Genomic DNA, 55,957 nt, shown 5'->3' with positions numbered 1-55,957 from the left:
GCCGCGCAGGCACAGATAGATGCCGGCCGCCGTGAGGATGCCGATGGCGCTGGCGACGAGCATTTCCATGCTGATCATGCCTTCGCCTCCCGGTTGCGCGCGGGGTCGACATCCATGGGCGCGTCGTCGCTATGATCTTCCTTGTCGGCGCGCTGGGCGATGTGACTGAGTTCGGCCAGCGCGAGCATGACGGCGCCGATCACGGTCATCGCCACGCCGATGTCGAACAGCATGGCCGTCGCCAGCTCGAACGTGCCGATGACGGGCAGGGTGACATAGCCAAAGGCACTGGTGAACAATGGCGCGCCGAAGACGAGCGAGCCCATGCCCGTGAGCGCGGCGACGATCACGCCAAGGCCGATCATCAGATGCTCGTCAAACTTCCGGCGCTGTTCGGCCCATTCGAAGCCCGACGCCATATATTGCATCAGCACGGCAATGGAGATGATGAGCCCGGCGATGAAGCCGCCCCCCGGCAGATTATGCCCGCGCAAGAAGATGTAGATGCCGACCATCATCGCAAGCGGCAGCAGCAGGCGCGTGGCGACGACGAACATCATCGGGTGCCGTTCGGGTGAGCGGATGAGGTCGGGGAGCCAGGCCCGCAACCGCGCGCCGGCCGCGCCGCGCGTCGCCGGCTGCAGCAGGGCGAAGATGGTCAGCGCGGCAATGCCCAGCACGATGATCTCGCCGAAGGTATCGAAAGCGCGGAAATCCACCAGCGTCACGTTCACGACATTGGTACCGCCCCCGCCCGAATAGCTGTTCTCCCAGTGGAAGGTCGAGATGGGCTGATTGGGCTCGCGGGTGAGCACGGCCCACGCCCCGAGCCCGGCCACGGTGCCGCCCACCAGGCCGAGCAAGCCGTCCCGCAGCCGCAGTCGATTGCTGGAGAGGCGGGCAGGCTTCTTAGGCAGCAGGTTGAGCGCGAGCAGCAGCAGCAGGATTGTGACCGTCTCGACCGAAATCTGCGTCAGGGCGAGATCGGGCGCGGAGAGATAGACAAAGCCCAGCGAGACGATGAGGCCGATGACGCTGATAAAGACAAGCGTGAGGTAACGCTCGCGCTGGGAGATGACGACCGCCACCGTCGCGCCGACCAGCAGCAGCCAGCCGATGATAGCGAGCGGCGAGGCCGGCAGCGTTGCGCGCGGACCGGTGCCGCTGCCGCCGCCGACCAGCACCCCCTCAATCGCCAGCGCAATGGCAAGCACGAAGATCAGCGCAAGCTGCCGCTGCAGCGAACCGTTGTGCACGGCATGGATGAAGCCGCGGGCGGCGTCCACCAGCGTCGCAATCCCGCTGTCGAACAGGCGCTTGGCTTCCGGCAGCGGGAGCGCTTGCCAGATGCGCTCGGCGAGGCCGAACCGCCAGAGCATCAGCGCGCCGACCGCCACGGCGAACAGGCTCATCAGCAGAGCAGCATTCACGCCATGCCAGAGGGCGGGCGCGAATGTCCCGGCGCTGCCTGCGGTGACGGTATCGGCCACCGGTTGCACGAGCCATGTCGTCAGCGTCGCGGGGAAAAGGCCGACAAGGATGACCAGAAGAACGAGCAGCCCAGAGGGCGCCCAAAGGCCGAACGGGGGATCATGCGGTGCGTGGGGGTAATCATCGCGCTGGCGGCCCAGATAGACATGGAAAGCGTAGCGGAGCGCGTAAGCGACAGAGAGCGTCGCGGCGACCACCGCGATGGCTGGCACCAGCCAGCCCATCCCCAGCCAGGCGGTATGCGCCGCCTCGTCGAGCATCATTTCCTTGGATAGGAAGCCGTTGAAGGGAGGCAGGCCGGCCATCGATCCCGCCGCGATCATGCCCAGCGTCGCGGTGATCGGCATCAGCGTGGCGAGGCCGCCCAGCCGCCGAATATCCCGCGTGCCGGCCTCATGGTCGACAATGCCGGCATTCATGAACAGCGCCGCCTTGAAGATCGCGTGGTTCAGGATGTGGAAGACGCCGACCATCGCCGCCGTGCCGGTGCCAAAGCCGAAGAGCATGGTAAGCAATCCGAGATGGCTGACGGTCGAATAAGCGAGGATGGCCTTGAGGTCGGTCTTGAACAGCGCGATGGCGGCGCCGATCAGCATGGTAACAAGGCCGGTCGTCGCGACGAGATAGAACCACAGATCCGTACCCGCCAGCGCCGGCCACAGGCGCGCGATCAGGAAGATGCCGGCCTTCACCATCGTCGCGGAATGGAGATAGGCGCTGACCGGTGTCGGTGCCGCCATGGCGTGCGGCAGCCAGAAGTGGAAAGGGAATTGCGCCGACTTGGTGAAGCAACCGAGCAGGATGAGCACCAGCGCGACCGGATAGAGCGGCGAGGCCTGAATCAGGTCACTGCTGGCCAGTATGGTGCGGATATCGGTGGAGCCGGCAATGCTGCCCAGCAGCAATAGCCCGGCGATGAGCGCGAGCCCGCCGCCGCCCGTCACCACCAGCGCCATGCGGGCGCCCTGCCGGGCCTCGGCTCTATCGCGCCAGAAGCCGATCAGCAGGAAGGAGGAAAGGCTGGTCATCTCCCAAAAGACGAGCAGTAGCAGCACATTGTCCGAGAGCGCGATCCCCAGCATGGCGCCCTGAAACAGCAGCAGAAAGGCCAGAAAGCGCCCCATGGGATCTTCCGCTGCCAGATAGAAACGGGCGTAGACGATGACGAGCAGGCCGATGCCCAGGATCAGCCCCGCGAACATCGCGCCCAACGGATCGAGGAAGAACCCCAAGGACAGGCCGAGGGCCGGCACCCAGTCGATCTGCATCGTCGGCGTCTGCCCGGCGAGAGCGGCCGGCATGAGCGCGATGAGGATCGCGAGCGCCGCGCCGGTCGTGCCGGCGGCGATCCAGGCCTGAAGGTTTCGGCTAGTGCCGCTGAGTATCGCCAACAGCAACGCGCCAACAAATGGCAGCAAGGCGAGTATCAGCAACAAAAATCCGCGGCTCCCGTGATGCGTCGGCAGGTGATTGACGATCCGATGGCGATCAGGATCTGGCGATCCTCAAAAGGTCTGCCCACCTTATCCAGACAATGCGGCATGAGGACAACCCGAAAGCGCCGAATTTTCGGCCTTCGCTGACGATTTATAGCTGTCGGGGCGCGGCGCTGACCGTCGGTTGGAGCATCTTCAGTCAGGCGCCGTGGCCATTAAAAAGGCGCCAGCCCGTGCGAGAGCTGGCGCCTGTAATGAGGATATGTATGGCTTAGCGTTCGACGCACATGGCGATGCCCATGCCGCCACCGATGCAGAGCGTTGCGAGCCCCTTCTTGCCGTCGCGGCGGGCGAGTTCGTAGAGCAGCGTGGTGAGCACGCGCGCGCCCGAGGCGCCGATGGGGTGACCAAGCGCGATCGCGCCGCCGTTCACGTTCACGATGTCCGGGTTCCAGCCCAGTTCCTTGCCGACCGAGAGCGCCTGCGCCGCGAAGGCCTCGTTCGCCTCGATCAGGTCGAGGTCGGCGAGCGACCAGCCGGCCTTGTCCAGTGCGATGCGGCTGGCCGGGGCCGGGCCGATCCCCATGATCGAGGGGTCGACCCCGCAGGTCGCCCAGCTGGCGATGCGCGCCAGCACCGGCGCGCCGCGACGGGCGGCCTCTTCGGCGGTCATCAGCACCAGCGCCGCGGCGCCATCGTTCACGCCGCTGGCATTGCCGGCGGTGACTGTGCCGTCCTTCTTGAACGCAGCGCGCAGTCCCGCCATCGCCTCAACGGTGGCGCCGGCGCGGATATACTCGTCGGCATTGACGATGGTGTCGCCCTTGCGGCCCTTGACCGTGACAGGCGCGATCTCGTCGGCAAAGCGACCCGCGGCGCGGGCGGCTTCCGCCTTGTTCTGGCTGGCCGCTGCGAACGCGTCCTGCTCTTCGCGGGTGATGCCGTACTTTTCGGCAAGATTCTCCGCCGTGATGCCCATGTGGTAGCCATTGAAGGCATCGGTCAGGCCGTCATTCACCATGGTGTCGATCAGCGTAATCGGTCCCATCTTGGTGCCCGCGCGCATCATCTGGGCGTGGGGCGAGAGGGACATATTCTCCTGACCGCCGGCCACCATGATGCTGGCATCGCCGCAGCGGATCGCCTGCGCGGCGAGCGCGACGGCGCGCAGGCCCGAGCCGCAGACCTGATTGATGGTGATCGCCGTGCGGTCGATCGGGATGCCGGCGTTCACGGCCGCCTGCCGCGCCGGGTTCTGGCCCTGGGCGGTGGTGAGCACCTGGCCGAAGATCAGCTCGTTCACCTCATCGGGCGAGACGCCGGCCTGCTCTAGTGCTGCGACGATGGCGACGCGACCGAGTTCATGCGCGGGGGTGTTGGCGAAGCTGCCCAGAAAGCTGCCGACCGGCGTGCGCTTGGCGGCGGTGATGACGATATCGGTCATGGATTGGCAAGTCCCTCGATTGCGGCGCCAGGGGCGCAGGTTGCTCTCTCGTGCCGGGCCTCTAGCATCAGCCGCCACAGCGCGAAAGCCAGTCGCTCAATCCTCTCCACAGTTGCGCTTCCGCACGGCTGCCGATCATCATGCCGACGTGGCCGAGCGCAAGGTCGATCCGTTCCGCCGCAGGTGGCACGGCGGCGGCGGGCACGATCCGGTCCGTGGTCGAGGCGATGGCGAGCGTCGGGCAATCCAGCGCTTGCGGGTCCGCGACGGTGCCGTGGATGGACCATTGGCCGCTCGCTGTCATATTGGCGCCATAGCACCGCTCGGCAAGGTCTCGTCCGCTCGCCAGTGTCAGCGGCGCGCCTTCATTGGCCCAGTCCTCAAGCGCGATGAAGGCCTCAAAGGCCGGACTGTCAGCCTCCATCTCGGCGAAGGCGGCATATTTGCGAATGGTACGATCGGGATCGAGCGACCAGAAGCCGGTCTGGAACACTTCCATCGGAACAAGGCCCAGCGCCTCGCAGCCGGGCCTGGCCTTGGCCCAGATTTCGGCAAGCTGGGACTGAAAGGGGGCTTCATAGGCGGAAAAGTCCCACGGCGCCGCGATGGTCGCGACGCCGGCGATCGGCTTGCCCAGCGCCTGCAGCCGCGAAGCCGCGCCGATGGCAAGCGTCCCGCCCAGGCAATAGCCGACGAGCAGGGGCGGGCGATCCAGTTGCTGCAACAGGGGCAGCAGCAGGCGCTCGACATGATCGGCCAGATCGACGTCGCGCTCGCCTTCATCCGGCGTTCCCCAGTCCAGCAGCAGGGCATCATGGCCCTGCTGTCCAAGATAGCGCAGCAACGAGCGCTGTTCGGAGAGGTCGAGGATATGGGGCGGGTTGATCAGCGACGGGATGAGGATGACCGGCGCCCGGTCTCCGCCGGCGCCCCTCATGCTGCGTTGTGCATTGCCGTTTCGCGTGAGCAAAGCCGCGCGGCCATTTTGCGCAGCAATTTCCGGAAGGTCACCCGGCGCAGGTCGCGACGCTGTCTGAAAACGGCGCAATCCTGCCAATGCCTTGCGCCGTAATTGGGCATCCTGTGCCGTCACCTGCCACAATATGGAAAGAAACAGCGGCAGCGGACGCGGCCCATGTTGCGGTGCAGAAAGAAACGATGCTATGTTGCGCCCAACGGAGGGTGGAGCATCATCTATGGCACGATCGAAATCAGGTGGCGAATCAGGGACCATTGTCATCAAGAAGTACGCCAATCGGCGTCTCTATGACACGGAAACCTCCAGCTATATCACACTTGAATTGCTCTCGCAGATGACGCGCGAGGGGCGCGATTTCGTGGTGGTCGATGCCAAGTCCGGCGAGGACATCACGCACAATGTCCTCACCCAGATCATCATGGAAGAAGAGCAGCGCGGCGAGAACATGCTGCCGGTCAGCTTCCTGCGCCAGCTCATTTCGCTCTACGGCGACTCGATGCAGTCCATGGTGCCGCAATATCTCGAGGCGAGCATGGAAGCGTTCCGCAAGAATCAGCAGCAATTCCAGGAAGCCATGCAGGGCGCATTCGCCGGCGGACCCTTTGCCGAGATCGCCAAGCGCAACATGGAAATGCTCAACGCCGCAGCGAACGCCTTCAAGCCCGCTGCACCTGCCGCACCCGCGAAGGCTGGCGACTCTGCCGATGAAGTGTCCGAGCTCAAGGCACAACTCGCCGCGCTCAACGCCAAGATTGACAAGCTGGGCGGCTGACCAATCTGGCGCGGTCGGGATGGCTGCGCCTTAACGGCCCACGGTCCGAGCGATCAGCGCCGCGCAATTGGCATCCGGTGCGGTTTCCGCGCGACCACCGATCGCTCGACCGACTGCCTTCAGGATATTGCCGACCGAGCGCGTGTTTTCCGGCACGACCAGATCGGGATTGCGCAATGTGCCCCGCAGATGGGCATTGCCGGGAAGCTGCAGCGCATGTTCGTTCTTGGCGAGGCCCTTGAGGGTCAGCTCGAGACGTTCGGTGGGGAAGCTGACTGTGCCGGTGCCACGTGACTGGCTGACCGGCGTGTCGACGACCAAGGTGCGCACCACGCCGCGTCCGCCCCGCATATCGAGCAGGACCACACCGCAGCGCAGCGCTTCCCGCCCGTCCTCGTCCGCAAACAGGCCCTTGCCTATGTCGAAGCCGAGCAGGCCGGCCAACCGCGCCGGCATCGATCCGCCGCGGGTGACCGCGCCTACGGTTCCGTTCGATTGCCCGACAGCCTCGCGGATCGTGTCGCCCACGCCGGTCAGGCGCGCGCGGGCATCCACGCGGCCCTGCACGTCGCCCTCGCTGTTGCCGTCCCCGCCCGCCAGCGCCGCGATGCTGCTGTTGCGCATGTCGAGCGCCAGCGTGACCGTCGGCTTGGGCTGGCCATCCCGCTGATTGACCACGGCCCGCCCGGTCATCACGCCCTGCGTCAAGCCGATGCGCAGCGGATCGACGGTGAGGATGCGGTTGTCGAGATTCAGCACCGCGCTGGCATTGGTGAGGGAGGAGGGGCGCCGCCCGCCCAAAATCCGGTCGACGCGCACCGATATGCGCCCGTCCGTCTTGTCGATCTTGCGGATGTTGATCCGCGTGTTGGGCACCAGCCGCTGGCCCTGCGCTCGCTCCAGCGCGACTGCCTGCGCATTGCCCTTGTCGTCGGCCAGATCTTCGAAATCGAGCTGGCCGAAGCGCGCCTCGCCATCCAGCTTGGTGCGGCCATCCACCTTGCGAACCGTGAGCGCGCCCGTGAACCGGCTACGGCCGACGGTGCCGCCCAGATCGGCCACGCTCCACACGCCATCGCGCCGCTGGACATTGGCGGCGATATCGACCGGCTGCGTGCCGAACAGTCCCGCCTCGATGATGCGGTCCACCAGTTTGAGCGTGCTGGCGCGGGCGGAGACCTTGAACGTCATATCGTCCGTGCGCATCGGGCCGGCCATCGTGCCGCGCGCGTGCAGGGTGAGGGCGTCACCCATGATGCGCGCATCGAAGGGCCAGCTCTGGCCGGCGCGCATCGGCGCGGCGGTGAGGCGCAGCGTGACCGGTTCCCCTTCGACGGTGCCGGTCCCGGTGCCGCGCAAGCCCTGCTGCGGATCGACCGACAGCTTGACCTTGAACTGACGCTTCTGGAAGGCATCGCGATAATCGATCACAGCGTCATCGACACGGACCAAAGGCGTTTCCGAGCTGCCCTGGTCGTCCTTATTCGATTTACTGCCGAGCGCGTCCCAGCTCTTGCGGCGATTCTCGTCGCGAACCAGCGTCAGCCGCACGCCCCGGGCGGAGAGCAACTGCGGCCCGCCGCGCCCGAGCAGCAGTCCGATGACGGGGAGACGCAGCCGCAACGCCTCTATCCGCGCCAAATCGCCTTCGCCGGCCCAGGCAGGCTGGGGCACACGGATATCCCGCACCTGAATCACGGGGCTGAACGAGAAGGCGCTTTCCCGCGTCATCGACCCGATGGTGGCTTTCGTGCCGATCTGGTCGGACAGGCGCCGCTCGGCGGCCTCCTTGAACCAGAAAGCGGGGAAGGTGGCAGCCAGAACCAGCAGGGCCAGCAGCAGAACCAGCAGCGCGGCCGCGATCATCGCGATGATCCGAGTGCGGCGGGGCGTAGTGCGAATCATCGACGAGAAGTGGGTCATTGGAGACGGGACGAGTGAGGTCAGGGAAAGTTCCCGTTCGTCTCCCAGCGTCAGCGCGCGAACGTCTTGGTATTTTTCCGCGCGGCCACTAAAGACCGCTGCAATCCCCAATCCAGATCCCGGAAGCCAGACATTGTCCAACATCAAGCACGCGTTGCCCGTCACCCGAGCCAAGGATTTCGCTGCCTGGTATCAGGCCGTGATCAGCGAGGCCGATCTGGCCGAAGAAAGCGGCGTGCGTGGCTGCATGGTCATCCGTCCGTGGGGCTATGGCATCTGGGAGCGCATCCAGAAGCTGATGGATGCGCGCATCAAGGCAGCTGGGGTGGAGAACTGCTATTTCCCGCTGTTCATCCCGCTCTCCTTCTTCGCCGAGGAAGCGGACCATGTCGAAGGCTTCGCCAAGGAAATGGCGGTGGTCACCCATCATCGCCTCAAGAATATCGACGGGAAGCTGCAGACCGATCCGGATAGCAAGCTGGAGGAGCCCCTGGTTGTGCGCCCCACGTCCGAGACGGTGATCGGCAAGGCGATGGCGCGTTGGGTGCAGAGCTGGCGCGATCTGCCGCTGCTCACCAATCAGTGGGCCAATGTCGTGCGCTGGGAGATGCGCACCCGCATGTTCCTGCGCACCAGCGAGTTCCTCTGGCAGGAAGGGCATACCGCCCATGCCGACGAAGCCGACGCGCGGACCGAGACGATGCGCGCGCTCGAAATGTACCGTGATTTTGCGGAAACCGAGCTGGCCATGCCGGTGGTCGCGGGGGAAAAGCCGGAGAATGAGCGTTTCCCCGGCGCGGTCGCCACCTATTCCATCGAGGCGATGATGCAGGATGGCAAGGCGCTACAGGCCGGCACCTCGCATTATCTGGGCACGGGCTTCGCCAAGGCGGCGGGCATCCAGTACCAGAATCAGGATGGCCAGCAGGCCCTGTGCCACACCACGAGTTGGGGCGTTTCGACCCGCATGATCGGCGGCGTCATCATGGTCCATGGCGATGACGACGGGCTGCGTTGCCCGCCGATGATCGCCCCGCATCAGGTGGTGATCGTGCCGATGCTGCGCGATACGGACGAGGATGCGGCGGTCATCGAATATTGCGACGCGCTCGCCAAGGATCTGGGCGCGGTCGACGTGTTCCGCGAGCCGCTGCGGGTGCTGTTCGACAAGAAGCCGATCAAGGCCGCCCCCAAGCGCTGGGGCTGGGTGAAGAAGGGCGCGCCGATCATCGTCGAGGTCGGCGGGCGCGATGTGGCGGGCGGCAATGTTTCGGTCGTGCGGCGGGACCGGCTCTATAATGAGGCGGGCAAGCTGGCGAGCGAGGTCATGGCGCGGGATGCTTTCGTGGCGGCGGTCGCGGATATGCTGCGCGGGGTTCAGGACACGCTGCACAGTGAGGCGCGCGCGCGTCTGGATGCGAACATCCGCCGCGACGTGAGCGAACTGACGGCGCTGGCGGGTGCATTCGGCGGTGACAAGCCCGGCTGGGTCGAAGTCGAATGGAGCAAGCCCACGGGACCCGCGCTGGACAAGGTGGTCGCTTGGCTGAAGGGCGAGAAGCTGACGCTGCGCAACGTGCCGATGGATGCGACGCCGGCGAGCGGGACGTGCATCTTTACCGGCGAGAAGGCTGTAGAGCGAGTTTTGGTTGGCCGCGCTTATTGAGATTTTAGGAGGTTTAGGGGCACCTCCCATCTCCCGTTCGTGTCGAGCGAAGTCGAGACACATGAGCGCCGTGCTAGGCGTGTCTCGACTTCGCTCGACACGAACGGTTCTGTGGATTTCCTGAGCCTACTTCTCCAGTAACCTAGGCATCAATTCCACGAAGTTGCACGGCCGAAAGCGGCTGTCGAGCTGGTGGACCAAAATCTGGTCCCACCCGTCCTTCACCGCGCCGGTCGAGCCGGGCAGGGCGAAGATATAGGTTCCGCGCGCCACGCAGGCACAGGCGCGGGATTGGACGGTCGAGGTGCCGATCGACTGGAAGCTGAGCCAGCGGAATAGCTCGCCAAATCCCGGAATGGCCTTGTCCTGCACTTTTTCCAGCGCTTCGGGGGTGACGTCACGCCCGGTCACGCCGGTGCCGCCGGTGGTGAGGATGACATCGATCTGCGGGTCGTCGATCCACCGGTGCAGATGGCCAAGGATCGTCTCGACCGAATCCTTGCTGATCTCGCGGGCCTTCAGCACATGGCCGGCAGCGGTAACGCGCTCGGCGAGCGTATCGCCGGATCGGTCGTCTGCCAGCGTCCGCGTGTCGGAGATGGTGAGCAGGGCGATCTGAACCGGGATGAAGACGCGGCTCTCGTCAATAGGCACCGGCGGCAGTCCCGTGCGGGGTGACGCGGACGGCGACGTCCTTGCTGCCATCCGGGAAGCGGACCCACAGGCCCTGCGCCATGGCCGAGAGTGCCGGGGAGCGGCCGCCTTGCTCGTCCATCTGGTAGATCCAGTAATTGCGCAGCACCGCGTTCAGATAGGCGCGGGTCTCGTAGTAAGGCACGGATTCGATGAAGAGCAGCGGATCGCCCTCATCGCGGATCTGCACGTTCCAGCGCTCGATCGGAGTGGGGCCGGCATTATAGGCGGCAACGACCTTGGGTAGCAGTCCGCCCGTGGCCGGCATCTGGCTGAGCTTGCGCAGATAGGCCTGGCCGAGCGCGAGGCTGACGGCCGGATCGTAAAGCTGATCGGGCGTCACTGCCATGCCGCTGGAGCGGGCAAGCTGCGCACCGGTGCCCGGGAGCACCTGCATCAGGCCGCGTGCATCGGCCGGGCTGCGTGCATCGGTCTGGAAGCGGGATTCCTGCAGGGCGTGGGCGAAGACTAGCGCGCGCTCGACCTGCCAGCCATTGCTTGGTGACCATTCCGGGCGGGGATAGCGCGCATAAGCGGCTGACTTGCGACCGCTCGGCGAGCGCTGCGCCAGCCAGAGCTGGGTGGTCGGCAGCGAGAGGTCGCTGGCGAGATGTACCAGCGCGCTATAGCGCGTGTCGTCGCTCAGCGCGGCTTCGTGGCGCAGCACGGCATCGGCCTGCGCGCTCCGGCCCAGCGTGGCGAGGATCACGGCGTTGCGGACATTGCCGCTGCCCGCGAGCAGCGACCAATCCTGTGACGACACATTCTCCCGCTTGAGCGCGGTGCTGAAGCCGAGGCCGAGCGTTTCGCGGGCCAGCAGGCCGTAGAAGCTCTCTTCATCGCGCGCCGCGCTGCGCAGTAGGGCATTGACCCGCTCGGGCTTGCGATCAGCCATCATGGCGCGCGCGGCCCAGAAATAGCTGCGGCTGCGCAGGTCGGCATCGGACGTGCTCATCGCGGCATGATAGAAAGAGTCAGCGGCGGCAGCCCATTGCTTCTCGCGCCAGGCGGCGAGGCCCATCACCCAGTAAGAGGGCGCCACGAACTCGCCGGTGCCGCCATTGACGGCCAGCGCGCCCATGCGGCGGGCATTGGCGGTATCGCCGCAGATGAAATAGGACCAGGCGAGGCGCTGGCGAAGTTCGGTGCGCCCATCCATGCCGAGCCCGGCCTCGGCGGAGGCGAGCAGCGCCTCGCCCTGATTGGGCTGATCGTCCTTGATATACTGGAGCAGCGTGCCGCGCAGTTGATCGGCCGCGGCATCGCCCTTCACGGAGCGGAGCATCTGCCGCTGGGGAGACGTGCCGGTCCACATGAGCTGGCGCGTAGCCGGCCGGTCCGGCAGCGTCTGCGCTCCCCGCTTGCGGGCCAGCGAGGCGATGCGCTCATTCTGCGGAAGGTTGGGCGTCTTGTGCAGCAGGTCGAGCAGGTCGAACAGTTCGACGCGGGGGCTGTCCTTGGCCAGATAAAGCTCGGCAAGCAGATGCGGGCGCATACTGTCCGCCTCGGAGAGGCCGAGAATGGCACTGCGCGCCTCGTCCCAGCGCTTGCCCTCCAGCATGGCGAGAATGGCGCCATATCGGCCTTGCTCATCCTGGCTCGGCGCCGGGATGGCGGAGGCTGCCGCCGCCGGCTGGGCCACTGCCAGCGGGCCAGCGAGCGAGCACAGCGACAAGGCAATGAGCAACGACCGGCGCACACGGGATCGGGAAGGGGACCTGTTCATTGCGTCAACAATCCATGGAGCATACGCACGCTTTGCCAGCTTCTGGCCTTGGCAAGCGGCCGGTTCATCAGCAGATCAGGCCCCGCGAGGGCGACCGTATCCACGCTGCCATGCGGCAGGTCAACCTTTTCAAGCCCCACCAGGCCGGGTCGCCAGCGCTCGCCGAGCATGGCGCGGCCGATCCGGTCACCAAGCAGGATGATCGCGCCCGGCTGGACCAGATCGAGATAGCAGCTCATCCGCGCGGCAAGCTGGGGGAGCAAGGCGGCATCGAGATGACCGCCCGGTGGACGGCGCAGAGCCAGCGGCAGACAGGGCGCCTGTGCGGGCTCAAGGCCGAGCGTGCCGAGCATCGCGGCGATGAACCGCTGCTGTTGCGGCTCGAGAAGCTGGGCCAGATCGGTTGCACCGGCGGCCGGCATCTCGACGAGGAGAACGAGGCGCGGCGCGTGCAGGGCGGGGAGCGCGATCCGCTCGCCATGCCAGTCGGCTTCCGGCTGGCCGGCATCCTGCGCAATCCACTCGAGGAAGCCCGGTAAATCTCCCGGCATCCTCTTGGGCGCCTGATCCGGCGTGCGGGCCTGTACGGGGGCGGGCTGCGGCGCCGCCCCGGGGGCTTCAGCAGGCGCATCAATGGCCGGCCGCGCGGCAACGTCTGCTGCGCCACTGGCTGTGTTGGAAGAGCGTCGCCAGAATGGAACGGGTTCGCCATCCCGCCAGCGCCGGGGCGCCTCGTCGGTGGCGCAATCCAGCCCCGCTTCCCGCCACCAATGCGCATAGGCATAGGCCGCCTGCTCCGGCGTCATCATGTCCTGCTCACCCATGGGTTTACAGAGACAGAGGTTGACGGCGCGGTCAACTCTGCCGCATCGCTGGCGACTGTAAAGCGTGAAAATATTGCGGCGACCGGACGGAACTCCAGAGCGTCCGCCGCATAGGGAGGTAGACATGTCCGAACGGGAATCCATGCCCTATGACGTGGTGATCGTAGGCGGAGGCCCTGCAGGCTTGAGCGCGGCGATCCGCCTCAAGCAGCGCGCCCAGGCGGCGGGCAGCGAGATCAGCGTCTGCGTGCTGGAAAAAGGCTCGGAGATCGGCGCGCATATTCTCTCGGGCGCAGTGATCGATCCCCGGGCGCTCGATGAGCTGCTGCCGGAGTGGCGGACCAGCGACTGCCCGCTGGCGCAGGTGCCGGTCACCGAGAACCATCACTGGATGCTGAGCCGCTCGGGCAAATTCGCAGTGCCGCATCTGCTGACGCCGGGGTTCATGCACAATAAGGGCACATATACCGGCTCCCTGGGCTCGCTGTGCCGGTGGCTCGCCGAACAGGCGGAGGGGCTGGGCGTGGAAATCTTCCCCGGCTTCCCCGCCGCCGAGATCCTGTACGATGAGAATGGCGCCGTGAAAGGCGTCGCGACCGGCGACATGGGCGTGGCCCGCGATGGCAGTCGCAAGCCGGATTATCAGCCCGGGCTGGAGCTTCATGCCCGCTACACGCTGTTCGCGGAAGGGGCGCGCGGCCACCTCACCAAGCAGCTCAAGGCCCGCTTCGATCTGGAGGCGGATAGCGATCCGCAGACCTATGGCCTTGGCTGCAAGGAACTGTGGGATATCGATCCGGCCAAGCATGTGCCCGGCCGGGTGATCCACACGCAGGGCTGGCCACTGACGGATGCTTATGGCGGCGGCTTCCTGTATCATCAGGCGAACGGTCAGGTGGCGCTCGGCTTCGTGGTCGGGCTGGGCTACAAGAACCCGTATCTGAGCCCGTTCGAGGAATTCCAGCGCTGGAAGCAGCATCCGGACATCCGCGCGGTGCTGGAAGGCGGCAAGCGCGTCTCCTATGGCGCCCGGGTTATCAATGAGGGCGGCTGGCAATCCATCCCAAAGCTGGTGATGCCTGGTGCGGCGCTGATCGGCTGCTCGGCCGGCTTTGTGAATGTGCCGCGCATCAAGGGCACGCATACAGCGATGAAATCCGCGATGCTGGCGGCCGACGCCGTGGCGGATGCGGTCGCCGCGGATCGTTCCGGCGATGTACTGGATGCCTACCCAGCCGCGCTGGACGAAAGCTGGATCGTCAAGGAGCTGAAGCTGGTGCGCAATGCCGGCCCGGCGCTTGCCAAGTTCGGCAATGTCGTGGGGACGCTGTTTGCCGGCATCGATATGTGGATGCGCACGCTCGGCATCGGGCTGCCGTTTACGCTGCGCAACAAGGCCGACCATACCAAGCTCTGGCGCAAGGATGCCGTCCACAAGATCGATTATCCCAAGCCGGACGGGGTATTCAGTTTCGATCGGCTCTCGTCGGTCTTCCTCTCGGGCACCAATCATGAGGAGGACCAGCCGGTCCATCTGCAGCTCAAGGACCCGGACGTGCCGATCCGCTACAATCTGCCGCTCTATGACGAGCCGGCCCGGCTCTACTGCCCTGCGGGCGTCTATGAGGTGGTGGAGGATGGCGCCGGAAATCCGCGCTTCCAGATCAACGCGCAGAACTGCGTCCACTGCAAGACTTGCGACATCAAGGACCCGACCCAGAATATCAACTGGGTGGCGCCGGAGGGCGGCGGCGGGCCGACCTACCCGAACATGTAGCTGCGCCGACACACTCGCGAGCGCAAAGAAAAACGGGGCCGATCAAGGCCCCGTTTGTTCATCGATCAGCTGGCGCGATCAGAGAGATCGGCGACCGGTGATGAGCTGGAATACGAACACCACGCCCGCGATCAGCAGGAGAATGTGGATCAAGCCGCCGCCGACATGCAGGACGAACCCAAGCAGCCACAGAACGATCAGAATACCGATGATGGTCCAGAGCATGGAGGTCCCTTTCAACACAATGTTTTGACGATAGGGAGACGGTTTTCGGACGGAATGGTTCCCGTCGCCCTCGGAGCGCGCGGCGTGCCCTTATCACGCAGCCAGCATATGCAGGCGAGACAGCGGCGTTCAGAGCAGCTAAGAGCGCGGCCGTGCTCAGAGAAACCGCCCACGCCAAGCTCAACCTCGCTCTTCATGTCCGCGCGCGCCGCGCCGATGGCTATCATGAGCTGGAAAGCCTGTTCGCCTTTTGCGCGGATGGTGACGGGCTGAGCGGCACGCTCCGCGAGGACGGCGAGATCGCGCTACGCATCGAGGGGCCGTTCGCTGATGGCTTGCCGACCGATGAGCGCAATTTGGTGATGCGCGCGGCGCACGCCCTGCAAGCCGCGACTGGCGGCCATCTGGGCGCCGATCTGCTGCTCGAGAAGCACCTGCCGGTTGCTTCCGGCATCGGAGGCGGCTCGGCCGATGCCGCCGCTGCGCTTCGGCTGCTGGTGCGGCTATGGGACGTGCGGCCGATGGAGATGGATTTCCCGGCCATCGCCTCGGCGCTGGGCGCCGATGTGCCCGCCTGCCTTGGCTCGGCCACCGTATTCGGGTCGGGCGTGGGCGACCGGCTGGAAGCCATCGATCTCGATCTGGCCGAGACGCCCGTGTTGTTGGTCAATCCGCTGATCGCCTGCCCCACCGGACCTGTGTTCGGCGGATGGGACGGCATCGACTGGGGCGCGCTGGACCCGCTGGCATGGGCGCGGGGCCGCAACGATCTGGCGGCGAGCGCTATGGCTCTGGTGCCGGAAATCGAGGAGGTGCTGGCGGTGCTGCGCGCGCAGCTTCCCCAAGTTGCCCGCATGTCCGGCTCCGGTGCGACCTGCTTTGCCGTTTTCGCGAGCGAGGCCGAGCGGGATGCAGCCGCCGACCGCATCATCGCCGACCATCCCGACTGGTGGGTGATGACCAGCCTGCTGCGCTGAACACGTGGTCTTTTGGCTGGGCCCAAACTGCGCTAGGCCTTGGGCATGACTGCTGCGTTTCAAATCCTGGGCGATCCGTCCGCACCGATTCTGATCATCGCCGATCATGCCTCCAATCATGTGCCGGAGGATATCGATCTCGGTCTACCCGCTGCCGTGCTGGAGGAGCATGTCGCGGTCGACATCGGCGTCGCGCAGGTCGCGCGGCTGCTGGTGGATCAAGGCGGGTGCTGCGCCATCCTGGGCGGTGTCTCGCGCCTCGTCATCGATTATAATCGCGAGGCGGATTCGGCCGGGCTGGTGCCGGTGCATAGTGATGGCCACCATATCGAGGGCAACAGCGCCGCCGAGGTGGCCGACCGTCTCGCGCGCTTTTACGATCCCTATCATGCCGAGGTCGCCGCGCTGGCCGGGCAGGGGCATAGGCCGTTCCTGCTCTCGTTGCACAGTTTTACGCCGCAATTGCGCAGCCGGCCCGAGGAGGCGCGCCCATGGGACATCGGCGTGCTCTACAATCAGGACGATCGCGGCGCGCGGATCGCCATCCCACTGCTGGCCGCCGCCGGGCTGGTGGTCGGCGATCAGGAGCCCTATTCAGGCAAGCTGCTCAATGCGACGATGAACCGCCATGCCGAGGCCCATGGGCGGCCCTATCTTGGCATCGAGATGCGGCAGGATCTGGTGAGCAACGGCGCCGGTCAGGCGCGGCTGGCGGGCATCATCGGCCCGGTGCTGCGCGCCTGCCGTGCGGCCTTTTCCTGAGAGCGGCTCGCAACAGGCGTGTTTTGCGCCCTCCATGCTTGCAAGCCGCCCCGCAACGGGCCTAGAGCGCTGCCCGCAGGAAGGTGAATGAAATGACCCACAGCTTCGACAAATCCAAACTCCCCAGCCGCTACGTCTCCGTTGGCGTCGAGAGCGCCCCCCACCGCAGCTATTATTACGCGATGGGCTGGAAAGAAGAGGATATTGCCAAGCCGTTCGTAGGTCTCGCCTCCGCCGGCAATGACAGCGCGCCGTGCAACACTACGCTCGATACGCAGGCCAATTGGGCGCGCGAGGGCGTGATGGCGGCAGGCGGCACGCCGTTCCGGTTCAACACCATCACGGTGACCGACGGCATCGCCATGGGTCATCAGGGCATGAAGAGCAGCCTCGTCAGCCGCGAGGTCATCGCGGACTCGGTCGAGCTCTCGGTGCGCGGCCACTGCTATGACGCGCTAGTCACCTTCGCCGGCTGCGACAAGTCGCTCCCCGGCATGATGATGGCGATGCTGCGGCTCAACGTGCCCAGCATCTTCGTCTATGGCGGCTCCATCCTCCCCGGCCAGTATAAGGATCGCGAGGACCTGACCGTCATCGACGTGTTCGAGGCTGTCGGGCGGTTCGCTGCCGGCAATTGCCCGCTCTCGGAAGTCACCGCCATCGAGAAGGCGGCCTGTCCGGGCCATGGCGCATGCGGCGGCCAGTATACCGCCAACACCATGGCCTGCGTCGGCGAAGCCATCGGCCTGTCGCTGCCGAACAGCAACATGGTGCCGGCGCCCTACAAGAGCCGTCAGGAAATCGCCGTCGCGGCGGGCAAGCAGATCATGGAGCTGCTTAAGATCAACTTGCGACCGCGCGACATCTGCACGCGCGAAGCCTTTGAGAATGCAGCCCGCATCGTCGCGGCGACCGGCGGTTCCACCAATGGCGCGCTGCACCTGCCGGCCATGGCGAACGAATGCGGCATCGACTTCTCGCTGTTCGACGTGGCCGAGATCTTCAAGACGACGCCGTACATGGCGGACCTCAAGCCGGGCGGCAAATATGTCGCCAAGGACATGCATGCCGCCGGCGGCATCTACATGCTCATGAAGAGCCTTGCCCAGACCGGCCTGCTGCACCTCGATTGCATGACGGTGACCGGCAAGACGCTGGGCGAGAATATCGACGAAGTGACGTGGAACCCCGACCAGAAGGTCATCTACGACGCCAAGACGCCGATCACGCCGACCGGCGGTGTCGTCGGCCTCAAGGGCAGCCTTGCGCCGGATGGGGCGATCGTGAAGGTCGCGGGCATGAAGCGCCTGCAGTTCACCGGCATCGCCAAGGTGTTCGAGCGCGAGGAAGAGGCCTTCGCCGCCGTCGAGGCGCAGCAGATCGTGGACGGCGATGTCGTCGTGATCCGCTATGAAGGCCCCAAAGGCGGCCCCGGCATGCGCGAGATGCTCTCGACCACCGCTGCGCTTTATGGGCAGGGTCTGGGCGAGAAGGTCGCGCTCATCACGGACGGGCGCTTCTCGGGCGGCACGCGCGGCTTCTGCATCGGCCATGTCGGCCCGGAAGCAGCGGACGGGGGCCCCATCGCGCTGGTCGAAAATGGCGATACGATCAGCATCGATGCCGAGGCGGGCACGATCGACCTGCTGGTCGACGAAGCCGTGCTCGCCGAGCGCCGGGCGAAGTGGCAACCGCGCCAGAATGACTATCAGGCGGGTGCCCTGTGGCGCTATGCGCAGAATGTCGGCCCGGCCTGGCAGGGCGCGGTGACGCATCCCGGCGCCAAAGCGGAGAAGCATGTCTTCGCTGATATCTGATCCCATGGCCCTTCTCCTCGGGAGAGGGGCCTGGGCTGATGCATCCCCGCGTCAGTTGCGGCGCCACCGAGGCTTATTTGCTCAACGCCGTGCTCCTGCGAAGGCAGGAGCCCAGGGCGTATGCGACGGTCCTGACCGCCCTAGGCTCCTGCCTTCGCAGGAGCACAGTGGTGGATCAGGAAACCTACGCTCTTCGCGATGCAGTCGCCAATGACCGCCGCACCCATCCTTACCGTCGCCCAGATGCGCGCCGCCGAACAGGCGCTGTTCGACGCCGGGACGGACTCCTATGCTCTGATGCGCCGGGCCGGCGAGGGCGCTGCGGAGGTGATCTTCCGCGCTGGCGCGATGCGCGATGTGCTGGTGCTCTGCGGCCCCGGCAACAATGGCGGGGACGGCTTCGTCATCGCCCGCGCCCTGCGCGATTTGGGCGTGCCGGTGCGGGTGGCGGCGTTCGGCGAGAGCGGAACGGACAGCAGCCGCAAGGCGCGTGCCGATTGGGGCGGTCCGGTCGAGGATATCCTGCTTGCCGAACCAGCGACGCAGTTGGTGGATGCGCTGTTTGGCATCGGCCTCACGCGCGGCCTGTCGCCGGAGCTGGCGGCGCGGCTCGGCGCCTTGGTGGAGGCCGGGCAACTGAGCTACGCCATCGATGTGCCAAGCGGCGTGGAAAGCGACGCCGCGCTCGCGCTCTCCCCAGTGCCGGTCTTCACCCATTGCCTCTCGCTGGGCGCCTGGAAGCCCGCGCATGTGTTGATGCCCGCGCTCGACTTCGCGCAGCAGCACTGGCTGGTCGATATCGGCATCGAGGCGCCGGCGGACGCCGCGCGGGTTCTTCAAACGCCATCGATCCGGCCTCCGGCCCGCGATTCTCACAAATATCTGCGCGGTCTGGTCTGCGTCGTGGCCGGCGCGATGCCGGGCGCGGCCGCGCTTGCGGCGGAGGCGGCGGCGCACAGCGGGGCCGGCTATGTGCGGCTGATCGGGCAGACTGCGCCGGCCAGTCCCCAAAGCCACGCCATTGTGTGCAGCGAGCATTTCGAGGTGGATCGGGCCAAGGCGCTGCTCGTCGGCCCCGGCCTCGGGCGCGATGATGCGGCATGGCGCACGCTCCTCACGGCCTTGAGGGCAGGGGTGCCGACCGTCGCCGATGCAGATGCCTTATGGCTGATGGGCACGCACGGTCCGGCGGAAGCGCCGCCCCCTGCCATCGTCACCCCGCATGAGGGCGAGTTCCGCCAGCTTTTCGGCGCACGACCGGGCAACAAGATCGATCGCACCCGCGCGGCGGCGGCCGATATCGGTGCCGTCGTGGTCCATAAAGGGGCTGACAGCGTGATCGCCGCGCCCGATGGCCGCTGCGTCGTCGCCCCGCCGGCTTCGTCATGGCTCTCCACCGCTGGCACGGGCGATGTGCTGGCCGGCTTGTGCGCGGGCCGTCTGGCGGTTACGGGCAATGCCTTCACCGCTGCCTGTGAGGCCGTCTGGCTGCATGGCGAGGCTGGCCGCCGTGCCGGCGCGGCCTTCATTGCCGACGATCTTGTCGGTTGCCTTCCTGCTGCCCTTGCGAGTGCCTCATGACCAGCCCCGATCCCGATCTTATCGTCCGCATTGCCGCGCGAGGCGATGGGGTGACGGCGGATGGCCGCCATGTGGCGCTGAGCGCGCCGGGCGACCGTCTGCGCACCGATGGCAGCATCGAGGCCGGGCCGCATCACGTCACGCCGCCATGCCGGCACTTCCCGCAATGCGGGGGCTGCCAGCTTCAGCACCTTTCGGATGAGGCCTTCACTGACTATGTGCGCGATCGCGTGGCCGGGGCGCTGGCCGGGCAGGGACTGAGCGCGCAGGAGGTCGCGGCGCCGCACGTCTCGCCGCCACATAGCCGTCGTCGGGCCAGCCTGCGCGCGCTGCGGCTCGGCAAGCGCATCCAGTTCGGCTTCTCGGAGCAGGGCAGTCATAAGCTTATCGATCTGCGCGAATGCCCGGTGTTGGACCCGCGCCTTTTCGCGCTGGTCGCCCCGCTGCGTGCGCTCTTTGCGACGATGCTGCCGGATCGCCAACCCGGCGAGGCGGATCTGACGCTCGTGGATCAGGGCGTGGATGTCGTCCTTTCAGGCCTGCGGGTCGACGGCCTTGCCCAAACCGAGGCGCTGCTCGACTTTGCCCGTGAGAACCAGCTCGCCCGGCTCATTCTCATCGATGATGATGCCCCGATGACCATCTGGGAGCCGGAGCCGGTGACGGTGCGCTTCGGCGATGTCCTCACTGGCTACCCGCCACGCGCCTTCCTGCAGGCGACGCAGGACGGGGAGGCGGCTTTGGTCGCCGAGGTGCGTCAGGCATTGGGCGGCGCAGCCATGGTGGCCGATCTGTTCGCGGGCCTCGGCACCTTCGCCCTGTCCGTCGCCAATGATGTGCCGGGGCGCAAGGTCTATGCTGCGGAGGCCGCCCGCGATCTGGTGATGGCCCTGCGCGGCGGCGGCAATCGCCTGCCCGGCCGCATCTTCCCGGAGCATCGCGACCTGTTCCGCCGTCCGCTCACCCCGGCGGAACTCAACCGCTTCGATGCCGTCGTGCTCGATCCGCCCCGCGCCGGCGCGCGCGAGCAGGTGGCGCAGATCGCGGCCTCACAGGTGCCGCTGATCGTCTATGTCTCCTGCAATCCGGCCAGCTTCGCGCGGGATGCGGTGATGTTGGCCGAGGCAGGCTACCGCATCGAGCGGTTGAAGCCCGTCGGCCAGTTCCGCTGGTCGACCCATGTCGAGCTGGTCGCGACCTTCAGGCGCTGAGCCGTAGCGCGGCGAGCAGGCCGTTGACGGCCAGCACCGCCAGCAGGATCGACGAGAGGAAGAACAGGCTGGCGCGCACCGGAATAGTGTTCACCTTCGCTTGCCACACGCTGTGGACGATGCGGATGCCCACATAGGCCCAGGCGAGGGCGATGTTGGCCGTCGTGCCCTGGCCGAGCAGCGCCAGGCCGATCGCCGTCGCGTAGAAGATCGTCGGCTGTTCCATCAGATGCGCGTAATTGTGCGCGGGCCAGTTGATCTCGCGCGGGAGCATCCGGTCGAGATCCTGCCCGCGTCCGCCGCGTGCCTGCTCGGGCGAGATTTTGAGCTTGCTCAGCGCCGGGAGCCGCAGCGCGACCATCCAGATGAGCATCACGATAGACCAGAGCACCAGCGCAAACACCGGCACCAGCAGATTGACCGACATGAAAAAGCCTCCCCGAAACTTGTCCGGGGAGGCTGTCTCATTCTTTTATGCTTGGCAATCCGCTTTAGCGGCGCAGTTGCACCACGTTGGACTGTTGCGGGACGGGCTCTTCCTCACGGTAGAGGCTCGCCATCGGCTCGTCGGCGACCTGTGCGACGCTCTCCGCGCCAAAACCGTTGAAGTCGGTGCGCATGGCATTGCCATAGGCGCCGAGCATCCCGATCTCGATATAGTCGCCTGCGCGCACGTCCGCAGGGAGCATGAACGGGCCGGCCATATGGTCCATGTCGTCGCAGGTCGGGCCGTAGAAGCTGAAGGCTTCCTGATCCGCCTCATTGGCTTCCGCGCGCAGCAACTGCACGGGGAAGCGCCAGCCGAGATGTGCTGCATCGAACAGCGCGCCATAGGCGCCGTCGTTGATAAACAGCTCGTTGCCGCGGCGCTTTTCCACCCGCACCAGCAGCGAGCTATATTCCGCGCACAATGCCCGGCCGGGCTCGCACCACAGCTCGGCCGAATAGGAAATCGGCAGGCTCTCGAAGGCGCGGTGAATGGCCGAGAAATAATGGCCGAGCGGCGGCGGCTCCATGCCGGGATAGGTGGAGGGGAAACCGCCACCCACATCCACAATGTCCACCGTCACCGATGCATCGACAATCGCGGCGCGCACGCGCTCGATCGCCTGCACATAGGCGTGGGGCGACATCGCCTGGCTGCCGACGTGGAAGCAGATGCCGAGCGCATCCGCAGCCTGACGGGTGGCCTGCAGCAGCTCGCGCGCATCGGCGAGATCGCAACCGAACTTGGAAGCAAGGCTCAGCTTGCTGTGCTCGGAGGATACGCGCAGGCGCACGCACAGCTCAAGGTCCGGCGCGCCACGGGTGGCCCGCACGATCTTCTCCAGCTCCTCGAGCGAATCCAGCGAGAAGGTCCGCACGCCATGCTTGAAATAGGCCTCGCGAATGGCTTCCTCGGCTTTCACCGGATGCATGAAGCAGAGTTTGGCCTGCGGCAGCGTCCGCGCGACTAGCCGAACCTCGGCAATGGACGCGACATCGAAGTGCGTGATTCCAGCTGCCCACAGCGTTTCCAGCAACGCGGGCGAGGGATTGGCCTTGACGGCATACAGCGAGCGCCCCGGGAACTTCGTCGAGAAGTATCGAGCGGCGCGGGCAGCTGCCTGCGGGCGAATAAGCGTTACCGGTGCTGCCGGTTTGAGGGAGAGAGCTACCCCCAGCGCGCTATGATGCTTGTACAACTCAAGGGACCTCCAGTGGATTGCAGTCGAAAAGAGCTGCCTTGCGGTGGAAGTCCCATGGGGCAGCAGGGGTGCGCATATATGACCTGCGGACCCCCCTGTAAAGATCGGGGGTCAAAATTGAGTCGCGCGCTGCGTCGCTGGAAAGTGCCGGAAAGTCTGGCTTTTTCGTAATGGCGCCGCTGCGATGGCGCAATTTCGGTGCAGGATCGGACGTGTCGCAAACCCGCCGGATCGGGTGGCGCGGTTGCGGCGAGTCGAATCTTCTCCCGAATGCGCTTCAATCAGCGGCGCCGTCGCGCATCGCGATGTCGCTCAGGAACCGCTCTACCCGCCGCGAGAGGCTGCTCGATGCGTCGCTCAGATCATGAGCCGTCCGTGCCAGATCCTGCGCGCCTTCGGCGGCGGATCGCGCATTGCCGGAGATGCGCACGATATGCGCCTCGATCTCCTTGCTGGCCGAGGCCGCCTGTTCGGTGCCGGCGGCGAGATGGAGGGAGAGCGCGCGCTGCGCGCTGACCGTCGAGGTGACGCCATCGGCGATCTGCTTGACGCTGGCGATCACGCGCTCAAGACCCGCCTGTGCCCCTGTCACCGCCGTGACCGTGCCGCGAACCGTCAGCGCATGGGTGCGAATATCCTGCGCAGCGGCGCCGGTCTTCTGGGCAAGGCCGCGCACTTCATTGGCGACGACGGCAAAGCCGCGTCCGGCTTCTCCAGCCCGCGCCGCTTCGATCGAGGCGTTGAGCGAGAGGAGCTTGACCGACCGTGCCAGCGTTTCGATCGTTACGGTGATCGCTTCGATGGATTGCGTGGCCTGATCGAGCGCCTGCGCTTGCGCCGCGCTGGCATCGACGCGGGAAACAGCTTCGGCGGCGACAGCACGCGCCTGCGCCGTTTCCTGGTCGAGCCGCCCGAGCGATTGCACCAATGCGGCGCTGGATCTCGCCACCTCATCCATCATCGCGCCGGTCTGGCCGGCGGCGGTGAGCACGTGCAAGGCGTGGTCGGTATTGTCCTGGCTGCGGGTGGCGGTGCCGGTGGCCGTGCCCTGAAGCAGCGACGCCATATCGCCAAGCGCCGTAGAGAGGCTCTGAATGTCCTGCTCGAAGCCGGCACTCACCGCCCGCAGTCGCGCCAGTTCGGCATCCCGCGCGCGAAGCTGGCGCATCTCCTGCGCGTTCATCGCTGCGAGAATGGCGGCATTGGGGACGAAACCGGCATAGCGGCCCCCGCGCGTCACGATGATCGCTTCCTTGCCGCCATCGCGGGCGTGGACAGCAAGCAGGCCGGCGAGGCCTCGATCCATCTCGATCACCGGGCAGCGCTGCATCCGCTCGCCAAAGGCGATGGTCACGCCGGCGTTGCTCAGCAAGGCATAGCCATAGGGGTTGAAGAGGATATTGCGGACATCCTCCTCATAGATGGCGCCAATGGGGCGATCTGCCTCATCGACCAGCGGGAGAAGCCGCAAGCCCATGTGCTGGCGAAACAGCGCGACAATCTCCATGGACGAGGCGCCCTGCCGCGCCTTGATCTGCTCGCTGCCCGGCATCCGCAGCCGGGCGACAGCGTCCTCGTCATCCTGTCCGTCGATCTGGAAAGAGGCCGCATGCATCATGCCACGCCTCTAGAAGCCGGACGGTAAAGTTTTGGTTATCCAGCTCAGACGAGGCGAGGAAATTCAAGGGCTTATTGTGACAGTTTTGTGTCATTTCCATGTCAGCTCAGCCGGTCTTTGAAGTCCTCATAGCCGAACTGGCGGATTTCCTGCAGTTCGTCCGTCTCGCTGTCCCACAGCCAGATGGAGGGCAGCGGCACGCCGTTGAAGGTGTTGGTCTTCACCATCGAATAATGCGCCTGATCGAGGAAGGCGATGCGACGGCCCGGCTCGGCGGGGACGGGCAGGCCATAGTCGCCGATGATGTCCCCTGCGAGGCAGGAGGGGCCACCCAGCCGCACGAGATCGCCGCTGGTGTTTTCGCCGAGCATCGCCGGGCGATAGGGCGCCTCGATCACATCGGGCATATGGCAGGTCGCGGAAATATCCACGATCGCCACAGGCATGCCATTGTCGATCACATCGAGAATTTCGCCCACGAGGATGCCCGCATCCAGCGCCACGGCCTCGCCCGGCTCCAGATACACGTCGAGCCCGGTCTCACGGCGGACCTGCTGGAGGAAGGCGACCAGCTCATCGCGCTGATAGTCGGCGCGGGTGATATGATGGCCGCCGCCGAAGTTCAGCCATTTGAGCTGAGGAAAGAAGCGCTTGAGGCTCGGCTCGACCGAGGCCCATGTCCGGCCCAACGGCACGAAATCCTGCTCGCACAGCGTGTGGAAATGAATGCCGTCCACGCCCTCGATATGCTCGGGGAGTAGCTGGTCGATGGGGAAGCCCAGCCGGCTGTTGGGCTGACAGGGATCATATTTCGCCACCTCGCCCTCGGCATGGAGCGGATTGATCCGCAAGCCCACATCGAAGCTCATCCCCTGCGCGCGCTGCGCATCGAGAAGGGGCCGGAAGCGCGCATGCTGGCCGGGTGAGTTGAAGATGATATGGTCGGAAAGCACGCAGATTTCCGGCAGGTCTGCCGCCTTGTAGCCGGCGCAATAGGTCGCGACCTCGCCCTTCTCATCCAGCCCGGTATATTCTTCGCGGCCCAGTCGGGCCTCGTAGAGGCCGGAGGCGCAGACGCCGTCGAGATAGGCCGAGACGGTTGGCCCGAGCGACCACATCGAAAAGGCCTTGAGCGCCGCCAGCATCTTGATGCCGCCCCGGTCCCTTACGTCCTTGAGGATCGTCAGGTTGCGTCGGATGGCGGCGGCATCGACCACGAAAGCGGGCGAGGGCACGCGATTGAGGTCGAAGCGCGCAAAGGCGCCGGGGTCGCCGGCTCGGGTTTCCATGGGGTCTGCTCCGCTCAAATCATGTCACGGCGCGGCTGCGAGCGCCGCGCCTTCAGCGATGCACCGATCAGTCGATGCACATAGACCGAACGACCTTGCCGCCGTCGAGTTCGGCAAAGCATCCGAATAATTTGTTGTCGGCCTGGCAGCGCCCGGGCGCCTTCTGCTCGTCGAGCGGCAGCGCGCCGTTCTTGCCGGGCTGGGCAAGGCAGCGGCCCTGACAGTCCTTCTTCGAGGCGCAGCTCTTGCCCGCATCCGCATAGGGCACCACGCACATGACTGTCTGCGCGCGCCCCCGTGCCTGCAGCGAGCCGCCCTGGCGCGCGCAACTGTTCAGCTCGGAAGACGGCACGCCATCGACCAAGCCGATCTGCGGCGCGCAGCCTCCCAGAGCGAGCGCCAGGGCGGCGCTCGCCAGCCCGGTGCGGTTGCGCAGCGCGCCCATCAGAAGGGCAGCGGTCCGTCGAGTTCCTTCACCTGCCACGGCAGGCCATGCTTGTTCAGCATGGCCATGAACGGGTCGGGATCGAGCTGCTCGATGTTGAACACACCCGCGCCGGACCACAGGCCCTGCAGCATCAGCGCCGCGCCGATCATCGCCGGCACGCCCGTGGTGTAGCTCACCGCCTGGTTGCCGGTCTCGGCATAGGCATCCTCATGGTCGCAGATATTGTAGACGTAGAGGGTCTTGTCCTTGCCATCTTTGCCCAGGCCGGTGGCAATATCGCCGATGTTGGTCTTGCCCTTGGTCGTGGGGCCAAGGCTGGCCGGCTCGGGCAGCACGGCCTTGAGGAACTGCAGCGGGATGATCTCAACGCCATTGTAGATCACCGGGTCGATCCGCGTCATGCCGACATTCTGCAGCACTTCGAGATGTTTGAGATAGGCATCGCCAAAGGTCATCCAGAAGCGGATGCGCTTGATCTCGGGCAGGTGCTTGGCGAGGCTCTCCAGCTCCTCATGATACATGAGGTACATGTTCTTGGGCCCGACCTGCTCGAAGTCGAAGCTCTGCTTGTAGGAGAGGGCGGGGGTCGTGACCCACGCACCATTCTCCCAGTGTCGCGCCGGCGCAGTCACTTCGCGGATGTTGATCTCCGGATTGAAGTTGGTGGCGAAGTGCTGGCCATGGTCGCCGCCATTGCAGTCCAGAATGTCGAGCGTGTCGATCCGTTCGAAATGATGCTTCTTGAGCCAGCTCGCGAACACGCTGGTGACGCCCGGGTCGAAGCCGGAGCCGAGCAGCGCCATGAGGCCGGCATCCTTGAACCGGTCCTGATAGGCCCACTGCCAGCTATATTCGAAATGCGCCTCATCGCGCGGCTCGTAGTTCGCCGTGTCCATATAACTGACGCCCGCAGCAAGGCAGGCATCCATGATCGCGAGGTCCTGATAGGGCAGGGCCAGGTTTACGACCAGTTTGGGGCCGATTTGCTTGATCAGCGCCGTCGTCGCTGCCACGTCGTCGGCGTCCAGCGCATAGGTGCTGATGGTGACGCCGGTGCGCTCTTTCACGGAGGCGGCAATGGCATCGCATTTGGAGACCGTGCGGCTCGCGAGGTGAATGTCGCTGAAGATGTCCACATTCATCGCCATCTTGTGGACCGCGACCGATCCGACGCCACCTGCGCCGATGACCAGCACCTTGCTCATCTGTTAGTCTCCATGAAGTCGAATCGACAAGCGCCTGCATATAGGGGGGCTCTGTGACAGAACAAGAATTGCTCGATCCGCTTCGTGCGCCGAGCCGCGAAGGCGTGTTGCGCGCGGCGGACAAGATCGCGGCGCTGCTGCCGCCAACGCCGCTTTTGCCTCTCGAGGTCCAGGCGCGGACGATCTGGTGCAAGGCGGACATGCTCCAGCCCATCGGCGCCTTCAAGATCCGGGGCGCATGGCATCGGCTGAGCGATCTGACGGCGCAGCAGCGTGCGCGCGGGGTGGTCGGCGTTTCCAGCGGCAATCACGCGCAGGGCGTGGCTTGGGCCGCCCGGCGGCTCGGCATCGCCGCGACCATCGTGATGCCGAGCAATGCGCCCCGCGCCAAGCTGGCGGCGACCCGGGCGCTGGGCGCCAAGGTCCATCTCTATGATCGCGCGAGCGAGGATCGCGACAGCATCGCTGCCGATCTGGTCGCGAAGAGCGGCGCGACCCTCGTTCATGCCTATGGCGATCCGTGGATCATCGAGGGGCAGGGCACGCTCGGGATTGAGGGGGCAGCGCAAATGCAGGCCCAACTCGGGCGCGGACCCGACCGCATCGTTGTCTGTTGCGGGGGCGGGGGTCTCTCTGCCGGTCTCGCGCTGGCCTGTCCGGATGCGGAGCTCTATCTGGCCGAGCCGGAGGGCTATGACGATCTGCTTCGCTCGCTGGCGGCCGGCAGCATCCAGTCGGTGGACGACCTGGCCTTCCCCACCGATTGCGACGCGCTCCAGACGCCGCGCACCTTCCCGATTAATTTCGCGGTATTGCAGGGCCGGGCCAGCGGTGGCGCCGCCGTGACGCCGATGGAGGTCGCGCAGGCCATGCGGCTGGTTTTCGAGAAGCTCCATCTGGTCGTCGAGCCCGGCGGCGCTGCGGCGCTGGCTGCCGTGCTCGCGGGCAAGGTGCCGGTGACCGATGCGACGCTCGTTACCCTCTCGGGCGGCAATGTCGACCGGGAGACGTTCACCCGCCTGCTGGAGCTCGCCGGCCGGGCGGGCTGAGGCTCACAGCAGCGAATCCACCAGCCGGGCGATGTTCTCGGCGAGCCGCCGGGTGCGCGAGCGGGCGCGCCATGCTGTCGGGGTCAGCGTGGTGGAGGCCGCCAGATAGCCTTCATGAATTGTCAGCACATGCGCAATCGAGGCGGCGTCGTAGATCAGCAGGCTGGCCTCCTGATTGAGCTGGAACGAGCGCAGGTCGACATTGCTCGATCCCACCACGGCCAGCCGGTCATCGATGCTGAGCGTCTTGGCGTGGAGCAGTTCGTTGGGGAACAGGTGGATCGAGACGCCGGCGTCCAGCAGCTCCTGATAGAAGGAGCTTTGCGAGAGGCGAACGAGCGGCTGATCCGCCACGCGCGAGAGAATGAGGTCGACCTTGACCCCGCGCGCCACCGCTGCGCCCATGGCGCCGAGCACGTCCTCGCCCGGCACGAAATAAGGGCTGACCATGACGACGTGCTGGCGCGCCTGATGCAATTGCCAGACCAGCAGCGTCTCGAACCCGGCCAGCGGATAGTCCGCGCCGCTCGGCAGCAATTGCAGGCATGCGGTCCCGGCGGTGTCCGTCGGGGCAGGGGAGGCGCCGGGCGGATCGCCAGACTCCAGCGACCAGTCGGCACGCACCAGCGCCGCCATGCTGGCGACCACCGGCCCCGTCACCCGCGCGACCAGTTCGCGATTGACCACGCCGGGTCGGAAATCGCGCGCGACGATGTTCTGGGAGCCGGCATAGCCGATCCTGTCGTCGATCACGAAGAGCTTGCGATGATTGCGCATATCGCGCCGGGTTCGGGCCCGGATCAAGCGCAACGGCAGCGTTTCGCACACCCGCACCCCCTTGGCGCGCAAAAGCGCCTGCGTCCCGCGCCGCCATGGGCGCGAGCCGACCGGATCGAACAGCACCCGCACGTCCAGACCGCGCTGGACGGCCCGGCCGAGCGCGGCGGCCACGCGCTGGCCCACGGCATCGTCGGCGAAGATGTAGACGAGCAGGTGGACGGACTGTTCGGCGGCATCGATATCCGCGACGAGCCGGTCCACCACCGCATCATAAGCGTCGATCAGCGTGATGGCATTGCCGTCGGTGGCGGGCATATGCCCCAAAGTGCGTGCGAGCGCCGCGATGGGCTCCGCATCGCCAAGCGCGGGCTGATGCCGCTGCTGCGCTTGCGCGGTCGCGGCGAAGAAGGGCTGCAAGGCGCCGAACCGCTCGCGCCGCCACGCCGGGAAGCGCGGACTGCCGATGGCGAGAAACAAGAGCAGGCCGGGCACCGGCAGGAAGAAGATCAGCAGCAGCCACGCCCGCGCCGCCGCAGGTGTCCGCCGCAGGGGCACGACCGCGAGCGCGCCGATGCGGATGATCCATTCCAGCGCGTACCAGATCTGATCGAGATGGGGCGATGACCCTGCCATGCCCGATCCTAGCCTGCGTGCTCCGCCAGAGCCAAGACCATTGCACGCAGCCTCGTCACCAATCTGCCATCGTGCGGTCACGGGCCTGACATGCACGCCGCCTAGCGGGGCGTCAGTGGACCATCAGGGAGCCGTTCATGCCGCATGTCATCGATCGCGCCGTCATCCACCATGAGGCGACCACGCGCGAGGGCCTTCTCGAACGCGCCTTCGCCTTCGCGTTTCGGGGCCTGGTCTATGCGCAGATCTGGGAAGACCCAGTGGTGGACATGGAGGCGCTGGCGATCACGCCGGAGAGCCATGTCGTGACCATCGCCAGCGGCGGCTGCAATGTGCTCTCCTACCTGACCGCCGATCCGGCCCGCATCACGGCGGTCGATCTCAACACGGCGCATATAGCGCTCAATCGGCTGAAGCAGGTCGCGGCGCAGCAATTGCCCGATTATGCGAGCTTTCGCCGCTTCTTTGCCGAGGCCGACAGCGCGGAGAATCTTCGGGCCTATAAGGCCTATATCCGCCCGCATCTGGACGAGACGGCGCGCCGCTATTGGGAAGGGCGCGATCTGGTCGGGCGGCGCCGCATCGGCATGTTCCGCTCCGGTGCTTACAAGCGCGGGCTGCTCGGCGGCTTCATCGGCGCGGCGCATCTGGTGGCGCGGCTGTACCGCATTGATCCGCGCGAACTGCTGGCCGCCCGGGACATGGATGAGCAGCGCCGCATCTTCGAGGCGCGACTGGCGCCGATCTTCGAGCGCAAATTCATCCGCTGGCTGACCGATCAGCCCGCCTCGCTCTTCGGCCTCGGCATCCCGCCCGCGCAATATGATGCGCTTGCCGGCGATGAGAAAATGGCGGCGGTGCTGCGCAAGCGCCTCGAACGCCTCGCCTGCGATTATGATCTCAAGGCCAATTATTTCGCCTGGCAGGCCTTCGGGCGCGGCTATGGCCGCCATGCGGATGCGCCGCTGCCGCCCTATCTCCAGCAGGATCATTATGCGGCGGTGACGGCGCGCGCCGACCGGGTCGATATCCGTCACGCCAGTATGACTGACTGGCTCGCCCAGCAGCCGGATGCCAGCGTGGATCGTTATGTGCTGCTGGATGCGCAGGACTGGATGAACGACGCGCAGTTGATTGCGCTCTGGTACGAGATCACCCGCACAGCCCGCCCCGGCGCTCGCGTGCTCTTCCGCACGGCGGCCGAGCCAAGCCTGCTGCCGGGGCGCGTGCCCGATCCGCTTCTGGAGCGCTGGCATTATCATGGCGAGGACTCGCTGCGCTTCACCCGCGCCGACCGCTCGTCCATTTATGGCGGCGTGCATCTCTACAGTTTGAAGGGCTAGGCGGTGTCGCACATGGACCGCATCGGCGCGGCGAGCGACCGCCATGCCGGCGCGATGGATGCGCAATATGCGCTGCAGCGGCATGTCTACGACATCACCCGCAAATATTATCTGCTGGGGCGGGATCGGCTCATCCGCGATCTGGCCGTGCCCGCTGGCGGATCGGTGCTGGAGATCGGGGTCGGTACCGGGCGCAATCTCGCGCTGGTCGCCCGGCATTATCCGCAGGCGCGGCTCTTCGGGCTCGATATTTCTGCGGAGATGCTCAAATCGGCGCAGCGCAATATCGCCCGTGCAGGCGCGCACTCGCGCACCCTGCTTGAGCGCGCCGATGCCGTCCGGTTCGATCCGCAGGCTTTGTTCGGCGAGCCGGGCTTTGACCGGGTCTATATCAGCTACAGCCTCTCGATGATCCCGCAATGGGAGGCCGCGCTGGCGCAGGCGCTCTCGGTCGTCGAACCGGGCGGGTCGCTCAATATCGTCGATTTCGGCCAACAGGAGCGCTTGCCCGGCTGGTTCCGTGCGGCCTTGCAGGGCTGGCTCGGGCGCTTTCACGTCACGCCGCGCGAGCCGCTCTTCGCCGTGGCCCACGGCCTTACCGCGACCTATGGCGCGGACCTGTCCTGCCGTGCCCTGTATCGCGGCTATGCGTGGAGCCTGACGATCCGGCGGTGAGCGCAGTCGATTTCGGCTGCGTCCTGGGCGTGCCTGCCTTATGCTGGCGGTCATGGATTTTCATGACCTGATGCTGCGCTATTTCGGCAAGACCGAACTGGAAGAGTTGCCCCCCGAGGCGATGGGCGCCGGAATTGAGCGGATGCGCGTCGATTTCGGGCTGGAGAAGGACGCCGGCCGGCGCTTCGGCCTGTGGGCGCTGTTGCACATGCTCGGTGGCGCACCGGACCTGGACGTCGCGTTCGAGGACCCCGCCGAGCGCGAGGCGGCGCGCAATTTCATGGATATGGCCGCGCGGCTCACTGACGCCGACGAAACGGGCTGATGAATTAGCCGAAGCGGCGAAGAGCAGAGAGGAAGGCCTCGCCATAGGCCTCCAGCTTGCGCTCGCCGACGCCGCTGACCAGCGCCATGTCCCGCAGCGACTTCGGGCGGATCGCGGCCATGTCGCGCAAGGTGCTGTCATGGAAGATGACATAAGGCGGCACCCCGGCCTCCTGGGCCAGCGTACGGCGGCACTCGCGTAGAGCCTCGAAGATCGGGTCGTTGACAGGGTTCTCCCCCTTGTCGCGACCACGGCGGCGCTCCTTCTTCGGCTGGATCACCAGCTCGACGCGCTCCTCGCCCTTGAGATAACCACGCGCCGCCGGGCCAAGCGCCAGTCCGCCATGGTCGGTGGTGGTCAGCGCATCATGCACTTGCAGGGCGCGGGCGACGGGTTTGATGAGCGCGGCCTCGTCGCCCTCGATAATGCCAAACACCGACAGGCGATCATGCCCGCGCTGGGAAATCCGGTCATTACCCCGCCCGGTCAGCACGGCTTCCAGGTGACCGAGGCCAAAGCTCTGGCCGGTGCGGTGGACAGCCGAGAGCAGCTTTTGCGCCGTCAGCGTCGCATCGATGCTGGCGGGGGGCGAGAGGCAATTGTCGCAATTGCCGCAGGTGGGCGGCGGGTTCTCGCCGAAATGGCGCAGCAGCACCGCGCGGCGGCACCGCGCGGTCTCCACCAGTGCACCCAGGGCGGCAATGCGCGCGCGCTCGCCAGACTGGCGCTCTGGCTCCACCTCGCTGATCCGCTGGCGCGCCCGCGTGAAATCCTCCGCGCCCCACAGCAATGTCGCCGTCGCGGGATCGCCATCGCGGCCGGCACGTCCGCTCTCCTGATAATAGCTCTCGATGGACTTGGGCAGGCCGGCATGGACGACGAAGCGCACGTCCGGCTTGTCGATGCCCATGCCGAAGGCGACGGTAGCGACCATCACCATCTCCTCGCTGGCGAGGAACGCGGCCTGATTGGCGGCGCGCAGCTCGGCGGGCAGCCCCGCATGATAAGCCAGCACCGGGCGCCCCTTGGCACCCAACGCCTCGGCAAGCTGCTCGGTCGCGGCGCGGGTTGGTGCATAGATAATGCCGGGACCGGGATTGGCCGCCAGAATATCGGTGAGCTGACGACGCAGGCCATCGCGCGGCTGCACGAGGTAACGGATATTGGGCCGGTCGAACCCGGAGATGATCAGCCCCTCAGCCGGAATGCCGAGCTGGGTGAGAATATCCTCGCGGGTGTGGGCATCGGCGGTCGCGGTGAGCGCGAGCCGGGGGACATCGGGAAAGGCGTCGAGCAGCGGACGCAGCAGGCGGTAATCGGGACGAAAATCATGGCCCCATTCCGAGACGCAATGCGCCTCATCGATCGCGAAGAGGCTGAGGCGAGACCGCTCCAGCAGCGCGCGGAAACCGTCTCCCGAGGCGCGCTCTGGCGCTACGTAGAGCAGGTCCAGCTCGCCGGCGACCAGCCTGTCCTGCGTCTCGCGCCAGTCAGCGTCCACCGAGGTGAGGCTCGCCGCGCGAATGCCGAGCGCTCGCGCCGCACGCAACTGGTCGTGCATCAGCGCGATCAGCGGCGAGACGACAACGCAACAGCCCGGCAGGGCAAGCGCGGGCAATTGATAGCAGAGCGATTTTCCGGCGCCGGTCGGCATGATCGCCAGCGTCGGGCGGCCCGCCAGCACCCGGTCCACCACTTGCGCCTGCACGCCCCGAAAGGCCTCGAAGCCAAAAACGCTTCGGAGCAGGGCGGCGGGATCGGCAAGCATCGGGCGGCTATAGGGTGGGGAGGGGTGAGGGGGAAGGGCAGAATGGATCTGCGGACCGTTCATGATCGGTCAGGCAGGAGAACAGGCCGTTCCTGCTGACGAAAAACCGCAAAACGGTCGCATCTCCTTCACTTATGTTTCCTCTGCACCCTTGCGGCTCAGCGCATATTCCACATGGTTCTCTGCCTCGTGAACGCCAATCGCCCAGCCATTGGATTGCGCCAAGGCCGGCACATCGATTTTCGCCACCGGATCATCGGCCAGCAGCAATACGGAATCATGGTCGCGCATCGCGCGAGCGGCGCGCAGGACGGGCCACGGGCATTTCAGTCCGCGGGCGTCGATGCGCGCCGGATCACTTCTTTTTGTCAAATGGGTTCCGTGCGCTACGCAGGTTTAGCCGGATTGGCACGCCCGAAAAGTCGAGCGCCTTGCGGATGCCATTCACGAGATAGCGGCTGTAGCTTTCCGGCACCTCATCAAGACGCGACCCGAACACCACAAACGTCGGCGGCCGGCTGCGCGCCTGGGTGATGTAGCGCATCTTGATCCGCTTGCCTCCGGGCGCCGGCGGCGGATTGGCTTCCAGCGCCTCATCGAACCAGCGGTTAAGCAGGCTCGTTGGCACGCGCTGCGACCAGCGGCGGCGGGTATCGAATGCCGCTTGTAGCAGATCGTCAATGCCCTTGCCGGTGGCGCCGGAGACAGTGAGCAGCGGCACGCCGCGCACCTGCGCAAGCCCGTCTTCCAGCGCCTTGCGGACGCCCTGATACAGCGACGAGCCATTCTCGGCCACGTCCCACTTATTGAGCGCGATCACGAGCGCACGGCCCTCGCTCAGCACCTTGTCGGCAATGCGCAGATCCTGCGCCTCAAGGCCGAGGGTGGCATCGAGCATCAGCACCACGACTTCCGCAAAATCGACGGCATGAAGCGCATCGGCGACGGAGAGCTTTTCCAGCTTTTCCTGCACCTTGGCGCGCTTGCGCATCCCGGCGGTGTCGATCAGTCGCACCGCACGCGCCACGCCATCGGGTGCGTGCCAGGTCCAGTCCACGGCGATGCTGTCGCGCGTGATGCCGGCTTCCGGCCCGGTAATCAGCCGCTCTTCGCCCAATATGCGGTTGATGAGCGTGGACTTGCCGGCATTGGGCCGCCCCACGATGGCGAGCTTGAGCGGCGCGCTGTCGTCCAGCTCGTCCTCGTCCCCCCCATCATCCTCGCCGCCCTCGACGGGTAGGTCCGGCTCGTCCGCCTCGACATGCGGGCGGATCGCCTGGAACAGGTCGGCAAGACCTTGCCCATGCTCGGCGGAAAAGGCCACCGGCTCATCAAAACCGAGCGAAAAGGCTTCCATGATGCCAGGGTCGGCAGCGCGGCCTTCGGCCTTGTTGGCGAGGAGCACCACCGGGGTATTCCCGGCGCGCAGCCAGCGGGCGATGTGCTCGTCGAGCGGTGTGATGCCCGCGCGCGCGTCGATCATGAACAGGGCGACGGAGGCGCCCTGAACTGCCATTTCGGTCTGCGCGCGCATCCGGCCCGGCAGGGTCTGCGCGTCGTCTTCCTCGAAACCGGCGGTATCCACGATGCGGAACTTGAGGCCGAGCAGTTCGGCATCGCCCTCGCGCCGGTCGCGGGTGACGCCGGGTTGGTCATCGACCAGCGCGAGCTTCTTCCCCACCAGCCGGTTGAACAGCGTGGACTTGCCCACATTCGGGCGGCCGACGATGGCGACGACCGGAAGGCTTCCGGGCGGCGTGTCGCGGTCTGGGCGTTGCCTTTTTGCCATCAGCGGAACGCGAGGATGCGTCCCTCGTCCGTCAGCACGTAAAGCATGTTGTCCGCGACGATGGGCGGCAGGGTGAGGCCCTGCTTGAGGTCGCGCTCCTGCAGCACCTTGCCGCTCGTCGGATCGACGAACGCCATCGCACCTTCGGTGGAGACGAGGATGAGCTTGCCGCCCGCGAGGATCGGGCCGCGCCAACGGATTGGGCCGGTCTTCTTCTTCGGCTTGCGCCAGGCCGGCAGATCGCTGATCCACCGGATCTTGCCGGTGGCGCGGGTGATGGCGAGCAGCTTGGACTTGTCGGTCACCACGAACACCCAGTCGCTCACCACCAGCGGTGTCGCGATGCCACCGATGTTCAGCTCCCACAGGCGTTGCCCGCTCACCAGTTCATAGGCGGCCATGCGGCCGCCTTCGCCGATGGCGAACACCTGGCCCCGGTCGACCACCGGATCGGCATCGATATCGGTCAGCATGGCGACCGAGGTGGAGATGCTGGTGCGGCTGAGCGCATCGCCCCACAAGGCGCGGCCGTTTTCATAGCGATAGGCCGTCAGTTCGCCCGAGCTATAGCCAGCGATCACCGAACCCTGCGCCGCCGCCGGAGCGCCGACGCCGAACACGCCCGTCGCTTCCAGCGTGCCGCTGTCCGTCCACACGACCGCGCCGTCTGCCTGCGAGAGCGCGAAGAGCTGGTTGTCCTGGCTCATCACATAGGCATTGCCGTTGGAGAGCGTGGGCGCACCGCGGAGCGGGCCGCCTGGCTGCACTTTCCAGATCTCGGCGCCGTCGGCAACATTCAGCGCCGCAACGGAGCCGGCGCCGGACGTGGCGAACAAACGGTCGCCCTCGACACTGACGCCGCCACCGAACTGCACCTGCGAAGGCTGGTTGGGCGAGCGAATGCTCTTCGACCAGAGCCGCGCGCCTGTCTTGGCGTCGAAGGCGGAGACGGTCGCATCGGTGTCGATCACGAACAGCTTGCCGTCTGCGACGACCGGCGCTGCGGCCAGCCGGCTGCGCGAGCCGCCACCGGTCACCGATGCCGACCAGGCCTGCTGAATCGTGTCGCCGAGCGCGACATGGCCAATGGCCTTGGCCGCGTTGCCGCCCGATTGCGCCCATGCCGCGTTCACGACCGGGGGTGGCAATGTGACCGGCAGCGACGCAACGGCATCGTCCACGGCCAGCACATTGTTGCTGCCGAGGATGGAGGTGCGGTCGCCATGCACGGGGGTCTTGGGGCCGCTCTTCCCGCCGCATCCTGTCAGGAGCAGCAGGGCCGCAGGAATGCCGATCCAGGCGGCGCGATATGATGTGGGATTACGCATCCTCGTGGGTTTCTCTTTCAATGGAATCAGGAGGCAGGCGTGTCAGCGCTCGGCCCGGCTTGCCGGGGCGTCGTCGCCGATCCAAGCATGCTGGCCATCTGTCCGGCGCGCAGCTTGATGGATTCAGGCACAAGCGGATCGTTGGCCATCTCGTTGAAGATCTTGCCCGCCTGATCGCGCTGGCCGGCCTTGAGGTGGGCGATGGCGGTGAGTTCGCCGGCGCTGCCGAACCAGCTATTGCCCGGCACGGCCAGCGGCTTGAGCGCGGCGATCACGTCCTGCGGTTTCATGCTGTCAAAGGCGAGGGCGGTGCGGCGCATCAGCGCGGCGTCCTTGGTCGCGGCGGGCGCCTGTGCATCGGCGAGAATGGCATCATAAGCCGCAAGGGCGGTCTTGGCGTCGTTGCGCCCCCCGGCCAGTGCGGCCCTGAGCATTTCCGCCTGCGCGCGGTAGCCCGGGCCTCCTTCGGCCATGATCTGCTTGTACACGCCGTCATCCAGCGTGGCCCGCTGGGCCGCGCTCATCAGCCGGGCGAACTGCTCGCCATTGGCCTCGGCCTTCTGGGTCTGGTGGTGCTGCCAGTAGAGCCAGCCGCCAAAGGCAGCGAGGCCGAGCACGACGACAGCGATGACCAGACGGCCGTAATTTTTCCAGAAGGACAGCAGATCGTCCTGCCGCACGGCATCGTCGATCTCGCGGAGTAGGGCCTCGTTCTGATGTGGCGTCAGGGCCAAGTCTCTATCTCCAGTCGGCTGAAAAAACGCAGGGGCGCATGAAGGGATTTTATGGCCGCGGACCTTAGCGGCGGATGAACTCCGCGCAAATCACTTTTTGGCGCCATAAAGCTGGGCCTCGCCCGGGAAGCTGCGCGCGCGCACCTCCTGCGCATATTGGGCCGCCGCATCGCTGATCGTCCCGGCAAGATCGGCATAGCGCTTCACAAAACGCGGCGTGCGCTCGAACATGCCGAGGAGGTCTTCGGTCACCAGCACCTGCCCGTCGCAGGCTGCCGAGGCGCCGATGCCGATCGTGGGGCAGGGCACGTCTCCCGTGATCTCGATAGCCAGTTCCTCGATCACGCCCTCGATCACCATCGCAAAGCAGCCGGCTGCAGCAACCGCGCGAGCATCATTGCGGATTTTGGCGGCTTCGGCGGCATCGCGGCCGCGCGGTCCATAGCCGCCGAGCGCATTCACCGCCTGCGGCGTAAGCCCGACATGGGCGCAGACCGGGATGCCCCGCTCGCTCAGAAAGGCGATGGTCGGTGCCATAGCCTCGCCGCCTTCCAGCTTCACGCCGGCAGCGCCGGTTTCCTTCATCAGCCGCGCGGCACTTGCGAAGGCCTGCTCAGGGGAGGCCTCATAGCTCCCGAACGGCATGTCGATGATGACGGCGCTGTGATAGCTGCCGCGCACGACCGCAGCGCCATGGGCGGCCATCATCTCGAGCGTGACGGGCACGGAGGACGGCAGGCCGTAGATCACCTGCCCGAGCGAGTCGCCCACCAGCAGCAGGTCGCAATGGGGATCGAGCAACTGCGCCTGCCGCGCCGTGTAGGCGGTCAGCATCACGATTGGCGAGTCGGTCACCCCATCGACTTTGCGCGCGCGGATGGCGGGAATCGTCAGCCGACGCATCGGCGCCGGCGTGGGGTTCGCCCGGCTGGTCGCCGTATCGAGGGTGTAAGTGGCGGACATGGGCGCGCTTTAGCGCAACCGCGGCGGTTCGCCTAGGCTGCGCGGGCCAAACCCACAAATATGCTCGCCTCAGAGGAGGGGCTGGGGGTGGTGGCGATGCGCCAGCATCGCAAACTTAGCAAGTGGCCGGGCGGGCGCGACACCACCCCAACCCCTCCTCCGAAGAGGAGGGGCTAAATCTGCTCGACTTCAACGACGTTTGAATTGAGGCCGCGCGCTGTCCGCAAACGCTCACTTCTTATCGACAGCACCTTGGGCCGCATCGCCCACATCCTGCGCTGCATCGCCGACTTGCTGCGCCGCCGTGGACACGGCGTCGTTCTTGTTATCCTGGCTCTGCAGCAGGAAGTAGCCGCCCACCGCGAGGATCAGCAGTGCCACGATCGCAATGATCGCGGTTGCGCTGCCGCCGCTCGAGCGCTCGACGATTACCGTTTTGGGTTCTTCGGCCATGTCATCCTCCACCTGATTGATGGCGGAGAAACGATCATCCCGCAGCGCGGTTCCGGTCAAAGGAAGGCGCTGAGGCGTCCCCGTAGCTTGTCGAGCGCGGATTTCTTGATTTGGCACACCCGGGCCGCGCCGATATCGAGCGTCAGTCCGATTTCCTCAAGGTTCATCTCCTCGACGAAGTAGAGCTGCAGAACCATCGCCTCGCGCTCGGGCAGTTCCTTGATGCAGGCGGAAACCGCGCGCTTGAGGGATTCCCGCTCCAGCACTTCCTCGGCGCCCTCGGTTGCATCGGCGAACCACATCGACTGGTCCGAATAGACCTCGTCCATGCTCTGGTGTTGGGCCATATCCGTCCCGTCGGCAAGCTCGCGCCAGCCAGCGGCATCAAGACCCAGATGCGCGGCCACTTCGCTATCCGCGGGCGGGCGACCGAAGCGTTGCTCCAGCGCGCGACGGGCATCCTGAATGGTCTTGCGGCGCGCCATCGCCGAGCGACACAGGGTCGCATGGCGACGCAGATGGTCGATCATCGCGCCGCGCACGCGCATTTGCGCATAGGTCGCAAAGCCGAAGCCGCGATCCTCGAAGCTGTTGGCCGCCTCGACCAGCGCGACCATGCCGATCTGCAGCAGATCCTCGATCTCGATCGCGCTGGAGACGCGGCCATGGACATGCCAGGCGATCTTGCGCACCAGCGGCATATATTGCTGCGCCAGCTGATCCGGTGAGACACCGGGCCGGCGACCATAAGTCAGGGCTGCAACCTCAAGCTGTGCGCTGTGCATGGGTCTCATCTATGCTGAAAGGTTTAACCGGGAATTTCCGAGCAGGGCGGAGGCGTGTGCGGATTATGCTGCGCAATATCGTCATGCCGCCTGCAGCCGCTCGACCTGGTGGATGCGTGTCTCGTTGCCGACCACTGCGACGACTTCCACGGCCTTGCCATCCGGGATTTCCAGGAAGGAGAGCACCGGAACGTCGGGTAGATGCGGGCGGAACAGGCGGGAGAGGGCGCGGCGCGCCACCGGCGAGGTCACGATCGCAAAGTTGCGGGCCTGTGCCATGAGCGGACGGGCCGCCTCGCTCACCTGTTCGATCAGGCGCTGGGCCAGCGCCGGCTCGATGGGGTGGTGGGCATCGGCGCCGACGCGCATAGCCTGAGCGAGCAGGCCCTCAAGTTCGCCATCCAGCGTGAGCACCGGCAGCGGCGCCTTCACTGGCACGATGCTCTGGATGATCAGCGAGCCAATGCGCTGGCGGACCGCCTCGATGAGCGCGTCGGTGGACATGTCCCCGCGCGCAACGATCACCATGGCTTCGGCGATACGACGGAAGTCCTTGAGCGGAATGCCCTCGATGAGCAGCCCGCGGCACAGCGCGGCGATCTGCGCGAGGCTCAGCGGATTGGGCGTGAGGCCATCGACAAGTTGCGGCGTGACTTCGCGCAGCGTGTCCAGCAGCTTCTTGGCCTCGTCCATGCCGAACAGCTCAGCGGCGTTCTGCAGGATGAGATGATTGATGTGCGTGGCGATCACCGTCGACGGGTCGACGACGGTATAGCCGGAGACGACCGCTTCGCTGCGCCGCTCCATCGGAATCCACACCGCGTCAAGCCCGAAGGTCGGGTCCTGCGCGGCGCGACCCTCGATCCGCTGGGTGATGTCGCCGCTGTCGAGCGCCAACAGGCTATCGGGGAAAATCTCGTCCTCGCCAACCACCACACCGGCGATGGTGATGCGATACTGGTTCGGGCCGAGCGCGAGATTGTCCTTCACCCGGATCATCGGCACCACAAAGCCCAGTTCGCGCGAGAGCTGGCGGCGAATGCCGCTGATCCGGCCGATCAGCGGCGCCTCCTTGCGCTCGTCGACCAGCGAGATCAGGCCATAGCCGATTTCCAGGCCGAGCGCGGCGCCGTCGGAAACGTCGCTCCACTCGATGTGGGCAGGATTTTCGACCACCGCCGGTTCCGCCGGTGCCTCGCTGCGGGCCTTGGCGGCCTTGCGCAGTTTCCACGCGATGAACCAGGCGAGGCCGGCAGCAGGCAGGATGATGAGGTGCGGCATGCCCGGCACGATGCCGAGCACCGTGAGAATGCTGGCAACCGGCACCCAGGCGCGGCTGTGGCCGAACTGGCTGGAGATCTGGCCGGAGAGGTCATGCTCGGACGTGACCCGGGTCACGATCGCGGCTGCGGCGATGGAGAGCAGCAGCGCCGGCACCTGCGCCACGAGCGCGTCGCCGATGGCCAGCAGGATGTAGGTCTGCGCGGCTTGCCCGATGGAGAGATCATGGCTGACCAGACCCAGGGTGATGCCGCCAAGGATATTGATGACGAGGATCAGGACGCCGGCGACGGCGTCGCCCTTCACGAACTTGGAGGCACCGTCCATCGAGCCGTAGAAGTCCGCCTCGGTCGCGACTTCCTGCCGGCGGACCTTGGCCTGCTCCGCGGTCAGCAGACCGGCGTTGAGATCAGCATCGATGGCCATCTGCTTGCCGGGCAGGGCATCGAGGGTGAAGCGGGCGGAGACTTCCGACACACGGCCCGCGCCCTTGGTGATAACCACCAGGTTGATGATCATCAGGATCGCGAACACGAAAATGCCGACGACATAGTCGCCGCCGATCATGAAATTGCCGAACGCCTCGATCACATGGCCGGCCGCGTCCGATCCATTATGGCCGTTGACCAGCACAATGCGCGTCGAGGCGACGTTGAGCGCGAGGCGCAGCAGCGTGGCGAGCAGCAGCACGGTCGGAAAGCTGGAGAAATCGAGCGGCTTGGCAGCGTTCAGCGCGATCATCAGCACTGCAAGGCTGATCATGATGTTGCCGACGAAGCCGATATCCAGCAGCAGCACCGGCACCGGCACCACCATGAACATGACGAGCAGCAGGATAGCGAAGGGCAGGGCTGCCCCGCGCGCCGAGTTCTTCCAGATGCTGCCGTTGATGTCGTTGCGCGTCATGGCTGGCGATTACCTTCCGAGGGTGGCGAGCATGAGGTAAGCGAGCCGTGCGGTTTCAGCGCGCGGCGCGAATTCGGGATAGGGCTGCTTTTCGCTCAGTGTCTGGTTCATCGTCAGCCGCTCCTGCGCGATGCGGACATAGTCGGCGGGCATCACGGTCTGCGTGCCGTCCATCGCCATATCGCTTGCCGCACTGCCGGCGGCCTGACCGCCCGCCGCCAGCTTCTGCGCGAAGCTCGCGCGGATGTCCGTCAGGCTGCGGGCATTGCCCTGCCGGTCGAAGAACACCGAGGCATTGGCCCGCGCGGCGGCGGGAAACAGAGCGGCGCCGGAGGCGTCGGGCGCCTGCGCCATCGTCGTAAGGAATTTCGCTGCGCCACCTGCACCGAGGAAATGGGCGAGGTAGAGATCGACCGCCTCGGCCGGTCGGCCGATCCGCTCTTCAAGATAGGCGCGATTGTCGGTGGCCAGCTCGGCCGCCATGATCGAGGCCGTCTCGGGATGATTGCGCAGGTCGAGGATCTGCTGGCGCAGGGCCGGGTCCGAAACCACGTACCGCCCGTTCGCCGTGCGCTCAATGGCGTTGGACGCCCAGTCCATGCCGTATTTCGCGCCATGGTCGTTGACGATGGAAAGCCAGCTCTGGTCGATAAACTGGTAGAGGCCGGTCGCACTAGAGGTGCGCGCGCGCGCCGTCGGGTTCAGCGCGCTTTCCACATGCGCCTGGCTCATCAGATAATTGAAATCCACGCCGGTGCGACTGCTGGCCTTGGCAATGGCCTGCGTCACCCTGGCGGCATTGCTGCCCTGGGCCGAGTTGGTGGTCAGTCCATTCACGGACATGGCGACTTATGATCTCCCGTTGGTACCGGGGGTCAAAAAGCAAGATGCGTGCCAGAATTGGTTAACGGCGGATCGGGACTTTTGGGACGATAAGACGCGCGGCGACACGCCCACAGGGCGCAGCGGGCTTAACGTGAAAGTCGGGATATCCGGGTCGAGCCGAAGCTCAGCCGGCGCGCTGGTACAGCGGCTGGGGCACGTCCAGATCGCGATCGGCGATCGCGCCGTGCATCTGCGTGGTCATATCGCCGAGCAGGCAGGCGAGCATGCGCGAAGAATCCAGCTCCTCGATCAGGTCGCTAAACCGCGCCTTGATCGCAGGATCACGCTCCCAGGTCTCGATGGATTTGATCGCATCGAGCGATATGCGGAACAGGTCCATTGCCGTTTCGATGGCCTGCGGGTCGGCGCTTTGCATGGCAACCCGGAGCGAACCGGTCGCGGCCGCGAAATTCTCGATGATGGACAGGTTCATTTGGGGCACGTTCAGGCGCGCAGATGAGGAAGATCGAGGTCGATCATGCGATCGGCGATCTTGTCGGCATCGACCGGATATTGGCCCGAAGCAATGGCCTGCTTGACGCGGTTGATCCGGTCCATGTCCACCGGGGCGCCCTGCGCGGCCATGCGCGCGGCGGGGGTGGCTGCCGATTCCGCCGCCTTCGCAGGCGCAGGCTCGGCGCTGACTGGCGCAGCGGAGCGGGCTTGTGCAGCATCGCGCAGCTTGGCTGCCTCTACTGCGGCGCTCGTCGCCTGGCCAACAGACTTGATCATTCCAACGTCCTTTCTGTCCAATCCGTACTATAAACGGATCAGTTCAGGAAAGTTTAAATGCCGGGAATACGAACAACACCCGTCCGCTCGACACGGGCCATGACAGGCGTGGCGCGCGGTTCTTCCCGCACGCGGATCAGCGCACCGGGCGCGCCGTCTTCATCCGCGATCATCATGCGGGAAATGCTGAAGCTCTCATTGCCCGCGACCAGCTGAACTGGATCGCCCTTCTTGACGACCGGCGCGCCGCTCGCGGCCTCGGAAAAACGGCCGTTTTGCTGAGGATTGCCGGCCTGCCGGTTGACCAGCAGCGGCACGCGGATGCGCCAGCCGAGGCTGGGGCAGGCAACCGTCGCGGCGTTCATCTGCGGGGTTTCGACCGTCGGTGTCTGCGGGCAGGGTGCCAGTTTCAGGCGGCGATCGATGGGCGCCAGTGGGCCGCCCGGCTGGCCGAGATTGGCGCCGAGGCTGGCCGCAACCAAGCTGTCCAGCCGGTCCAGATTCTCGAAACTCTGCGCCTTCGCCGGCGCGTGGATGCTGGTAAGCGCGATCGCGCTGAGCAGCAGGGCTGCGATGAGGGCAGCGCGCTTTGGGAAGGTCAGGCGTTCAATCGTCACGTCACTTGCTCCGATGCATGGTCGGAACAAACACAGCAAGGTCCGTGCCAGACGCATGTTACCGGTCGGCTTCAGCCAGTTCGGTGATCCTGATAGTCTGCTTGCCGGGTGCGCTGTCATCAGCGCGTTCGGCGAGGCCTGCGATCCGCAGGCGCTTTTCCGGCACTCCGGCGGCGACCAGGGTTCGGGCGACGGCGCCGAGGCGCGCTGCCGCCAGATCCCAGGCGTCGAAGCGATGATCGCCGGAGTCGAGGCCAATGGACTGAATTCGCACGATCTTGTTCTCGTGCATGATGGGTTCTGCCGCTTTTAGCAGAGCGGCGCGACCGGCGGGGTTGAGCAGAGCCTCGCCAGGCTCGAACAGCTCTTGCGCGACGAGATCGGCCTGGCGCGGCGCCTCGAACGCGCCGAAGTAGCTGCCAATCCCCGCCAGCGCCGTCTCACGCGTGGTCTGGTTGGACTGCAGCAGCGCGAAGAAGGCGAGCAGCAGCAGGCACAGGTCCGCGAAGCTCAGCGCCCAGCGCGCGCGGTTTTGGCGCGGCTGCGCCGACATCAGGCGACCTCGCGAATGCTGGCACGCTGGAACGGATTGGCTTCCCGACGGGCGATAGCGATCATCCGGTCCGCCATGGCCTGCTGCCAGCCAATCTCCCGCTCGGAGAGTGCGGACAGGCGGTTGGCGATGGGCCCGGCAATGGCGTTAGCGAGGATCAGGCCGTGCAGCGTCGTCATCAGCGCTAGCGCCATGAACGGGCCGATAGCCGCCGGGTCGCTCATCTGCGCAAACATGCCGATCAGGCCGACGATCGTGCCTGCCATGCCGACGGCCGGCGCGGCATCGGCCAACGCGTTCCAGAAGGCGATGACCCGCTCGTGACGGGCACGGCGATCATGGATCGCCTGATGGACCCAGAGCGCGAAATGCTCGGCATCTGCGGCATTGGCGAGGGTGGTGAGGGTCTGGTTGACGAAGGAGTGGGTGCTTTCCAGCCGGTCGGCGCGGGCCAGGCCCTTGAGCTGCGCGACGGCCTCGACCTTGAACAGCAGGGCGCGGGCATTGTCGCGTTCATCATCCGGGCGCGCGGTCAGCAGCGGGCGCAGGGAAGCCAGGGCGCGAAAACCCGTGCCGAACCCGACCTGCGCAAGTGCGATCATGATCGCGCCGCCCAGCACCATCAGCAGGGGCAGCGGCGCGAAGACGTGGCCGAGAATATCCAACCCCACAACATCCGACATGGTCCCGCTCATCCCCCCATGCTGCCGGGCGCACGTGCGCACCGGCAAAACTCTGCCGCCAACCGGCAAAACATTGCCACCCTTGCCGCCCGCCTGCGCAAAAGGCGCGGAAATCCTCATGTCCGCGCGGCCTCAGCCGGCGGCAATTTGGTTTGGCACGGCATTTGCAATCCATACCCGTGGGCATGGGTCGTGCCGGAACCGGACCAGTTTCAACCGGTCAGAACGGATGCGGCCCACGGACTTTTAGGGAAGGCACGAAAAAATGTCGTTCGACGACGCATTGTTCGGCATCCATGGCAAGGCACTGGCGCTGCGCTCGCAGCGGCTGGAGCTGCTTGCCTCCAATATCGCGAACGCCTCGACCCCCGGGTACAAGGCGCGCGACATCGATTTCGAGAAGGCGCTCGCCAGCGCCACCAGCCAGCAGGGCTCGGTGACCGGCGCGCTGGAAACGGCAATGGGCTATCGCGTGCCGCTGCAGGCGAGCAGCGATGGCAACACCGTCGAGATGTCGACCGAGCAGACGCTCTTCGCGGAGAATGCGGTGAAGTACCGCACCACGCTCTCCTTCCTCGAGGGCCGGCTCAACACCATCACGCGCGCGCTGCGGGGAGAATGAGCATGGATAAGCCCATGAACGTTTTCGACATCGCCGGGCGCGCCATGTCCGCGCAGCTCGTGCGCCTCAACGCCACCGCGTCCAACCTCGCCAATGCCGGCTCGGTCACGGGCAGCGAGGACAAGGCCTATCGCGCGATCCGCCCGGTCTTTTCCACCGTAGTCGAGAAGCCGGGCGTCGCCACGGTCAAGGTCGATAACGTCGTGACTTCGGACACGCCCGCCACCAAGCGGCATGAGCCCGGCCATCCGCTGGCCGATGCCAATGGCGATGTGTGGGAAGCCGGCGTCGATACCAGCGCCGAACTCGTCGAAATGGTCGAGAGCGCGCGCATGTACCAGAACAATGTGCAGGTCCTCCAGACCGCCAAATCCCTCATCCTCGAAACAATCAGGCTCGGCAAATGACAGCAGTGACGACCAACACCAGTCCCTGGGCGGTGGATAGCAACACGGCGTTCACCAACCGGAACCTTGCCGAGACGAGCGCGAAGTCCAACGCCTCGATCGACATGAACGGCTTCCTGCGCCTGCTCACCACGCAGATGCAGCATCAGGACCCGTTCCAGCCGATGGACAACAATCAGATGGTCACGCAGATGGCGCAAATGTCGTCGCTGGCCTCGCAGTCGCAATCGACATCCCTGCTCAGCCAGATCGCGGACTCTGTGTCCGGCGCGCGCCTCTCCGACGCGGCCGGCTGGATCGGCAAGTCGATGCTGGTCGAGAGCAACATCGCCACGCCCGACCGCACCGGCGCTTATGCCGGCGAGATCGCGCTGGGCGCCGACGCCTCGAACGTATCGATCGATCTGGTCGATGCCAGCGGCAAGGTCGTCCAGAGCTTCGATCTCGGCGCCCAATCCAAGGGCAATGTGCCCTTCTTCTGGGACGGCCGGGACGACGCCGGCAATGTGATTGGCGGGCAGGCGCTGCAGGTCAAGGTGCGCGGCGCGACGCCGGCCGGCATCGCGACCTGGGCTAGCATCGCCGCCGTCCAGTCCCCCGCGAGTGGCGGCAACGCCCAGCTCATGACCGCCCTCGGCAATTTCTCGCCCGAAGACGCGCTGCGTCTCGGCTGATCCCTGAACTTCACAAGGAGCATCGACCATGTCCTTCTACATTTCGCTTTCCGGCCTCAAGGGCGCCCAGACCGACCTCGGTGTCGTCGCCAACAATGTCGCCAACGTGTCCTCGCTCGCCTTCAAGAAGAGCAAGGCAACCTTCGGCGACATCTATGCGAGCGGCGGCGTCGGCGCGGGCGGCAATGGCGTCCGTCTCGTCGATGTGAAGCAGCAGTTCACCCAGGGCACGCTGGAGACGACCGACAAGACGCTGGATTTGGCCGTCACCGGCGAAGGCTTCTTCACCGTCAAGAGCGCCTCGCCCGACCAGACGATCAGCTACACCCGCGCCGGTGCCTTCACGATGGACAAGAACCGCTTCATCGTCGATTCCACCGGTGCCCGTCTGCAGGTGCTGCCGACCAACGCGACCGGTGACGGCACGCCGACCAGCACGGCGGCCGGCGACCTCTCCGATCTGGAAATCCCCAGCGCCCATCCGGACGATGCCAGCATTCCGCTCACCGCCATCGCGATCTCGGCCACGGGCGTCGTCAGCGCGACCTTCGGCGATGGTTCGGTGCGCAACCTCGGCGTGGTCGCCATGGCGTCCTTCCCCGCGCAGGAAGAGCTGCGGCAGATGGGCGACTCGCACTGGATTTCCTCGGGCGACAGCGGCGAGGCGAGCTACAGCGCCGGCAATAGCGGCATGGTCGGCGCGGTCCGCTCCGGCACGCTCGAGCGCTCGAACGTGGACATCACCGAGGAGCTGGTGGCGCTGATCTCCGCGCAGCGCAACTTCCAGGCGAACTCCAAGGCGATCGAGACCGCCACCGCCATGACCCAGACCATCATCAACATGCGGACCTGATCGCGAAGATCGACCGGACTCGGAGCTGAACCATGGATCGTCTCACCACCATTGCCCGCACCGCGATGCGCGGCACGATGGCCCGCCAGGCGGCGGTCGCGAACAATCTCGCGAACGTCAACACCAGCGGCTTTCGCGCCGAGATCGCCAACGCCTCGACCCGCTGGGTCGGCGGCGGCGCGTTTCAGAGCCGCGCGGAGCAGGTGGGGCAGGTCATCGCGGCGGACATGAAGGCCGGCACGGCGGTGCAGACCGGCAACACGCTCGACATCGCGGTGGATGGCGACGCCCTCATCGCGGTGCAGGCCAATGACGGGTCGGAAGCCTATACAAGGCGCGGCGACTTGCGCCTGAACGAGAGCGGCCTGCTGACCACGGGCGATGGCTATGCGGTGCTGGGGGAGGGTGGCCCGATCACCCTGCCGCCTGCCGACAGCGTCAACATCGCCAAGGATGGCAGCATCTGGATCGTCCCGCAGGGCGGCCAGATCGATCAACCGCAGCAAGTCGATGTCATCAAGCTGGTGAATGCCAAGGGATCGACGATCGCAAAGTCCACCGACACGCTGTTCCGCGAAGTGAATGGCGGCGCCTTGCCGCAAGACCCGATGGCGACCGTGACCAGCGGCGCCCTCGAAGGCTCGAACGTCAATGCCACCACGGCGCTCGTCCAGATGATCGAGGCGAGCCGCGCGTGGGAAAATCAGATCAAGATGATCGACACCGCCAAGGAGATCGACTCCGGCGGCGCGAGCCTCATGCGGCTCGACTGACGGATAGATAGGGGACCAGACCAATGACCAGCAGCGCACTTCATGTCGCCCGCACCGGCCTTGACGCACAGGACGTCAAGATGCGCGTCATCGCCAACAACCTGGCGAACGTGAACACGGTCGGCTTCAAGCGCGACCGCGCCAATTTCGAGACGCTGGCCTATCAGCAGGTGATTGCGGCGGGCACGCAGGCAGACAGCCAGAACCGGCTCGCCATCGGCCTCAACCTCGGCACCGGCGTGCAGCTCACCGGCACCGAGCGGATCGATACCCAAGGCACGATGAACACCACCGGCAACACCTATGATCTCGCGATCGAGGGGGCCGGCTTCTTCCAACTCCAGCAGCCCGACGGCACGATCGCCTATACCCGGGCCGGCAATTTCAAGACCAATGCGGAAGGCCTGCTGGTCTCGCCGGATGGCCTGCCGCTGGTGCCGCAGATCCAGCTTCCCGAGGGCGTGAGTGCCGTCACCATCGGCAATGACGGGACCGTCTCGGCGACCGTCGCCGGGCAGCAAGAACCGGTCGAGCTGGGCGCGATCGAAACCGCGCGGTTCGTCAATCCCGCTGGCCTGCAGGCTGTCGGTGGCAACCTGCTGCTGGAGACGGCCGCATCCGGCGCGCCGCAGGTGGGCGCTGCGGGCCTCGACGGTCGCGGCACCATCCGCCAGGGCGCGCTCGAGCAGTCAAACGTCAACACCGTCGAGGAGCTGGTCACGATGATCGAGACCCAGCGCGCCTATGAGATCGCCTCCAAGATGATCAAGGCGACCGACGAGATGCTCCAATACGTCAATCAGCAGCTTTGAGCATGACCATGCAGTATCGCCGCGCCTCCGTCCTCATCCTCGCCATCACGGCGACCGGCTTCGCCGCACCGGCTTCTGCCGGTCTGTTCGGCAAGAAGCAGGAGCCGCTCGAAAACCCGGCCTATCAGGTCACCTATCCGGGCGACGCTGGCAGCGCCGCGCCGGTGCGGCCCAATGGCGGCATCTTTCAGGCCTCGGCCGGCTATTCCGCGCTGACCAACGGCGCGCGGGCAGCAAGCGTGGGCGATGTGATCACTATTCTCCTCGTCGAGCGGACGCAGGCCAGCAAGAGCACCAGCGCGAACACCAATCGCGCCGGCAGCATCGGCCTCACACCGCCCAGCACCGGGCCGTTCAGCAAGCTGTTCAGCGGCAGCGACATCGCCTCGGGGGGCACGCAGGGCTTCACCGGCAAGGGCGATGCTGCGCAGTCGAACGCGCTCTCGGGCGAAATCACTGTCACCATCGCGCGGGTCTATCCCAATGGCACGATGCTGGTGCGCGGGCAGAAGGCCCTCACGCTCAATCGCGGCGACGAATATGTCCAGATCTCGGGCCTTGTCCGGCAGGCGGACATCGGGCCCGACAACCGCATTCTCTCGACGCGCGTCGCCGATGCGCGGATCACCTACACCGGCAAGGGAGAAATCGCCCGCGCCAGCCGCCAGGGCTGGCTGCAGCGTTTCTTCTCCATGATCAGCCCGTTCTGATGGAGCTTTCAGCCATGATCAGGCCTTATCCTTCCTTGCTCCGTCGGCTGGTCGTCTCCCTCGCCTTGTTGGCGTTCGGACTCTGCCTCATGATCGCCACCTCGGCCCATGCCCAGCGCCTCAAGGACATCGGTACCTTCGAGGGCCTGCGGTCCAACCAGCTTGTCGGCTATGGCGTTGTGGTTGGCCTTGCCGGCACGGGCGATGACAGCCTGGATTATGCGACGCAGGGGGTGAAGGGCGTGATCTCGCGCTTCGGCCTCACTTTGCCGCCGGGCGTCAACCCCTCGCTCAAGAATGCCGCAGCCGTGCTGGTCACGGCAGAATTGCCAGCCTTCGCCAAGCCTGGCCAGCGGCTGGACGTGACCGTCTCCGCGCTCGGCAAGGCCAAGTCGCTGCGCGGCGGCACGCTGGTGCTGACCCCGATGCGCGGCGCCGATGGCGAGATCTACGCAATGGCGCAGGGCAATATGGCTGTCGGCGGCTTCGGCGTCTCCGGTGCCGATGGCTCGCAGCTTTCCGTGAACGTGCCTTCGGCCGGCCGCATCCCCTCGGGGGCCTCTGTCGAGCGCGCCGTGGCCACCGGGTTCGAGACCAGCCCGACGATCAATTTCAACCTCGCGGAGGCGGACGTGACGACCGCGCTGCGGGTGGCCGACGCGATCAACCTCGCGTTCGGCGATCAGCGCGCCCGTGCCGTGGATGGCGTCTCCATTGCCATCGATGCGCCGCCGGGCGCCGAGAGCCGCGTCATGATGATGGGCCTTATCGAGAATATCCAGGTCAAGCCCGCCGATCCGCCGGCCAAGGTGATCGTCAACGCGCGCAGCGGCACGGTGGTCATCAACGGCAATGTGCAGATCACCCCGGCCGCGGTGAGCCATGGCAAGCTGACCGTGACCGTGACCGAAGCGCCGCGCATCGTACAGCCTGCGCCGCTCTCGCGCGGGGTGACGGCGGTGGAGGAATCCAGCCAGCTTTCCGCCCATGAGGAAAAGAATCCGATGTTCCTGTTTAAAGGTGGCGCGTCTCTGGCCGATATAGTCAAGGCGGTGAATGCCGTGGGTGCCTCCCCCTCGGACCTTCTCGAGATCCTGAGCGCGCTCAAGCAGGCCGGCGCCATGCGGGCGGAGCTGGAGGTGATATGACACAGGTCTCAGGGATCGGCTCCGGTCAAGCGGCCTTCGCCGCCGCCATGCAGGGCGCGCAGGCGCAGGCCACGGCCCCGACTTCGCCAAAAGCCAGCGACGATCACGCCGCATTGCAGAAGGCCGCCAAGGCATTCGAGGCCGTGTTCACCCGCCAGCTCCTCTCCTCCATGCGCCAGGCGAGCCTGGGCGAAGAGATTGGCGGCGGCAGCGGGCTAGACCAGTTCCGCGAGATGCAGGACGCGCATATGGCCGAGGGGCTCGCCACCAAGGGCGGCCTTGGCATTGCCGAACTGATCCTCCAGCAGCTTGACCATAAACCGTGAGCAGCGATCTTCTCCAGATCGGCGCTTCCGGCACGCGCGCCTATCAGGCGGCGATGGGAGCAATTGCCGACAATATCGCCAACGCGGAGACGCCCGGCTACAGCCGCCGGACGATTGCGCTCAGCGAGTCCGCCGCCGGCAATTCGCCGATGCTGCTCTACAAATCGAGCGCCTCTTTCTACGGCGTGCAGATCGGCGGCGTGGTACGCGCATCCGACCAATATCTGGAAGCGGCAGCGCGTCAGACGACCAATGCGCTGGGCAGCGTCAATCAGCGCGCCCGCTGGATGTCGGACATCCAGACCGCCCTCAACGATGGCGAACTGGGCGTTGGCCAGCGTTTCACCGGCATGTTCGCAGCGGTGGAGCGGCTCGCCTCCAACCCCACAGACACCACGCTGCAGGCGGACGTGCTGTTCTCGTTCGAGCAGATCAATGCAGCGTTTCAGCAGAGCCACAATGATCTGGTCTCGATCCGCAGCTCGATCGGCAACACGGCCACCAATGAGGTGGATTCGCTCAACGATGCGTTGCGCCAGCTCGGCAATGCCAATGAGGGCCTGCGCCGCGTGCCTGAGGGGACGGCCAGCCATGCCAGCCTGCTGGATTCGCGCGACCAGGCCCTGAGCGAGATTGCCGAGCGGCTGAACGTGACGGTGACCTTCGGCGCCAATGGCGTCGCGAACATCAGTTACGGCAGCGAGACACTCGTCGAGAACAATCAGGTGAAGACCCTGACGGTCAGTCAGGCCGCCGACGGCATTTTGAGCTTCGGGCTGGCGGACGGCACGGCGATTGCCACCCCGACAGGTGGCGCGCTGGGCGGCATCGCCACCAGTGCCGGCGTCGTGCGGGACAGGATCGACGCGCTGGATGACCTCGCGAGCCGCTATGTGAGCGAAATGAATGATTGGCACACCAGCGGTTATTCATCGCCCGGTGTCGCGGGCCAGACACTGCTGAGCATGGGGGCGGATGCCAGCTCGCTTTCGGTGCTGGTCAGCTCGCCGGCTTTGGTCGCGCGGTTCTCGGCCGATGGCACCGCGAACGGCAATCTGCTGGCCATGACCGCGCTGCGCGGCAGCGGGTCCATCGAGGATGAATGGACCGGCATCATTGCGACCCATGGCAGCATCGCCAACAGCACGACCAAAGAGCAGACTGCGGCCGAGAGCCGCAACACCATGGCGCAGCAGGCGCGCGCCGATGTGGCCGGCATCAATCTCGACCGAGAAGCGGCGGAATTGATCCGGCTCCAGCAGGCCTACCAGGCATCGTCCCGCGTGATCCAGGTCGCGCGGGAAATGTTCCAGACACTGATTTCCGCATTCTGACGCAATAAGGGCAATCCATCATGGTTTTCATCACCACGCAGTCCATCACGGCTGAGATTACCCGCCAGCAGCGGCTCGCTGCGGATATTGCGGGCGAGCAGACGAAGATTTCGACGACCAAGAAGATCAACCAGCCTTCGGACAACCCGCATGACTGGGTGCAGATCTCGCAGGTCGGGCGGCGCCAGTCGATCAACGCGGCGTGGAAGGGCAATTTGACCTTCGCAGAATCCCGCGCGACGCAGGCCAGCACCAATCTCAATGAGGTCAACAATCTCATGACGCGCGTGACCGAGCTGATTGTCACGTCCACCTCGACCGCCGACGGATCGACCGGGCGCGAGGCGGTGGCCAAGGAACTGGAAGGCATTCGCGCGACGATCAACGATCTCCTCAATCAGACCGATTATCAGGGCACGCCGGTCTTCGATCATCCCAGCGCCGTGCTGATTCCGCTTGGCGCAGGGCTGAACGTGGAAGCCGTGCCGACCCGCGCGAGCATCATGGAGAATGCGGTGGGCAGCCGGTCGATCGATCAGGTGATCTCCGACATTATCAATGTGGTGCGCACCGGCACAGAGGCAGACCGCTCCGCTGCCCTGCAGGATGCCCGCACCGCGCTCGATCATGTCATTGTCGCCCAGTCCGTCCAGGGCGTTCGCTCGCAGCGGCTGGAAGACATTGGTGGCCGGCTCACCAATTCCGATCTGGCGCTGACTGAGCGCCGCTCAGCGCTGGAAGATACGGACATCACCGAGACCAGCGTGAAGCTGCAAAGCAAATTGCTGACGCTGGAAGCCGCTCAACTGGCGTTTGCGCGGATCAATCAGAAGTCGCTTTTCGATCTTTTCTGATCCTGTTCGAAGAGAGGCGAATGTGGCGGTCCGCAGGCTTTTGGCTGCGGGCCGTTTTTCTTGTTCGCGCCGGCAGAAATTTCGAAAAATCGTAATCGTCATCTTTCGCTAACCCTGTCGCTAAACCCTGTTTCAGCAGAGCCGTTCTAAGAAGGGATGAAGGGACCAAAAGCAGCTGTGCGCGGTCCCGTTTTATGAACATGCGGGGATCAGAATGTTCGCTGGTATCGGTCTTGTCGTTCTGCTGGTCATGGTCTTCGGGGGCTTCATGCTCACCGGCGGCGCCATTGGTCCGGTGCTTCATGCGCTTCCGCACGAAATGCTCATCATCGGCGGCGCCGCGGCAGGCGCGCTGATCATCGGCAACAGCGGCGCGGATTTGAAGGCGCTGGCCGGCGGCGTGATGACCGTCTTCAAAGGCCCCAAGTTCAAGAAGCAGGATTATCTCGACTGCATCTTCCTCGTCAGCAAGCTGATGAAGACGCTGCGGGTCGAAGGCCCGGTCGCGCTCGAACCGCATATCGAAGACCCCAAATCCTCTGCGATCTTCGCCGAATATCCCCGGCTGATGGCCGACAGCGCGCTCATCCACCTCATCTGCGATACGCTGCGGCTGGTGGTCGTCTCATCCGGCACGCTCGATCCGCATGCGGTCGAGGACGTCATGGATAATGCGCTCAAGACCCACCACCATGAGGCAGTTCGTCCCGCCGACAATCTCCAGGGCCTGGCGGACGCACTCCCGGCGCTCGGCATCGTCGCCGCCGTGCTCGGCGTGGTCAAGACCATGGGCTCGATCGACAAGCCGCCGGAAATTCTGGGCGGCATGATCGGCTCGGCGCTCGTCGGTACCTTCCTCGGCGTGTTGCTGGCCTATGGTATGGTCGGGCCGTTCGCCAGCCGCGCCAAGCAGGTGATCGAGGCGGATGGCGCCATGTATCATGTCGTCAAGCAGATCATCATCGCCTCGCTCCACGGCCACCCGCAGCCGCTGGTCATCGAGGCCGCGCGCTCCAACCTCATCCACGCGAACCAGCCGGCCTTTGCCGAAGTGTTCGACGGCATGCGCGGGCGCTGAGGGCTAAGCCATGGCATCGGCCGCAAAGAAACCGGTGAACGAGCCTGAACCCAGGCCAATCATCGTTAAGAAGATCATCGATGGCGGCCATGGCGGCCATCATGGCGGCGCCTGGAAGGTGGCCTATGCCGACTTCGTGACGGCGATGATGGCCTTCTTCCTGCTCATGTGGCTGCTCGGCGCGACAACCGAAAAGCAGCGCAAGGGGCTGGCCGACTATTTCACGCCCACGCTGGTGCAAATGAAGATGGACAGCGCCGGCTCCAGTGGCCTGTTCGGCGGCGACAGCCTCGTCAGCAAGGAAAATTATCCGACCACGGGCGGGCAGGGCAATCTCGCCATCACCATCCCGCGCGACGCCACGGGCACCAAGGATGTCGGCGGCGAGGATCTCAAGAACCAGGATCGCCAGAAGTTCGAGAAGCTCAAGCAGGAGCTGGAGCAGAAGCTCGAGCGCACCGAAGCGCTGCGCAAGCTGCGCAAGCATGTGCGTTTTACCGAGACGCTGGAGGGCCTGCGCATCGATCTGGTG

General features: G+C 65.7%; 56 protein-coding genes (2 of these 56 only partly in view). 25 read left to right on the top strand and 31 right to left on the bottom strand.

The features are described from left to right. The 4 genes from M2339_RS07660 to M2339_RS07645 form a co-directional block, all read right to left on the bottom strand. Window positions 1–69, bottom strand: partial view of a Na+/H+ antiporter subunit C gene (locus tag M2339_RS07660; protein WP_181561385.1) — the 5' portion only. It extends 282 nt beyond the left edge of the window; 69 of the gene's 351 nt are visible here — the first part of the coding sequence; it begins with the start codon at window positions 67–69; the stop codon falls past the left edge of the window. A 5-nt stretch (window positions 70–74) separates the two neighbouring features. After that, a complete protein-coding gene (locus tag M2339_RS07655) occupies window positions 75–2,924 on the bottom strand; it encodes a monovalent cation/H+ antiporter subunit A (RefSeq protein ID WP_264606284.1) in 2,850 nt (949 codons plus the stop codon). Window positions 2,925–3,198: 274 nt separating this feature from the next. Continuing rightward, the gene (locus M2339_RS07650; protein ID WP_264587012.1) at window positions 3,199–4,371 is read right to left on the bottom strand and encodes an acetyl-CoA C-acetyltransferase; all 1,173 of its coding nucleotides are present in this window, start codon (window positions 4,369–4,371) and stop codon (window positions 3,199–3,201) included. 67 nt (window positions 4,372–4,438) lie between these two features. Beyond that, complete coding sequence (locus tag M2339_RS07645) at window positions 4,439–5,308, bottom strand: alpha/beta fold hydrolase (protein ID WP_319801112.1); 870 nt, start codon at window positions 5,306–5,308, stop codon at window positions 4,439–4,441. A 259-nt stretch (window positions 5,309–5,567) separates the two neighbouring features. Between M2339_RS07645 and phaR the strand changes: the two genes are divergently transcribed. Further along, entirely contained in the window at window positions 5,568–6,122 is a 555-nt protein-coding gene (gene phaR / locus M2339_RS07640) for a polyhydroxyalkanoate synthesis repressor PhaR (protein ID WP_181559362.1), read from the top strand. Window positions 6,123–6,152: 30 nt separating this feature from the next. On the opposite strand, the gene M2339_RS07635 is transcribed toward phaR, so the two are convergent. Beyond that, entirely contained in the window at window positions 6,153–8,027 is a 1,875-nt protein-coding gene (locus tag M2339_RS07635) for an AsmA family protein (protein WP_264587014.1), read from the bottom strand. A gap of 160 nt (window positions 8,028–8,187) precedes the next feature. Here M2339_RS07635 and M2339_RS07630 point away from each other — a divergent pair, with 160 nt between their 5' ends. Next, a complete protein-coding gene (locus M2339_RS07630) occupies window positions 8,188–9,711 on the top strand; it encodes a proline--tRNA ligase (RefSeq protein WP_264588336.1) in 1,524 nt (507 codons plus the stop codon). A 126-nt stretch (window positions 9,712–9,837) separates the two neighbouring features. Here the strand turns inward: M2339_RS07630 and moaB are convergent, their stop codons facing one another. Genes moaB through M2339_RS07615 form a run of 3 tightly spaced genes read right to left on the bottom strand, consistent with a single transcriptional unit; the run spans window position 9,838 to window position 12,954 of the window. Continuing rightward, entirely contained in the window at window positions 9,838–10,365 is a 528-nt protein-coding gene (moaB, locus tag M2339_RS07625) for a molybdenum cofactor biosynthesis protein B (RefSeq protein WP_264587015.1), read from the bottom strand. Further along, window positions 10,355–12,103, bottom strand: a complete 1,749-nt coding sequence (locus tag M2339_RS07620) for a lytic transglycosylase domain-containing protein (RefSeq protein WP_264606282.1) — start codon at window positions 12,101–12,103, stop codon at window positions 10,355–10,357. Before M2339_RS07620 ends, moaB begins: the two co-directional genes overlap by 11 nt. A gap of 23 nt (window positions 12,104–12,126) precedes the next feature. Further along, window positions 12,127–12,954, bottom strand: coding sequence for a hypothetical protein (locus M2339_RS07615; protein ID WP_264606281.1), 828 nt, complete (start codon window positions 12,952–12,954; stop codon window positions 12,127–12,129). Window positions 12,955–13,078: 124 nt separating this feature from the next. Here M2339_RS07615 and M2339_RS07610 point away from each other — a divergent pair, with 124 nt between their 5' ends. Next, the gene (locus tag M2339_RS07610) at window positions 13,079–14,731 is read left to right on the top strand and encodes an electron transfer flavoprotein-ubiquinone oxidoreductase (RefSeq protein WP_264587018.1); all 1,653 of its coding nucleotides are present in this window, start codon (window positions 13,079–13,081) and stop codon (window positions 14,729–14,731) included. Between the two features lie 78 nt (window positions 14,732–14,809). Here the strand turns inward: M2339_RS07610 and M2339_RS07605 are convergent, their stop codons facing one another. After that, the gene (locus M2339_RS07605; RefSeq protein WP_181559368.1) at window positions 14,810–14,956 is read right to left on the bottom strand and encodes a lmo0937 family membrane protein; all 147 of its coding nucleotides are present in this window, start codon (window positions 14,954–14,956) and stop codon (window positions 14,810–14,812) included. Between the two features lie 152 nt (window positions 14,957–15,108). Between M2339_RS07605 and M2339_RS07600 the strand changes: the two genes are divergently transcribed. The 5 genes from M2339_RS07600 (at window position 15,109) to M2339_RS07580 (ending at window position 21,304) form a co-directional block, all read left to right on the top strand. Further along, a complete protein-coding gene (locus M2339_RS07600) occupies window positions 15,109–15,933 on the top strand; it encodes a 4-(cytidine 5'-diphospho)-2-C-methyl-D-erythritol kinase (protein ID WP_264587019.1) in 825 nt (274 codons plus the stop codon). Window positions 15,934–15,978: 45 nt separating this feature from the next. Continuing rightward, complete coding sequence (locus tag M2339_RS07595) at window positions 15,979–16,695, top strand: N-formylglutamate amidohydrolase (protein WP_264587020.1); 717 nt, start codon at window positions 15,979–15,981, stop codon at window positions 16,693–16,695. A gap of 92 nt (window positions 16,696–16,787) precedes the next feature. After that, a complete protein-coding gene (gene ilvD / locus M2339_RS07590; protein WP_264587021.1) occupies window positions 16,788–18,512 on the top strand; it encodes a dihydroxy-acid dehydratase in 1,725 nt (574 codons plus the stop codon). Between the two features lie 210 nt (window positions 18,513–18,722). Next, entirely contained in the window at window positions 18,723–20,093 is a 1,371-nt protein-coding gene (locus tag M2339_RS07585) for an NAD(P)H-hydrate dehydratase (protein ID WP_264587022.1), read from the top strand. Beyond that, on the top strand, window positions 20,090–21,304 hold the full coding sequence (locus M2339_RS07580; protein ID WP_264587023.1) for a class I SAM-dependent RNA methyltransferase: 1,215 nt from the start codon (window positions 20,090–20,092) through the stop codon (window positions 21,302–21,304). The genes M2339_RS07585 and M2339_RS07580 overlap by 4 nt, the downstream gene beginning before the upstream one ends. Here M2339_RS07580 and M2339_RS07575 read toward each other — a convergent pair. The 6 genes from M2339_RS07575 to M2339_RS07550 all read right to left on the bottom strand — a co-directional run bounded on the left by M2339_RS07575 (window position 21,294) and on the right by M2339_RS07550 (window position 27,552). Then, window positions 21,294–21,731, bottom strand: coding sequence for an MAPEG family protein (locus M2339_RS07575; RefSeq protein ID WP_264572589.1), 438 nt, complete (start codon window positions 21,729–21,731; stop codon window positions 21,294–21,296). The two genes, M2339_RS07580 and M2339_RS07575, sit on opposite strands and share 11 nt — an antisense overlap. 64 nt (window positions 21,732–21,795) lie before the next feature. Continuing rightward, on the bottom strand, window positions 21,796–22,989 hold the full coding sequence (locus tag M2339_RS07570) for a type III PLP-dependent enzyme (protein ID WP_264578680.1): 1,194 nt from the start codon (window positions 22,987–22,989) through the stop codon (window positions 21,796–21,798). Window positions 22,990–23,269: 280 nt separating this feature from the next. Beyond that, on the bottom strand, window positions 23,270–24,610 hold the full coding sequence (locus tag M2339_RS07565; RefSeq protein ID WP_264587025.1) for a methyl-accepting chemotaxis protein: 1,341 nt from the start codon (window positions 24,608–24,610) through the stop codon (window positions 23,270–23,272). Window positions 24,611–24,711: 101 nt separating this feature from the next. Further along, on the bottom strand, window positions 24,712–25,899 hold the full coding sequence (locus tag M2339_RS07560; RefSeq protein WP_264587026.1) for a carboxynorspermidine decarboxylase: 1,188 nt from the start codon (window positions 25,897–25,899) through the stop codon (window positions 24,712–24,714). Window positions 25,900–25,966: 67 nt separating this feature from the next. After that, on the bottom strand, window positions 25,967–26,344 hold the full coding sequence (locus M2339_RS07555) for a hypothetical protein (RefSeq protein WP_264606280.1): 378 nt from the start codon (window positions 26,342–26,344) through the stop codon (window positions 25,967–25,969). Then, window positions 26,344–27,552: a saccharopine dehydrogenase family protein gene (locus M2339_RS07550; protein ID WP_264587028.1), complete on the bottom strand. Its 1,209-nt coding sequence runs from the start codon at window positions 27,550–27,552 to the stop codon at window positions 26,344–26,346. The genes M2339_RS07555 and M2339_RS07550 overlap by 1 nt, the downstream gene beginning before the upstream one ends. A gap of 53 nt (window positions 27,553–27,605) precedes the next feature. Here M2339_RS07550 and M2339_RS07545 point away from each other — a divergent pair, with 53 nt between their 5' ends. Next, window positions 27,606–28,601, top strand: coding sequence for a threonine/serine dehydratase (locus tag M2339_RS07545; protein WP_264587029.1), 996 nt, complete (start codon window positions 27,606–27,608; stop codon window positions 28,599–28,601). Between the two features lie 3 nt (window positions 28,602–28,604). Here M2339_RS07545 and cls read toward each other — a convergent pair whose 3' ends face one another. Then, window positions 28,605–30,014, bottom strand: a complete 1,410-nt coding sequence (cls, locus tag M2339_RS07540; RefSeq protein WP_264587030.1) for a cardiolipin synthase — start codon at window positions 30,012–30,014, stop codon at window positions 28,605–28,607. 137 nt (window positions 30,015–30,151) lie between these two features. Between cls and M2339_RS07535 the strand changes: the two genes are divergently transcribed. From M2339_RS07535 to M2339_RS07525, 3 genes are read left to right on the top strand one after another with little or no spacing between them, the layout of a single operon-like run. Beyond that, window positions 30,152–31,357 (top strand): DUF3419 family protein, encoded by a 1,206-nt coding sequence (locus tag M2339_RS07535; RefSeq protein ID WP_264606279.1) that lies wholly within the window; start codon window positions 30,152–30,154, stop codon window positions 31,355–31,357. Between the two features lie 12 nt (window positions 31,358–31,369). Next, window positions 31,370–32,032, top strand: a complete 663-nt coding sequence (locus tag M2339_RS07530) for a class I SAM-dependent methyltransferase (RefSeq protein ID WP_413714767.1) — start codon at window positions 31,370–31,372, stop codon at window positions 32,030–32,032. 52 nt (window positions 32,033–32,084) lie between these two features. Continuing rightward, entirely contained in the window at window positions 32,085–32,357 is a 273-nt protein-coding gene (locus M2339_RS07525) for a hypothetical protein (RefSeq protein WP_264588338.1), read from the top strand. A gap of 4 nt (window positions 32,358–32,361) precedes the next feature. On the opposite strand, the gene recQ is transcribed toward M2339_RS07525, so the two are convergent. From recQ to M2339_RS07450, 15 genes are all read right to left on the bottom strand, one after another. Next, the gene (recQ, locus tag M2339_RS07520) at window positions 32,362–34,125 is read right to left on the bottom strand and encodes a DNA helicase RecQ (RefSeq protein ID WP_264587032.1); all 1,764 of its coding nucleotides are present in this window, start codon (window positions 34,123–34,125) and stop codon (window positions 32,362–32,364) included. Window positions 34,126–34,257: 132 nt separating this feature from the next. Continuing rightward, a complete protein-coding gene (locus M2339_RS07515; protein WP_264587033.1) occupies window positions 34,258–34,497 on the bottom strand; it encodes a sulfurtransferase TusA family protein in 240 nt (79 codons plus the stop codon). Continuing rightward, window positions 34,481–35,914 (bottom strand): ribosome biogenesis GTPase Der, encoded by a 1,434-nt coding sequence (gene der, locus M2339_RS07510; RefSeq protein WP_264587034.1) that lies wholly within the window; start codon window positions 35,912–35,914, stop codon window positions 34,481–34,483. The genes M2339_RS07515 and der overlap by 17 nt, the downstream gene beginning before the upstream one ends. Continuing rightward, on the bottom strand, window positions 35,914–37,242 hold the full coding sequence (locus tag M2339_RS07505; protein WP_264587035.1) for a PQQ-binding-like beta-propeller repeat protein: 1,329 nt from the start codon (window positions 37,240–37,242) through the stop codon (window positions 35,914–35,916). The genes der and M2339_RS07505 overlap by 1 nt, the downstream gene beginning before the upstream one ends. Before the next feature lie 26 nt (window positions 37,243–37,268). Continuing rightward, the gene (locus tag M2339_RS07500; protein WP_264587036.1) at window positions 37,269–37,976 is read right to left on the bottom strand and encodes a tetratricopeptide repeat protein; all 708 of its coding nucleotides are present in this window, start codon (window positions 37,974–37,976) and stop codon (window positions 37,269–37,271) included. A gap of 90 nt (window positions 37,977–38,066) precedes the next feature. Beyond that, window positions 38,067–38,939 carry a 3-methyl-2-oxobutanoate hydroxymethyltransferase gene (gene panB, locus M2339_RS07495; RefSeq protein ID WP_264587037.1) on the bottom strand — a complete coding sequence of 291 codons (873 nt, stop codon included), beginning with the start codon at window positions 38,937–38,939 and terminating at the stop codon, window positions 38,067–38,069. 231 nt (window positions 38,940–39,170) lie between these two features. After that, window positions 39,171–39,392 carry a hypothetical protein gene (locus M2339_RS07490; protein WP_264572605.1) on the bottom strand — a complete coding sequence of 74 codons (222 nt, stop codon included), beginning with the start codon at window positions 39,390–39,392 and terminating at the stop codon, window positions 39,171–39,173. A gap of 56 nt (window positions 39,393–39,448) precedes the next feature. Beyond that, window positions 39,449–40,177, bottom strand: a complete 729-nt coding sequence (locus M2339_RS07485) for a FliA/WhiG family RNA polymerase sigma factor (protein WP_264572606.1) — start codon at window positions 40,175–40,177, stop codon at window positions 39,449–39,451. An 81-nt stretch (window positions 40,178–40,258) separates the two neighbouring features. After that, entirely contained in the window at window positions 40,259–42,364 is a 2,106-nt protein-coding gene (flhA, locus tag M2339_RS07480; RefSeq protein ID WP_264587038.1) for a flagellar biosynthesis protein FlhA, read from the bottom strand. 9 nt (window positions 42,365–42,373) lie between these two features. Further along, window positions 42,374–43,201 carry a transglycosylase SLT domain-containing protein gene (locus M2339_RS07475; protein ID WP_413714898.1) on the bottom strand — a complete coding sequence of 276 codons (828 nt, stop codon included), beginning with the start codon at window positions 43,199–43,201 and terminating at the stop codon, window positions 42,374–42,376. 172 nt (window positions 43,202–43,373) lie between these two features. Continuing rightward, window positions 43,374–43,682: a hypothetical protein gene (locus tag M2339_RS07470; protein WP_181559394.1), complete on the bottom strand. Its 309-nt coding sequence runs from the start codon at window positions 43,680–43,682 to the stop codon at window positions 43,374–43,376. A gap of 11 nt (window positions 43,683–43,693) precedes the next feature. Further along, window positions 43,694–43,981: a flagellar biosynthesis anti-sigma factor FlgM gene (flgM, locus tag M2339_RS07465; protein ID WP_264570074.1), complete on the bottom strand. Its 288-nt coding sequence runs from the start codon at window positions 43,979–43,981 to the stop codon at window positions 43,694–43,696. A gap of 53 nt (window positions 43,982–44,034) precedes the next feature. Continuing rightward, entirely contained in the window at window positions 44,035–44,592 is a 558-nt protein-coding gene (locus tag M2339_RS07460; RefSeq protein WP_413714897.1) for a flagella basal body P-ring formation protein FlgA, read from the bottom strand. 64 nt (window positions 44,593–44,656) lie between these two features. Next, window positions 44,657–45,151, bottom strand: a complete 495-nt coding sequence (locus tag M2339_RS07455; protein WP_264587039.1) for a flagellar motor protein MotB — start codon at window positions 45,149–45,151, stop codon at window positions 44,657–44,659. Further along, complete coding sequence (locus M2339_RS07450; protein ID WP_264570076.1) at window positions 45,151–45,834, bottom strand: motility protein A; 684 nt, start codon at window positions 45,832–45,834, stop codon at window positions 45,151–45,153. The genes M2339_RS07455 and M2339_RS07450 overlap by 1 nt, the downstream gene beginning before the upstream one ends. A 265-nt stretch (window positions 45,835–46,099) precedes the next feature. On the opposite strand from M2339_RS07450, the gene flgB reads away from it, so the two are divergent. The 13 genes from flgB to M2339_RS07385 all read left to right on the top strand — a co-directional run. Then, window positions 46,100–46,456 (top strand): flagellar basal body rod protein FlgB, encoded by a 357-nt coding sequence (gene flgB / locus M2339_RS07445; RefSeq protein ID WP_264572610.1) that lies wholly within the window; start codon window positions 46,100–46,102, stop codon window positions 46,454–46,456. A gap of 14 nt (window positions 46,457–46,470) precedes the next feature. After that, window positions 46,471–46,863, top strand: coding sequence for a flagellar basal body rod protein FlgC (flgC, locus tag M2339_RS07440; protein WP_264570078.1), 393 nt, complete (start codon window positions 46,471–46,473; stop codon window positions 46,861–46,863). Then, complete coding sequence (locus M2339_RS07435; RefSeq protein ID WP_264587040.1) at window positions 46,860–47,537, top strand: flagellar hook assembly protein FlgD; 678 nt, start codon at window positions 46,860–46,862, stop codon at window positions 47,535–47,537. Before flgC ends, M2339_RS07435 begins: the two co-directional genes overlap by 4 nt. A gap of 28 nt (window positions 47,538–47,565) precedes the next feature. Beyond that, on the top strand, window positions 47,566–48,390 hold the full coding sequence (locus M2339_RS07430) for a flagellar hook-basal body complex protein (RefSeq protein WP_181559404.1): 825 nt from the start codon (window positions 47,566–47,568) through the stop codon (window positions 48,388–48,390). A gap of 32 nt (window positions 48,391–48,422) precedes the next feature. Further along, a complete protein-coding gene (locus tag M2339_RS07425) occupies window positions 48,423–49,163 on the top strand; it encodes a flagellar basal body rod protein FlgF (protein ID WP_264587041.1) in 741 nt (246 codons plus the stop codon). Window positions 49,164–49,186: 23 nt separating this feature from the next. After that, window positions 49,187–49,975: a flagellar basal-body rod protein FlgG gene (flgG, locus tag M2339_RS07420; RefSeq protein ID WP_264587042.1), complete on the top strand. Its 789-nt coding sequence runs from the start codon at window positions 49,187–49,189 to the stop codon at window positions 49,973–49,975. A 2-nt stretch (window positions 49,976–49,977) separates the two neighbouring features. Then, window positions 49,978–50,685, top strand: a complete 708-nt coding sequence (locus M2339_RS07415; protein WP_264587043.1) for a flagellar basal body L-ring protein FlgH — start codon at window positions 49,978–49,980, stop codon at window positions 50,683–50,685. Between the two features lie 89 nt (window positions 50,686–50,774). Then, the gene (locus tag M2339_RS07410; protein ID WP_264588339.1) at window positions 50,775–51,833 is read left to right on the top strand and encodes a flagellar basal body P-ring protein FlgI; all 1,059 of its coding nucleotides are present in this window, start codon (window positions 50,775–50,777) and stop codon (window positions 51,831–51,833) included. Continuing rightward, on the top strand, window positions 51,830–52,159 hold the full coding sequence (locus M2339_RS07405) for a rod-binding protein (protein ID WP_264587044.1): 330 nt from the start codon (window positions 51,830–51,832) through the stop codon (window positions 52,157–52,159). The genes M2339_RS07410 and M2339_RS07405 overlap by 4 nt, the downstream gene beginning before the upstream one ends. After that, a complete protein-coding gene (gene flgK / locus M2339_RS07400; RefSeq protein ID WP_264587045.1) occupies window positions 52,156–53,493 on the top strand; it encodes a flagellar hook-associated protein FlgK in 1,338 nt (445 codons plus the stop codon). The genes M2339_RS07405 and flgK overlap by 4 nt, the downstream gene beginning before the upstream one ends. Window positions 53,494–53,513: 20 nt before the next feature. After that, a complete protein-coding gene (locus tag M2339_RS07395) occupies window positions 53,514–54,347 on the top strand; it encodes a flagellin (protein ID WP_181559412.1) in 834 nt (277 codons plus the stop codon). A gap of 214 nt (window positions 54,348–54,561) precedes the next feature. Further along, window positions 54,562–55,425, top strand: coding sequence for a flagellar motor stator protein MotA (motA, locus tag M2339_RS07390; protein ID WP_181559413.1), 864 nt, complete (start codon window positions 54,562–54,564; stop codon window positions 55,423–55,425). Between the two features lie 10 nt (window positions 55,426–55,435). Beyond that, a protein-coding gene (locus M2339_RS07385) for a flagellar motor protein MotB (protein ID WP_264587046.1) crosses the window boundary here: on the top strand, window positions 55,436–55,957 show its 5' portion. 627 nt of this gene lie beyond the right edge of the window; only the first 522 of its 1,149 coding nucleotides appear in the window; its start codon is at window positions 55,436–55,438; its stop codon lies off the right edge, out of view.

It is taken from the genome of Sphingobium sp. B2D3C, assembly GCF_025961835.1.
GTDB lineage: Bacteria > Pseudomonadota > Alphaproteobacteria > Sphingomonadales > Sphingomonadaceae > Sphingobium.
This window is presented reverse-complemented; position numbering and strand designations above follow the sequence as displayed.

What these genes read in the sequence shown, in the direction of transcription:
- M2339_RS07415 (WP_264587043.1), top strand. Translation starts at nt 49,978, where the DNA reads ATGACCATGCAGTATCGCCGCGCCTCCGTCCTCATCCTCGCCATCACG.
- M2339_RS07525 (WP_264588338.1), top strand. Translation starts at nt 32,085, where the DNA reads ATGGATTTTCATGACCTGATGCTGCGCTATTTCGGCAAGACCGAACTG.
- M2339_RS07425 (WP_264587041.1), top strand. Translation starts at nt 48,423, where the DNA reads ATGGATCGTCTCACCACCATTGCCCGCACCGCGATGCGCGGCACGATG.
- motA (WP_181559413.1), top strand. Translation starts at nt 54,562, where the DNA reads ATGTTCGCTGGTATCGGTCTTGTCGTTCTGCTGGTCATGGTCTTCGGG.
- M2339_RS07395 (WP_181559412.1), top strand. Translation starts at nt 53,514, where the DNA reads ATGGTTTTCATCACCACGCAGTCCATCACGGCTGAGATTACCCGCCAG.
- M2339_RS07535 (WP_264606279.1), top strand. Translation starts at nt 30,152, where the DNA reads ATGCCGCATGTCATCGATCGCGCCGTCATCCACCATGAGGCGACCACG.
- M2339_RS07605 (WP_181559368.1), bottom strand. Translation starts at nt 14,956, where the DNA reads ATGCTCTGGACCATCATCGGTATTCTGATCGTTCTGTGGCTGCTTGGG.
- M2339_RS07455 (WP_264587039.1), bottom strand. Translation starts at nt 45,151, where the DNA reads ATGTCGGCGCAGCCGCGCCAAAACCGCGCGCGCTGGGCGCTGAGCTTC.
- M2339_RS07610 (WP_264587018.1), top strand. Translation starts at nt 13,079, where the DNA reads ATGTCCGAACGGGAATCCATGCCCTATGACGTGGTGATCGTAGGCGGA.
- M2339_RS07585 (WP_264587022.1), top strand. Translation starts at nt 18,723, where the DNA reads ATGACCGCCGCACCCATCCTTACCGTCGCCCAGATGCGCGCCGCCGAA.
- M2339_RS07505 (WP_264587035.1), bottom strand. Translation starts at nt 37,242, where the DNA reads ATGCGTAATCCCACATCATATCGCGCCGCCTGGATCGGCATTCCTGCG.
- M2339_RS07575 (WP_264572589.1), bottom strand. Translation starts at nt 21,731, where the DNA reads ATGTCGGTCAATCTGCTGGTGCCGGTGTTTGCGCTGGTGCTCTGGTCT.
- M2339_RS07410 (WP_264588339.1), top strand. Translation starts at nt 50,775, where the DNA reads ATGATCGCCACCTCGGCCCATGCCCAGCGCCTCAAGGACATCGGTACC.
- M2339_RS07565 (WP_264587025.1), bottom strand. Translation starts at nt 24,610, where the DNA reads ATGATGCATGCGGCCTCTTTCCAGATCGACGGACAGGATGACGAGGAC.
- M2339_RS07595 (WP_264587020.1), top strand. Translation starts at nt 15,979, where the DNA reads ATGACTGCTGCGTTTCAAATCCTGGGCGATCCGTCCGCACCGATTCTG.
- M2339_RS07530 (WP_413714767.1), top strand. Translation starts at nt 31,370, where the DNA reads ATGGACCGCATCGGCGCGGCGAGCGACCGCCATGCCGGCGCGATGGAT.
- M2339_RS07555 (WP_264606280.1), bottom strand. Translation starts at nt 26,344, where the DNA reads ATGGGCGCGCTGCGCAACCGCACCGGGCTGGCGAGCGCCGCCCTGGCG.
- M2339_RS07435 (WP_264587040.1), top strand. Translation starts at nt 46,860, where the DNA reads ATGACAGCAGTGACGACCAACACCAGTCCCTGGGCGGTGGATAGCAAC.
- flgB (WP_264572610.1), top strand. Translation starts at nt 46,100, where the DNA reads ATGTCGTTCGACGACGCATTGTTCGGCATCCATGGCAAGGCACTGGCG.
- cls (WP_264587030.1), bottom strand. Translation starts at nt 30,014, where the DNA reads ATGGCAGGGTCATCGCCCCATCTCGATCAGATCTGGTACGCGCTGGAA.
- der (WP_264587034.1), bottom strand. Translation starts at nt 35,914, where the DNA reads ATGGCAAAAAGGCAACGCCCAGACCGCGACACGCCGCCCGGAAGCCTT.
- panB (WP_264587037.1), bottom strand. Translation starts at nt 38,939, where the DNA reads ATGTCCGCCACTTACACCCTCGATACGGCGACCAGCCGGGCGAACCCC.
- M2339_RS07450 (WP_264570076.1), bottom strand. Translation starts at nt 45,834, where the DNA reads ATGTCGGATGTTGTGGGGTTGGATATTCTCGGCCACGTCTTCGCGCCG.
- M2339_RS07615 (WP_264606281.1), bottom strand. Translation starts at nt 12,954, where the DNA reads ATGGGTGAGCAGGACATGATGACGCCGGAGCAGGCGGCCTATGCCTAT.
- flgM (WP_264570074.1), bottom strand. Translation starts at nt 43,981, where the DNA reads ATGATCAAGTCTGTTGGCCAGGCGACGAGCGCCGCAGTAGAGGCAGCC.
- flhA (WP_264587038.1), bottom strand. Translation starts at nt 42,364, where the DNA reads ATGACGCGCAACGACATCAACGGCAGCATCTGGAAGAACTCGGCGCGC.
- M2339_RS07485 (WP_264572606.1), bottom strand. Translation starts at nt 40,177, where the DNA reads ATGCACAGCGCACAGCTTGAGGTTGCAGCCCTGACTTATGGTCGCCGG.
- flgC (WP_264570078.1), top strand. Translation starts at nt 46,471, where the DNA reads ATGAACGTTTTCGACATCGCCGGGCGCGCCATGTCCGCGCAGCTCGTG.
- ilvD (WP_264587021.1), top strand. Translation starts at nt 16,788, where the DNA reads ATGACCCACAGCTTCGACAAATCCAAACTCCCCAGCCGCTACGTCTCC.
- M2339_RS07405 (WP_264587044.1), top strand. Translation starts at nt 51,830, where the DNA reads ATGACACAGGTCTCAGGGATCGGCTCCGGTCAAGCGGCCTTCGCCGCC.
- M2339_RS07580 (WP_264587023.1), top strand. Translation starts at nt 20,090, where the DNA reads ATGACCAGCCCCGATCCCGATCTTATCGTCCGCATTGCCGCGCGAGGC.
- M2339_RS07550 (WP_264587028.1), bottom strand. Translation starts at nt 27,552, where the DNA reads ATGAGCAAGGTGCTGGTCATCGGCGCAGGTGGCGTCGGATCGGTCGCG.
- M2339_RS07650 (WP_264587012.1), bottom strand. Translation starts at nt 4,371, where the DNA reads ATGACCGATATCGTCATCACCGCCGCCAAGCGCACGCCGGTCGGCAGC.
- recQ (WP_264587032.1), bottom strand. Translation starts at nt 34,125, where the DNA reads ATGCTTGCCGATCCCGCCGCCCTGCTCCGAAGCGTTTTTGGCTTCGAG.
- M2339_RS07490 (WP_264572605.1), bottom strand. Translation starts at nt 39,392, where the DNA reads ATGGCCGAAGAACCCAAAACGGTAATCGTCGAGCGCTCGAGCGGCGGC.
- M2339_RS07430 (WP_181559404.1), top strand. Translation starts at nt 47,566, where the DNA reads ATGTCCTTCTACATTTCGCTTTCCGGCCTCAAGGGCGCCCAGACCGAC.
- phaR (WP_181559362.1), top strand. Translation starts at nt 5,568, where the DNA reads ATGGCACGATCGAAATCAGGTGGCGAATCAGGGACCATTGTCATCAAG.
- M2339_RS07560 (WP_264587026.1), bottom strand. Translation starts at nt 25,899, where the DNA reads ATGGAAACCCGAGCCGGCGACCCCGGCGCCTTTGCGCGCTTCGACCTC.
- M2339_RS07635 (WP_264587014.1), bottom strand. Translation starts at nt 8,027, where the DNA reads ATGATTCGCACTACGCCCCGCCGCACTCGGATCATCGCGATGATCGCG.
- M2339_RS07470 (WP_181559394.1), bottom strand. Translation starts at nt 43,682, where the DNA reads ATGAACCTGTCCATCATCGAGAATTTCGCGGCCGCGACCGGTTCGCTC.
- M2339_RS07645 (WP_319801112.1), bottom strand. Translation starts at nt 5,308, where the DNA reads ATGAGGGGCGCCGGCGGAGACCGGGCGCCGGTCATCCTCATCCCGTCG.
- flgG (WP_264587042.1), top strand. Translation starts at nt 49,187, where the DNA reads ATGACCAGCAGCGCACTTCATGTCGCCCGCACCGGCCTTGACGCACAG.